The sequence below is a fragment of the Streptomyces sp. H27-C3 genome (assembly GCF_030063415.1).
GTDB lineage: Bacteria > Actinomycetota > Actinomycetes > Streptomycetales > Streptomycetaceae > Streptomyces.
Genome location: NZ_JASITA010000012.1, coordinates 134,278 through 191,948 on the forward strand (window position 1 = coordinate 134,278; position 57,671 = coordinate 191,948).

The following is a 57,671-nucleotide window of genomic DNA, read 5'->3' on the forward strand; positions in this document are numbered from 1 at the left end:
TTCACCACGCGCGCACCATCCCACCAGCCGCCTGCCCGGCCGGCTCGCCACCTGGTTGAGCGGCCGCGACCAGGCAATCTTCCACGGTGTGGCGGCCCGCCACTGGCCTGGCGCCGACTATGTCCTGCCCCGCCTGAGCCATGGCGCGAACCACGGTGTGCTGTGGTTCGGAACGGCCGCAGGACTGGCGGCCCTGGGCGGCAGCACCCGCGCGCGGCGGGCTGCGGTGCGCGGGGTCGCCTCGCTCGCGCTGGCCTCCGCCACCGTGAACACGGTGGGCAAGCGTTCGGTGCGCCGGGTGCGGCCGGTGCTGGACTCGGTACCGCTGGTGCGGCAGCTGAAACGCCAGCCGATCACCACCTCTTTCCCCTCCGGGCACTCCGCATCCGCCGCCGCCTTCGCGACGGGCGTGGCCCTCGAATCGAAGGGCTGGGGCGCGGTGGTGGCGCCGGTCGCGGCAGCCGTCGCGGTCTCCCGCATCTATACGGGCGCCCACTATCCGAGCGATGTGCTGGTCGGCGCGGCGCTGGGGGTGGGGGCTGCGTTCGCGGTGCGCGGGCTCGTACCGACGAGGTCGCAGATGCCGGCCCCGGGGCGCCCGCACACCCAGGCTCCAGCACTTCCCGGTGGGCAGGACCTGGTCGTGGTGGTCAACAAGCGCTCGGGCTCGGCGGCTGCCAAGGCCACTCTGGTGCGGGACGCGCTGCCGCTCGCGCAGGTCGTCGAGTGCGAGCCCGAGGAGCTGTGCGACGCGCTGGAGAAGGCAGCCAAGGAAGGCAGGGCTCTCGGCATCTGCGGTGGCGACGGCACCGTCAACCGGGCCGCGGTGGTCGCCGCAACCCACCGGATTCCGCTCGCGGTCTTCCCCGGCGGCACCCTGAACCACTTCGCGTACGACCTGGGCATCGAGGAGGTCCACGACACCTGCCGGGCGCTGGCATCCGGCGACGCCGTCAAGGTCGACCTGGGCCGCTTCACGCCGGGCCCGGGGGGTGACGACCAGCCGGGGTACTTCCTCAACACCTTCAGCCTGGGCGTCTACCCGGAGCTGGTGCGCATCCGGGAGCACTGGGGGCCGCGCATCGGCGGCTGGCCCGCGGGGGTGCTCGCGGCGGTGAAGGTGCTGCGCGACGAACGGCCGCTGGAGGCGCAGGTGGGGCAGCACAAGAGCCGCAGCCGCTCGGTGTGGATGCTGTTCGCCGGGAACGGCATGTACCAGCGGATGGGTCCGACCCCCGGCCGGCGCTTCGACATGGCGGACGGCCTGCTGGACGTGCGTGTGGTGCACGGCGGGCGGCTGCCGGGCCTGCGGCTGCTGGCCGCGGCGCTCGCCGGACCGCTGAGCCGCTCGCCCGTCCACGCGGCGCAGCGGCTGCGCCGGGTGTGGATCTCCGGCCTGGCGCCGGGCACGCTGCTCGCTTTCGACGGCGAGGTGGTGGACGCCCCCGAGGAATTCGTCATCGACAAGGCCGCCGAGGCTCTCACCGTGTACCGTCCGCTGGTGCTGTGAATTCCCGGAAACGTCCCACAGGGTAAAGAGGAATACAATGGGGATCCGCGGACCCGGGAGGTACACACCATGGTTCCTGTCCTGCTTGTCCTGCTCCTCGTTCTGGTCCTCTTCGGCGTCGGTTTCGCCGTCAAGATTCTGTGGTGGATCGCCATTGCGGTATTGGTGATCTGGCTTCTGGGGTTCCTGCTGCGCGGCACTTCTTCCTCGGGCACCAGGTCCCGCTGGTACCGGTGGTAGGAATTGAGCTCCCGGCCATAGGCAAAAGGGAAAGGGGACAGCGGCCTTGAGGCCGCTGTCCCCTTTCCGTTGCGCCCGCGCTCTGCCTTTCGGCCGGACACGGCGCGGGCGTTCCGCGTCGGACGCCCTCAGCGCAGGGCGGCGAGGCGGCGGCGGGCCGGCCCCAGGGCCCGGCCCCGGCCCAGCAGCCCCGACCACGGGTTGGTGCGGGCCTGGACCAGTACGTCCTCGGCGTCCGTCACCGCCCAGCGCCGCGCGGTGAGCTCCTTGTTCTCCAGTTGCTCCCAGGAGACCGGTGCGGCCACCGGCGCGCCCGGCGCGGGGCGGATCGACCAGGGGGCCACGGCCGTCTGTGCGTAGGCGTTGCGCTGGACGTCCAGATAGAGGCGGTCGCCGCGGGTCTTCTCGCGTATATCCGTGGTCAGTTCGTCCGGGTGGCGTTCGGCGAGGATCTGCGCGACCTCCTTGGCGAAGTCGCGGGCCTCGCCGAACGAGGTGTGGCCGTTCAGCGGCAGGACCACGTGCAGGCCCTTGGATCCGGTGGTCATCAGCGCGGAGGGCAGCCCGAGCTGGTCGAGGAGTTCGCCGAGCCGCCAGGCCGCTTCGCGCACCGCCGGGAAGTCCTCACCGGGTGGGTCCAGGTCGAAGACCAGGCGGTCGGGCCACCGGATCCTGTCGGCCCGTGAGAGCCAGCGGTGGAACGTCAGGCAGGCCTGATCGGCGAGGAAGACAAGGGTGGCGCTGTCGTCGCACACGGTGTGGGTGACCGTGCCGCCCTCCTTGTCGACCGTCACCCGGCGCATCCACTGGGGATAGTGGTCGGGGGTGTCCTTCTGCATGAGACGCGGGCCGCCGACGCCGTCCGGGTGGCGCTCCAGCATCAGTGGCCGCCCGCGCAACTGGGGCACGATGAACGCCGCCATCTGCCGGTAGTAGTCGGCCACATCGGCCTTGGTGAGGCCGCAGTCCGGGAAGAGCACCTTCTCCGCGCGATGGATCCGCACCGTGCGGCGTCCCGCACGCACGCTCGTGATATCCCTCATCATGGTCTCTGTCTCCTGGGCTCGTCGTGCCCTTCGTGGTCTGCCTGTCCCCGTGGCCGCTGTCTGATCACTTACGCTCCGGCGCGCCGCGGGTGAGGGTGGCGGGGTGTTCAGGGCACCCCGCCACCCACACCGCACGGCGCGCCCCAGCCCTGGGGCAGCAGCGGTAGATGGAGGAAGTAGTCGGTCGGGTTGAGCAGAACGATCTCGGCTTTCTCCCTGGCCGTCCGGGACATGGACTTGGCGGCCTGTTGGCCGGCGAATCCTGCTCCGACGATGACAATGCGGGGACGCTGTCGTGTCACTTCGCTTCACCTCGTACACGGGGCGCGGGCGGTGGACGGACCTTCCCGGTGCCCCCGAGGCTGCCCGGCAAACACCCGGATCGCGCCCGTTCGTCCTCCCGCCGGGAAACCCCCGCCAGGCCCGACGGCTTGACTACGACCGGCGGGACGCAGGCTCGTGTCCTGGGCCCGCGCCGCTGGCTTCGACGACATCCGGGCATCGGCGGCGGCCTGGTGCTTCGCCACCGAGGGCGAACGCGCTGGTGGAGCGGCCTGTGGGCGGACCGTACGACGGCGTCGGTGTACGCGCCCGCCTCACCGTCGGCAGGGGCCACACCCGCGCGGAGACCCTGGCCACGCTGGCCGAGGCATGGCGCGAGTGGGGCCGCCGCGACGACGCGTGGTTCATGGTCCCGCACGGCGAAGTGCTCCTGCGCGCCTGGCCGCTCGCGTACTTCCCTTATGGCGTGTCCGGCCTGCGCCACTTCATGATGTGGCCCGTCGCGGCGAACGCCTCCTTGCCCGCAAGGCGCCCGGTCCTCGTCTCGACGTGTACGAATCCCTCGCTCTCGTAGAGCGCGCGGGCCGCGTCGTTGCCGTCGAGGACCGTGCACCGCACGGTCGAACCGCCGCCGTCGGCCAGCGCGCGCCGGAGCAACAGCCGCCCGATGCCCTGGCGGTAGCGGGCGGGGTCGACGTAGAGCCAGGTCAGTTCGGCGTCGTCGAGCGCGGCGAAGCCGAGCACCTCGCCCGCACCGTCCCCCTCGTCGCCCGCCGCGGCGACCCATACCGTCCCGTCGAAGAACCCTTCGTCCTCATAGGTTTCGGCGAGCGGAGGGAAAGCGTCCGCACCGATGTGGCCGCGCAACTCGTCGCGCCGCGCCGTGTCATGGATCCTGGAGACCGCGTCCCAGTCCGCTTCCCGGTACGGGCGGACGGTCACGGTGTACGTACTCATCCCCGGACCTTCGCACCCGCTTCCCGGCCGGGCAAATCGGCTGCCCGTCCGACCGCGCGAATCGCGTCCCTCGGCCCCTGACCACCAACTATCCTCGCCCCTATGGAGATCCTCGGAACCACGCTGCGCATTTGCGTCGACGACCTGGAGGCCCCGGTGGCCTTCTACGAACGCCTCACGGGAACACGGGCGCAGCGCTACGAGCGCGGCGGGATCTCGGTGGCCGCGGTGGGCTGCTTCCTCTTGATGAGCGGCCCCGAGTCGGAACTGGAGGTGCTGCGCAAGGTGTCGGCGACCATTGCCGTGCGGGATCTGGACGAGGCGGGCGCGGCCCTCGACGCGGCCGGCGCGCGCATCATCGTGGGCCCGGTGGCGACACCGGCGGGCCGCAACCTGCTGGCGCTCCACCCGGACGGCACGGTCTTCGAGTACGTCGACCTGCGCACGGATGCCTGACGCTCACCCCCGTGCCGGGTCCGGCGCCGCGGGCGGTCGCATCCGGAAGTCGTACCGGTCCGGCAGGGGTTCGTCGGACAGCGCGGACCAGATCTCGCCCAGGACCTCGGCGCCCTCACGCAGGTCAGCGACCTCGAATCCGGCGTCGAAGACCGCGCGGGCACCCTCCCTGTCCCCCTCGGCGAGCAGCAGCCGGGCCTCGGCGAGGCGGAAGCGGCCGCTCTCGCGCATCGCGGGCCGCAGCCGCTGCCAGACACCGCGGGCCTCGGCCGTCCTGTCCACCGCGAGGAGCGCGTCGATCGCCTCGCGGCCCAGGGCGGCAGTCGCCGCGCTCCACTCCGCACCGTCGCGGCGCTCCTGGCAGAGGTCGTCGAAGGCCTCCGCGTACAGATCGGCGGCGCGCTGCCCGTTGTGCGCCAGCCGGTCGGCGACCGCCAGGCAGCGCAGCAACGGCCAGCGGGACGGGGCGAGTCCGAGCCCCCGCTCCCAGCTGCGCACCGCCTGCGCCAGATCGCCCGCGTGCCACTGGGCGACCCCCAGGTGGTACTCGGTGAGGGGCTCGGCGGGGGCGGTCTCCAGCATGTCCCGCCAGGGCCGACCGACGAGCGTGGGGCCCGGCGGAGTGACCTTGCGCGGGTAGGGGAACGCACCGCCACGCAGCAACTCCAGCCAGGGCTGCTGCTCTTCGCCGAGCGTCGACTCGTCGAAGGGCGTGCCGGGCAGCTTGAGGCCCGCGCGCAGGACTTCGAGCGCGCCCCATCCGGAGCCGGTGGCGAGGCTCCGGATGGGTTCGCTGTCGGCGTACGGCCGCCATGCCTCGAAGGCGGCGTCGACCTGTGCCCGCGGCAGCGCGCTCTCCAGCCGCAGCTCCGTCTCGTCGCGGGCCGCCTGCCAGTCCTCGCCGTGCACGGTCGGCGCGTCGGCGGCCAGTGGCCCGTACGCCTCCAGCCAGCTGAACTCGGCACCCGCCTCCAGCGGGACATGCTCCAACTGGGTGCGGGCGAGACCGGCCTGGATCTCGGCGTAACCGGGTGTCCCCGGTTCGGTCAGCCACTCCTGCCAGCGGCGCCCACCGCGCCCCGAGCCCCACAGGAAGAGCTTGCGGCCGCGCAGCCGGTCGGTGGAGGTCTGGACGAGTCCCTGCCCGTCGGCGTCGAGGGACGCGACCCATTTCCGCGCCTCGTCCGGCACGTCGTAGAAGTAGTCGGCCGGGTACTCGCCGCGCAGCGGATACGTACGGTCGATGCCGTCCGAATCGGGCACGGTCACGCGCCGCAGACGGTGTTCGTACCCGAAATGCCAGGCCTCGTCGGCGGGGGCCAGGACGCGGGTCCCCTCGGCCTCGTCGACGGCGATGTTGGACCACCAGTAGACGGGCACGGTCCGCTCGTGCGGATTGCGGATCCGTACGCCGACGTGCAGGAAGTCGGAGTCGGCCGGCAGCCACAGGTCGACCTGGAAGGGCAGGTCACGCAGCCGCTCCCACTCCCACAGCCGGAGCATCTCACCGCCGTCGGGGGCGGGCACGACCGCGGCGTGCAGGGGGGCGCAGGACAGCGTCGTGTGCCCGGTCGCGCCGATGTTCCACTCGATGCCGCCGGAGAACCAGGCCCCGTTGAGCGCGAACTGGGCAGGCTGGAACACCGGGTTGCGGTACAGGAGTTCACGGCCGGTCGGCTTGTGGAAGAGCGAGTGCACCCGCCCGCCGAGCCCGGGCAGCACGATCGCGCGCAGCCGGTCGTTCTCGATGACGATCGTGTCGAGATCCGCCTCGGCGCGTTCGCGCCCGTACCCGTCGAGGACGGGCACGGGCAGCAGGGTGCGCAGTGGCTCGAAGCCGATCTGCCGGGCCATCTCGCGCGGCAGCCCGTCGCGTGAACGCTCGTCGAGTACGTGGGTCTCGTCCAGCGGGCGCAGTCCGGGCAGCGGATTCGGCGGCCCCACCTGGGCTGCGGGCAGGGTCAGTACGGCGCGTCGCACGGTCGTGGCCAAGACAGCCTCACTCCCTCACGGGGGCCGCAGGCAGCTCCGATGGCCGACGCCCCGACGACCATCGGAACACGGCGGGTGCCGCTCTGACCAGGGGCTCCGTAGGCCAGTGTTCGGCAAAGTCAGGGGGACTCCCAGGTGGGAATCAGAGAGCGCCGGAGAGTCCCGGGCGTCGGTCCACCCTCTCAGTGGTGATCGCCCAGCGTTCGTGATCGCGCCAGGCGCCGTCGATGAAGAGGAAGTCGGGCGAGAAGCCCTCCCGGCGGAAGCCCGCCTTGCGGACGAGGGCGATGGACCCCTCGTTCGCGGGCTGGATGTTGGCTTCCAGCCGGTGCAGGCCCAGGGTGTCGAAGGCGTACCGCAGGACCAGGCCGAGGCCCTCACTCATGAGGCCGCGCCCTGCCGCGTGGGCGAAGGCACCGTAGCCCAGCGCCCCGCACCGGAAGCCGCCCCCGACGATGTTGTTGATGTTGATGAAGCCCGCGATGCGGCCGCTCGGGCGTCCGCAGACAAGGAAGCCGGCCTTCGTCGGGTCTTCGGTGAGCCGGCTCGCGTAGGCGGCGTACGTGGCGGGCTCCTCCGGCGGGAAGAGCCAGGGGCGGTGCAGGTTCCTGCTGTCCCGCGCCAGCGCGGTGAACTCATCGGCGTCGTCCTGGGCGAAGGGCCGCAGGGTCACCCGCGGACCCTGCGCGCGGTGTGCCCTGCCGGAACCGGTGGTCGTACGAGGCATCCCGTCAGGCTACTTGCCCCCGGGTGGGCGGCCGCTCGCCCGTCACCTGCACGTGCGCGAGTCCGTCACCTGCATGTGCACGTCCGTCACCTGCGTCTGCGTACGAAGTAGCCGCCGCACAGCGCACCGATCGCGGCCATCGCGAGCAGTGCCAGATAGAGCGGCATGGTGACTTCGGGGATCAGCAGCCGGATCCGGACATGGCGGGTGTTCTCGAAGATGAAGACGAGGGTCAGGACCACGATCGCGGCGACCGCGATCCGGCCCGGTGCGAAGGCCCTGCCGGTCGTGGCCCTGCCGGTCGTGGCCCTGCCGCCGCTGCTGCCCGATGCGTCCCTGGGGCTCATGTTCCGGTCCTTTCCTGGAGTGTCACTGCCACCGCCGTGGGGTCCAGGATGTGCAGATCATGGCTCCGCGCGGGCGATGGGGAGGGCCGTACGGGTGACCGGGGCCCCGCCGAAACGCCCGCCGGTCAGTAGAGGCGGCGCAGGGCGGGCCAGAGGGCCGACCACGGGGCACTCGTGCCGGAGCAGAGCACGATCGCGGCGTGCTGCTCCTCGTACTCCACCCCGTGGCGGTTGTCGACGCGGCCGACCTCGCGGCAGCCGGTGAAGTGCCGCCGGAATCCGGTCGGGCCGTCCTGGTGGACCAGCAGCACCGGCCCGTCCGCGGTGTCCGGCGGCGGCCCCCAGTCGGCGAAGCTCATATGGCCGGAGTACGCAGGGGCAGCGCGCGCCCCGGGCCGTAGCGTGCGCGCGCCCGCCTCGCCGTAGTTCTGGGTGAGGATCACGGCGCGTCGGCGCCGGTCGGCGGGGACGCGGTCCCAGCCGTCCGCCACCGCGTCGGCCAGGAACGGCCGGCCGATCCGCTCGCCCTGCTCGCGGTTGGCGGCGTTCGCCACCGCGAGTGCGTCCGGCGGCAGCACCACGGCGTTCGGGCACGAAGAAGGGCGACAGCAGGATGATCTGGTGGGGTACGAAGAGCAGCCGGTTCTCGGCGCCGTCGTCCTCGCTGATCCCCTCCGCGACGGCGCGCGGCGGGCACGGAGGAGGGCCGCGCTCAGCGCAACGCGGGCACGTCGAGGGTCAGCGTGCGGGTCTCCGTGTCCAGTACGGCGGGCACGCCGAGCGGCATGGTCAGCGCGGTCGGGCAGTGGCCGAATCCCAGGTCCTCGACGACCGGGACTCCCAGGGGGCTCAGCCGGTCGTACAGCAGCGTCCGTACGTCGTCGTACGGGCCGCAGTCCTCCCACGAACCGAGCGCGATGCCCGCGACGCCGTCCAGCCAGCCCGAGCGCAGGAGTTGGGTGAGGATCCGGTCGAGCCGGTACGGCTCCTCGTCGATCTCCTCGATGAGCAGCAGGCCGCCACGCGCACCGGGGCGGGCGTGCGGGGCGCCGAGGTCGGCGGCGAGCAGGCTGACGCAGCCGCCGAGGGTGATGCCGCGGGCCTGCCCGGGGACCATGACGCGGGCCGTGGGGAGGCCGAGGGTGCGGACCGAATCGGGTGCGAAGAGCGTGGCCCGCAGGGACTCCTGGGTCGGGCCGTCCTTGAGGAACACATCCGTGGCGACCATCGGCCCGTGCAGCGTGGCCAGGCCCGCCCGTACGGCGAACGCCTCGTGCAGCGCGGTGATGTCGCTGTAGCCGACGAAGACCTTGGGGCCCGCGGCGCGCATGGCGTTCCAGTCGAGCAGGTCCACCATGCGCTGGGCGCCGTAGCCGCCCCGCGCGCACAGCACCGCGGAAACCGTCGGGTCGCAACACGCCTCCTGGAGGTCGCGGGCCCGCGCCTCGTCCTCGCCCGCGAGGTACCCGAACTGCCGGTGCCGGTCCAGCACATGGGGTGCGACGACCGGGTCGAGGTCCCAGCCCCGCAGGATGTCGAGGCCCGCGTCGAGCCGCTCCCGGGGCACGCCTCCGCTGGGTGCGACCACGGCGACCCGCGCCCCCGGCCTCAGTCGCGCGGGCCTGCTCAGGGGCGCGGGTCCGGCCGGGAGTGTCGGTGTCACTTGTCGAGCTCCAGGCGGGGGACATCAGCCCGGTCGATGCCGAAGGTCTGCGCGTACAGGGACAGTTCGGCCTCCAGGGCGCGGGTCATGGTGTCGGCCCTGCGGAAGCCGTGTCCCTCGCCCTCGAAGGCGATGTAGGCGTGCGGAATGCCGCGCCCCGCCATCCGCTCCAGGAACCGCTCGCACTGCACGGGCGGGCAGATCACGTCGTCGAGCCCCTGGAGCAGCAGGAACGGCGCGGTGATCCGCTCCGCGTGGTGCACGGGCGAGCGGTCACGGTACCGGTCCGGGTACTCACCGATCGGCCCCACCAGGCTCTCCAGATACTGGGACTCGAAGTCGTGGGTCTCATCCGTCGCCCAGCCGGCCAGGTCGAGGATCGGGAAGATGATGGTGCCGCACGCGTACACGTCGGTGGTGGTCAGCGATGTCGCCGCGGTCCAGCCGCCGGCGCTGCCGCCGCGGATCGCGAGCCTGCCGGGGTCGGCGGTGCCCTCCTCGGCCAAGGAGAGGGCGACGGCGGCGCAGTCCTCGACGTCCACGACGCCCCACTGCTCGCGCAGCCGGTTGCGGTACTCGCGCCCGTACCCGGCGGATCCGCCGTAGTTGACCTCGGCGACGCCGATGCCGCGCGAGGTGAAGTAGGCGATTTCCAGGTCGAGTACGAGCGGGGCGCGGCCGGTGGGGCCGCCGTGGGCCCAGACGACGTAGGGCGGGAGTTCGTCGTCCGGCGCGATGTGGTCGGGGTTGTGCGGCGGGTAGATGTGGGCGTGGATGCCGCGGCTGTCGGGGCCGACGAAGGTGCGGAGCTGCGGCTCGGGGTAGTAGGCGGGGTCGACCGGGTCGTCGTGCGCGGAGCCGATGACCCGGGCGTGGCCGGTGCAGGTGTCGAGTTCGACAACCTCGTACGCGCTGCGCGGGCTGGCGGCGACGCCGATGACGCGGCTGCCCCGCACGGCGAGGGTGGCGGACCATTCGGTCCAGGGCCCGGCCGCGTCGACGAGTTCGCCGGTCTCCGGGTCGAGGATGCCCAGGGTCGTCGGGCCCGCGCCGTGGATGACGGCGATCAGGCCGTTGTCCAGGGGGTGGAACCATCGCAGCCCGATCTTCCAGAGAGGTCCGCCGAACTCCTCGGCGCGCCCGGCGCACAGGCCGGTCCCGGCCACGACTCCCGGCAGGGTCTCGCCGGGTGTCGTGGCCCGGTACAGCTCCCACCAGTTGCCAAGGTCGGAGACGAAGAGCAGCGAGCCGTCCGGCGCCCATTCGACCTGGGCGACCGACTCGTCGGTGTCCCCGGCGACCGGCCGTACGTCCGCGAAGGGGCCGTCCTCGGTGATCCCTCCGAGCATGACCAGCGTGCCGTCCCACGGCATCCGCGGGTGGTCCCAGGCGATCCAGGCGGCCTGCCGCCCGTCGGGCGAGATCCGCGGGCCGGTGACGAAGCGGTGCCGGTCGTCGGAGAGCTCCCGCACCGCGCTCCGGTCGTCGGCGGCCGAGCCGTCCAGCGGGACGGCCGCGATGACGCGGCGTACGTCGGTGGGCGCCTCGCCGGTGAACTCCTCAAGCACGCACCACACTTCGCCCGCCGCCCCGCGCTCAAGCCGCAACTGCGGGTCGACCCAGCGCAGTCCGCCGCCGACCCCGGACACCGGGGTGAGCGGGCGCGGTCCGGCGCCGGGGGCGTCCGGTTCGTACGCGTAGAGCCGCTGGTCGGGGAAGTGGACGAAGACGACGAGCGGGCCGGATTCCTCGCGCGCGGCGCCCGCCCAGGGCTGCCCGCCGTACTCGATGACTCTGCTGCGTACGTTCCAGGGGGCGGGCAGCACCGATGCCTCGGCGCCGTCCACCCGCCGCCGCACCAGCGCGCGCCGGCCGCCCTCGGTGGGCCGTGGTTCGGTCCACCACACCTCGTCACCGACCACCCCGATGTACTCCGGGTGCCCGTCGTGCGATGCGGCGAGCGCGGCGTCGATCGGTGACTGCCAGCTTCCGTACGGCACTGTCGGCACCATGGTCCCGGTCCCCCTCTGTGGTCCTTCTGCGGTCGGTCCGGATCTATGCGGTCTACGCGGTCTTCAGATAGTGGTCAAGTACCCGTACCCCGAAGTGCAGTGCCTCCACTGGTACCCGCTCGTCGACCCCGTGAAAGAGCGCCTGGTAGTCGAAGTCGACGGGCAGCTTCAGCGGGGAGAAGCCGTAGCCGATGATGCCGAGCCGGGAGAACTGCTTGGCGTCCGTTCCGCCCGACATGCAGTACGGCACGACATGCCCCTCGGGGGCGAACCGCTCCACGGCCGCACGCAGCTTCGCGTACGTCGGTGAATCGGTCGGCGCCTCCAGAGCCACCTCGCGGTGATGAAACTCCCAGTCCACGTGCGGCCCGGTGAGCGCGTCCAGCGTCTCGCGGAACTCGTCTTCGCCGCCGGGCAGGAAACGCCCGTCGACATGGGCGGTGGCCCGCCCCGGAATGACGTTGATCTTGTACCCGGCGTTGAACATGGTCGGGTTGGCGCTGCCCCGCACCGTCGCCTCGACCAGGGCGGCGGCCGGGCCCAGCTTGTTGAGCAGGGCGTCCACATCGAAGTCGGGCGCGTCGAGGTCCGGTGCGTCGATGTCGTGCAGGGCGGCCAGCTCCATGATGCTGGCGCGGACGGTCGAGGTGAGCCGCACCGGCCATTCGTGCTCGCCGATCCGGGCGACGGCGGCGGCCAGCCTGCTCACCGCGTTGTCGCGGTTGACCTTCGACCCGTGCCCGGCCGTGCCGAGCCCGGTGAGCCGAAGCCAGCCGGTGCCCCGCTCGCCCGCGGCGATGGGATAGATCTCCATGCCGGGGCGGGTGTGGAAGGTGTAGGCGCCGGACTCGCTGATGCCCTCCGTGCACCCCTCGAAGAGGTGCGGGTGATCGGCGGTGAGGAATCCCGAGCCGTCGACGGCGCTGGCCTCCTCGTCGGCGGTGAAGGCGATGACGATGTCGCGCCGGGGTCTCACCCCTGCGCGCGCCCAGGCCCGTACGACCGCGAGGACCATCGCGTCCATATTCTTCATGTCGATCGCGCCGCGGCCCCAGACCACCCCGTCGTGCACCTCCCCGGAGAAGGGGTGCATGCTCCAGTCGGCGGGCTCGGCGGGGACGACGTCGAGGTGACCGTGGACGAGCAGCGCGTCGGCGCCGGGGTCCGTGCCCTCGATCCTGGCCACCACGTTCGTACGGCCCGCCGTGCGCTCCAGGAGCACCGGCTGAAGGCCGGCCTCGGCCAGCCGCTGGGCGACGTACTCGGCGGCCGGGCGCTCAAGGCAGTCGCCGCCTCCGCGGTTGGTGGTGTCGATGCGGATCAGCTCGGAGGTGAAGGTCACCACCTCGTCGAGCGCGAGCGCGTCGATCGACCCATTGGTGCCGGTCGTGGCGTCGCCGGTCGTGGCGTCGCCAGTCGTGGCGTCGCCAGTCGTACCGTCGCCGGTCGTACCGTCGTCGCTCGGCTGCATGTCAGCCATACTGCTCCTCCACTGCGGCCGAGACGATCGTGGTGACCGCCTTGAAGGTACGAATGCCCTCATACATCGTCGGGCTGGTGTAGGCGACACGCCGTTCACCTGTCGGCTCCACCCCTGGTACCACGGTCGCGACCGCCGAAAGGTGTTCCGCGTCAAACTCCAGCTCCACCGTGAACGCGACGCCGCGCACCGGGTCGTGCCGCACGGCGAGGGCCGCCGCCTCCTTGGCCGCGGCCCTGATGTCCCTGGCGGTACGGGCCGGGGTGCGGCACACCGCGGCGTACCGCGACACGTGGTCCTTCACCGCGACCTTCCGCGCCGCTGGAGCGTACCCCTTGGCGTCCACGCAGGTCAGATCGTCACCGGTGACGAGCACCACAGGGACGCCGTACTCGGCGACGACATGCGAGTTGAGCAGGCCCTCGCTCGCCCGCTCGCCGTTCACCCACACGCCCGTGATGGAGTTCGCGAGATAGGTGTGCGCGAGAACACCTTCGGCCCCGGCGCCGGTGTGATATCCGACGAAGGCGATACCGTCCACGTCCCCGTGCTGGACGCCCTCGACCATGCTCAGGGACTTGTGCCGGCCGGTCAGCATCTCGGCCCGGTCGTCCAGCCGCTCAAGGAGCAGGTTGCGCATGGTCCAGTGTGCTTCGTTGATGAGCACCTCGTCGGCGCCCCCGTCGAAGAACCCGAGAACGGCCGCGTTCACGTCCGAGGTGAACAGAGAACGGCAGCGCTCCCACTGCGGGGTGCCCGGCAGCACGTCGGCCGGCCAGGTGACACCGGTGGCGCCCTCCATGTCGGCGCTGATGAGGATCTTCATGCGGCATCACGTTACGCGTCGCCGGGCACCCGGGCCAGGTCTGCCAGGACCGCCTGAGGTGTGGACCACTGACGGCGCCCCCTGGGATCGAACCCGGCTGTCGGGCGGCCGGACGATTCGGCCCAGGGGGATCTCTTCGTCGAGGTGCCTCACTTCGCGCGCGGCGAGCACCCGGCGCCGCGGCACGTAGGCCACGCCCGGGGCCGCGACCTCACTGCGAGCGGCCGACAACCAGCCACTTCGAAGGCAGCTCGATCCGCGTCCCGTCAGCCGAGAACTCCGTTGTACTGAGGCGTTGTTCGCCGCTCGCGAGGACCATCAGGCCGGCCGCGGAGAACAGGCCGGGCACCTCCGCGTCCGGCATCACGCCCGGCGCGATGCCGTGCGCGAAGATCGGGGCGAGCTTGGGCGGGGGCCCGGCGGGCCCCTGCGCCAGGTCCATCAGCACCGGTCGCGCCGCCTCCGAGAGCTCCACCACGAACGCCCTGCCCCGCTCCCCCACCAGCACCGCGATCGCGTCGACCAGTGGCTGCCGTTCGGCGGGCTCGCACTGGTGCAGTACGCCACGCATATAGACCTGCGCGTCACCGAGTTCGGCGTGCAGCCCGCGCACCGACTCCTTGTCCGAGGCGTCGAGCTGCTGGAAGTGGATCCGGCCGAGCGGGTCGAGGTGCTTGGCGTGCTCGATGGCGGCGGCGGACAGGTCGACGCCGGCCACCCGGGGGTAACGGTCGGCCAGGAAGAGTGTCTGGGTGCCGTTGCCGCAGCCGAGGTCCAGCATGGCCAGGCCGGGCTCCGGCATGTGCGGCTCGAAGAGGGCGAGATGCAGGCCCACGGTGAGGGCCGGTTCCGCGTCCCAGAAGACCGACCCGGGCACGCCGGGAGCTTCCCGCCAGAAACCTTCCCAGGCGTCCTTGTACTGACTCGTCACGCTCATGCCCAGCTCCCCAGGGTGTGATCACCGCTCTGACATCACGTCAAGATCGGTCTACCGCTCCTGGGTTACGCCGACAAGCCCTCGGCGCGTTCTTTCACCCGGCGTACGATCCGGTGCACTTCACGCACGCCCCGGCGCACGACTCGCACGCCTCATCCGTCCGCCCCGCCCCTGGTAGGGCAGTGGCACCTCGAACCACACCATCTTGCCGTCGCCGGTTCGGCTGGTGCCCCACTCCCGCGCCAGCGCGCTCACCACGGCAAGCCCGCGCCCCCTCTCGTCGTCGGGCCCCGCGCTCGTCAGCGCCGGCAGGGTGTGGCTGTCGTCCTCGACCTCGCAGAGCAGTACGTCGGTGCGTACGAGGCGCAGCTCGACCGGGCGCCGCCGGGCGTGCCGGACCGCGTTGGTGACGATCTCGCCGACCAGCAGCTCCACCTGGTCCGTCACCTCTTCGACGCCCCAGACGGCCAGCTGTCCCCGCACCAGCCGCCGCGCCCGGCCCGCCTCCCGCGGGTCGCGTGCCAGCTGCCACACCGCCACGTCCTGCTCAGGGATGCCGTTGAGCCTGGCCATCAGCAGCGCGACGTCGTCCTTGCGTCCGCCCCGGCCCTCTTTCCAGGACGACGCGGCCAGGGCGCGGATGATGGTGTCGCAGGCGTCGTCCATCGACGCCGCCGGGTGCGCCGCCGACTCGCACAGCGCCGCCAGCCCCACACCGATGTCCTCGCCCCGCACCTCGACCAGACCGTCGGTGCACATGATGAGGCGGTCGCCGGGCTCGACGGGGATCCTTACGGACTCGAAGGGAACTCCGCCGACCCCGATCGGCGCGCCCGTCGGCAGGTCGAGGAGATCACTGTGGCCGTCGGCGGCCCGCACGACCACGGGCGGGATGTGTCCCGCGTTCGCCATCAGCAGTTCGCTGCGGATCGGGTCGTATACGGCGTACAGACAGGTCGCCAGGTAGTGCTCCCCGAGACGCTGGGCCAGGTCGTCGAGATTGCGCAGAAGCTGCTCGGGCGGCAGGTCGAGGGCCGCCATCGTCTGCACGGCCGTACGCAACTGGCCCATCATGGCTGCCGAGTTGAGGCCGTGCCCCATGACGTCGCCGACAACCAGTGCGGTCCGTGACCCGGGCAGCTTGATGGAGTCGAACCAGTCGCCGCCGACACGCCCCAGGAGGGTGCCGGGGAGATAGCGCGTCGCCGTGTCGCAGCCGGCCATCCTGGGCGCGATCTTCGGCAGCATGCTGTCCTGGAGGGTCTCGGCGACGGTCTCCTGGTGCGTGTACATGCGGGCGTTGTCGAGGACCAGACCGGCGCGGGCGGCCAGTTCGGCGCCGGTGACCCGGTCCATGTCGTTGAACAGGGCGCGCCCGGGGTGACGCAGCAGAATCATGAATCCCAGCACCACATTGCGGGCCTTGAGCGGCACCACCAGCATCGAGCGGCCGTTGATCAGCGGGCGAATGTCGCGCTTCTCGAACTGGGAGGCGATGGCGGTTCCCATCTCCTCGCTGATGCGCGGCACCAGCACCGGGTCGCCCGTGGTCATGCACTGGAAGAAGGGCGTCTGCACCGGGAAGGGCATCGACTCGCCGACCGGCACCACGTCGTCCCAGCGCCCCGGCGCGTCGACATGCTCCACGGCGACGCGGTACCACATGGTGGTCGCGTCCGGCGGCCCGTCGGGGAAACCCTCGCCCGCGATGACCTGCTCGCGCAGATAGGTGCCCGCGACATCGGTGAAGCGCGGCACCACGGCCGCGCTGACCTCCAGGATCGTGCGGGAGAGATCGAGCGAGGAACCGATGCGTCCGCTCACCTCGTTGAGGAATTCGAGCCGCTCGCGGACCGCCGCGTATTCGAGGTCGAGGTCCTCCTCGGGCGGTGCGATCACGGGCCGCTCCCCGGCTGCCGCGGTGGCCCGCCGGCGCGCTCCGCGCTCCGCCCGTCGCGGCACACCCCAGTCGGGCGTGACGGGCACCCGGTCGTGCCGACTGAACTCCAGCACGGGGTAGCCAAGTTCGAGCACTTGGGCGACGATCCGGCCCGATTCGCCCACGCTCATGCTCGGCAGGATCTCGGGCAGCCCCCCGGCCAGCTCCTCGGCACCGCTGAACTCGGTGTGCAGGGCGAATCCGGGCGCTATCCGCTCCGTACCGTCCTCGCCCTGGCCGCTTTCGTCCGCGTGCTCCCTCTCCAACTGGGCGGCGTCCGCGGCGAGTACAAGCAGGCGCTCGGGTCCCGGCCCGACCAGCGGGTAGGCCCACCACAGCACATCGAGCGGCGCGCGCCCCGGCTCGGAGAGACTGGCCCGGCCCGCGGCAGGATAGGCGGTGAGCCCGTTCAGCGAGTCGTCGAGCCCCGGGCCCAGCCCCTCGTAGGACTCGTACGCCGTGTAGGCGGCGTCGTCGGCGAGCGCACCGGAGACCGGCATCAGGTCGGTCGCGGGACAACCCACCGCTTCCTCCCGGGCAGGCCCGAACAGCCGCCGCGCACCGGTCGACCAGTGCGACACCAGTCCGGCGCCGTCCACGACGACCACGGCAAGCGGAATCCGGCCGGTGACAGCCTGCTGCGGCTGCGCCGGCGGAGTACCACGGTCCATGTCCATTGGGGGGTGCAGGCTCCCTTCCCGCCGCCAGGATCTACGGTCCTCACCACCGTACGACCATCGGACCTCCGCGCGGGAGCCAACGACCGAAAAGGTCGTGCGCCCGCGCGCACGGCCTTGCCAGCGAGGCGACCGGCCGAGCATCAGCATATTCGTCGTGCGCCCGCGCGCACGGCCTTGCCAGCGAGGCGACCGGCCGAGCATCAGCATATTCGTCGTGCGCCCGCGCGCACGGCCTTGCCCTCTGCTCCGGCGGACATCCTCACTGTCAGTCCTCGTGGCCCAGTTGGAGATCGCGTTCGGTGCGTCCGCCACCCGCGACCTGAAGCACGGTGGCCACCGGCGGGTACCCCGCGGCAATCACCGTGTACTCACCGGAGGAGAGGTCGACGAAGCGGAAAGTCCCGTCGGGGCCCGTGGTCAGGGTGTCCACGACGTTGCCCGCGACGTCCAGGAGCGTCACGCGCGCGTCCTCGACCGGCCGGCCGGCACTGCCCCGTACGGTGCCGCGCAGCACCGCGCCGCCCGCCAGTTCGATGTCCTGCCGGGTCTCGCGCGCGGCCTGCAGGCTCACCGGGAGCGCGGCGGGGCGGAACGCGGGGGCGCTCGCGGCCAGGGTGTACTCCCCCGCCACCAGCTCGGTGATCAGGTAGCCGCCCTCGCGTCCGGTGCGGGTGGAGGCGACGACGTCGCCGCGCACGTCGGTGAGGGTCACCGCGGCGTCGCGCACCGGACTGCCGTCCGCCGTGCGGACGACCCCGGAGAGCCGGCCCGCGCCGCCGAGCACCACATCGAGGTCCACGGTCCGTTCGCCGACGGTGACGGTGACCGCCTGCGGCTGGTGTCCGCCGGCCGCCGCGATCAGGACGTACGCCCCGGCTCCCGGCACGCTCATCGCGTACCGCCCGTCGTCGCCGCTCGCGCCGCGCCCGACCTGCCGTCCCGTCACGTCGATGAGCGTGAGGGCAGCGCGCGGGACGGTGCTGCCGTCGTGGTGCTGGACCGTTCCGCAGACCGGGACGCCCGACAGGTAGGGCGCGGCGATGCGGGCCGCGGGGACGGCCGCGGGCTCGGCTGTGGGGGCGTTGTGGGACACCAGCGGTTTCTCCTTGAGGAAGCAGGCGATGAGCAGGCCGAGCACGAGCACCGGCACGAGGTAGAGGAAGATCCGCGGCATCGCCTCGGCGTACGCCTCGATGTAGGCGTCGCGCAGGGCGGGCGGCATGGCGTGCACCAGCTGTGGGGTGATGCCCGTCGGATCGGGCAGGCCCGCGCCCGCGGGCAGTTTGCCGGCGAGGGCGTCGGTGAGGCGTCCCGCGAAGAGCGTGCCGAAGATGGCCGCGCCGACGCTGCCGCCGATCTGCCGGAAGTAGTTGTTGGCGCTGGTGGCGGTGCCGAGGTCGGAGGGGTGCACGGAGTTCTGCACGGCGAGGACGAGCACCGGCAGGACCAGACCGATGCCGATGCCGAGGACGGCCATCCAGATGCTGTAGTGCAGCCGGGAGGTGTCGACTTCGAGGCGGGACAGCAGCCACATGCCGAGCGCGGAACACGCCCCGCCGATGACGGGGTAGATCCGGTAGCGGCCGGTGCGGCTGATGAGCTGCCCGGAGACGATCGAGGCGATGACGACGCCGCCCATCATCGGCAGCATCAGCAGCCCGGACTCAGTGGCGCTCGCGCCGTCCACCATCTGCAGGAAGGTCGGCAGATAGCTGGCGGCGCCGAAGAGCGCGATGCCGACGACGGCGCCGACCAGACCGGTGATGTTGAAGATCGAGTCGCGGAACAGCCGTAGCGGAATGATCGGTTCGGGCGCATGGTGCTCAACGACCATGAACAGCAGCGTCGTTCCGGCGGCGCCCGAAGCGAGACCCAGGATGACGCGCGAGTCCCAGTCGTACTCCGTACCGCCCCAACTGGTCAGCAGGACCAGGCAGGTGGAGGCGGCGGCGAGCAGGATCGCGCCGAGCACATCGAGTCGCGGCCGCACGGTGGGCTTGGGGAGCTTGAGCACCACGGCGACGACCGCCATGGTGACCAGCCCGAAGGGCACGTTGATGTAGAAGCACCAGCGCCACGAGGCGTGGTCGGTGAAGAAGCCGCCGAGCAGCGGGCCCGCGACTGACGCGAGGCCGAACGCGGCGCCGATGAGGCCCATGAAACGGCCGCGGTCCCTGGGCGGCACGATGTCCGCGATGATCGCCTGGACGCCGATCATCAGGCCACCCGCGCCGATGCCCTGGATGGCGCGGAAGGCGATGAGCTGATCCATGGTGCGCGACCAGCCGGCCAGCGCCGAGCCCACGATGAACACGACGATCGCGAACTGGAAGATGCCCTTGCGGCCGAAGAGATCGCCCAGCTTTCCGTAGATCGGCAGTCCGATCGTGGAGGTGAGCAGATAGGCGGTGATCGCCCAGGACATCCGGTCCAGGCCCTGGAGTTCACCGACAATCTTCGGCAGGGCGGTGGCGACGATCATCTGTTCGAGCGCCGCGAGCAGCAGGGCCAGCATCAGCCCGCAGAAGACCAGCCGGATGCGGTGCGGGCTGAGCGCCTCGGCCTGAACCGGCGCTGTCGCGAGGACGCCCGGTGGCGGGGGCGCCGCCCCCACCGCCGGTTCGGGGGCGGGCCGCTGCGCGGCCTGCCCGTCCTTCGTCAGAGTGGTCCCGCCCACGTACTGCTCCCCTCGTCACACGCGCGCCGTCACACCGGCGCCGCCCATTTTTCGCATTACGCGACAACTGGGAGCAAGTCAGACGATTGAGGTGGGAGGCGTACGCGGGCGGTTCCGCCGCCGGTGGGAGCACCTTCGGCGCACAACCGGACGGTACGGAAAACCACTCGTTCCAGTGAGAGCGCGTCAATCCCGGAAGGATGACGGCGGGAGCCCGCGGACGGCGGCGGAGGCTACTTCTTCTCCACCTCGGCGGCGAGGTTGACGAGGAGGGCGTCGTAGATCCGGCCGAGGCCCTTGGGCGCGAAGGTCCGCTCGAAGAAACCGCCGATGCCGCCGGCGCCGTCCCAGACGGAGGTGACGACGACCTTGGACTTCCCCTCGCCGGCCGGGGTGACGGTCCAGGTGGTGACCATGGACGAGTTGCGGTCCTTCTCGACGAGCCGGCCGTCGGTCGGCTCGGTCACGTCGAGCAGGCAGTCGCGAACGCGCTTGCTGGTGGCCTGGAGCTTCCAGTGGACGAGGGTGCCCTCGCCGTCGCCGCCCTCGCGCACCTCGTACTCGCTGAAGTGCTCGGGCAGGACCTTCGCGCGCGCGGCGCGGTAGTCGGCCAGCGCATCGAACACCGTCTCCGCATCCGCCGCGATGATTCGCTCCGTCGTGGCCTCGACCTGCGCCATGCCTGTTCCTCCAGCACTCGATTTTCGGGGGGGGTGCGGCTACCCAACCACCTCCGGTACGAGCGCCCATAATCGGGGTTGCGACGAATAAGGGAACATATGTTCCATTCTGACGTCAGCGCTACCGAGGAGGCGCACATGCGCTGGAACAATCTGGCCGAAACCCCCGCTCCGACCGGGGACACCGCGCTCTTCGGGACGGATGCGGTCACGACCCGCACCTTCCTGATGGCCCCCGTCATCCCCTTCCTCGGCGGCTCCCCCGATCAGCTGCGCGCCACCGTCAAGGCCATCGCCGCCTCGGGCGCGACCTCGGTCACCCCGCTCGTCCTGCATCTGAGGCCGGGTGCGCGCGAGTGGTTCATGACGTGGCTCGCCGAGCACCACCCCCACCTGGTGCGGCGGTACGAGCGGCTGTACGCCGAGGGGGCGTACGCGCCGAAGTGGTACCAGCGCCGGATCACCCGCCAAGTGCACGAGCTGGCGACGGAGTTCGGCATAGGCCCAGCAGGTCCTGGCACACCGCGGCGCATCCCCAAGGTCGAGCGGCCCGAGCCCCCCGGCCCCAAGCAGCTCACCCTCCTCTGACGCCACGCCCACCACAAAACGGCCAGAACAGCTCCTTACGGTTGCTTTTTCGGGCACGATGCGGCCGGGGCTGCGGCGCTCGCAGCTGCCATCTCTCCACACTGGGAGGCCAAGTGAAAAAACGCGCAGGAATTCTGTTCGCCGTGTCCGCGACGGTGGCCGGAATGCTTACGGCCGTACCGTCCGCGGGCGCCACCGATCAGGCAGGCTCCACCGCACCGCGCGCCGCACTCAAGTGGACCGGCTGCGCCACCACGAACTATCCGAAGCTGGAGTGCTCCTCGGTCGAGGTGCCCCTCGACCACACGGACCCGGGCGGCAGAAAGATCACCCTGGCGCTGTCGCGCGTCAAGCACACCGCGAAGACCTTCCAGGGCCCGCTCCTGGTGAACCCGGGCGGCCCCGGCGGCAGCGGCCTTTCGATGGCCGGGTTCGTGTCGTCCACGCTGCCCAAGAAGCTCGCCGCGCAGTACGACGTCATCGGCTTCGACCCGCGCGGTGTGGGCAAGAGCAAGCCCGCCCTGAACTGCCGCACCGGGCAGTTCACCCCGGTGCGGCCGGACTCGGTGCCCACCACCGAGAAGGACGAGCGGGCCAATCTGGCCAGGGCCAAGGCCTTCGCGGACGCCTGCGGCAAGAAGTACGGGGACCTCCTCCCGCACATCGACACGGTGAGCGCCGCCCAGGACCTGGACGTCATCCGCCAGGCGCTCGGCGCGCAGCAGATCAACTACTTCGGCTACTCCTACGGCACCTACCTCGGCGCGGTGTACGCGAAGCTCTTCCCGGAGCGGGTGCGGCGTCTGGCGCTCGACAGCATCGTCGACCCGACGGCCGTCTGGTACGACGCCAACCTCGCGCAGGACTACGCGTTCGACACCCGGCACAAGGCGTTCGCCGCGTGGGTCGCCAAGCACCAGGCGAGGTACCGGCTCGGCAGCGACCCTGCGAAGGTCGAGGCCAAGTGGTACGCGATGCGGGCGGCGGTCAAGAAGAGCCCGGCGGGCAAGAAGGTCGGTCCGGCGGAGCTGGAGGACACCTTCCTGCCCGGCGGCTACTTCGACGGCTACTGGCCTTATCTCGCCGAGGCGTTCGCGTCGTACGTGAACGACAAGGACTCCAAGCCGCTGGTAGAGGCCTTCGGGAATTTCGCGGCCGTCGACGCCGCCGGCGGCAACGGGTACTCGGTCTACACCTCGGTGGAGTGCCGGGACGCAGGGTGGCCGCGCGACTGGCACACCTGGCGGGACGACAACTGGAAGGTGCACGCCAAGGCGCCCTTCTCCACCTGGAACAACGCCTGGTACAACGCGCCGTGCGCCTTCTGGCCCACCGACTCGCTGGAGGCGCCGAGCGTCCGCAACCACAAGCTGCCGCCGACGCTGCTCCTGCAGGCGACCGACGACGCGGCCACGCCGTACGAGGGCGGGGTCTCCGTCCACCGCGAGCTGCGCGGCTCCAGCCTCGTCGTCGAGCAGGGCGGCGGCAACCACGGCATCGCGCTGAGCGGAAACGCCTGCCTCGACCGGTATCTGACGGACTATCTCGCCACGGGCAAGGTCCCGCGCGCGAGCGGCGGCGGTGAGGCGGACGCGATCTGCAAGGCGCTGCCCGACCCCAAGCCGCTGCCTGCCGATGCGAAGGCGCGCGCGGCGAAGCAGGACACGTCGAAGGGCAGCACGCTGCACGGCCTGATCGGCTTCCGCGGCTGACGGCGCAGGCCGTCCGTCGCTGTCGCGCGTGTGCGGGGAGGCGTTCGCCGCTCCCCGCACACGCGGGAGCCACCGGACGAAAAATCCGGGTGCCCGGCCGCCCCCGCGCCGACTGGTGCCGCGGCAGGTGACGTTTGCCCGTCGAGGAGCGGTGTCCGGTGCGTGCTCTCGGCGTGCCGGCCGGAAGTCCTCGTACGGGACGTACTTGGGCTTTCGTCCGGTGCGGCGAAGGGGGTCCCTCCCTGTTCGAGCGAAGCCGAGAACTCGGGGGCGCGTGCCGGACACCGCGACGGGCCAGATGTTGCCTGACGCGGCACTAGGGTGCGTGCCATGAGCGGCGGCGTACACCTGCGGGACATGACCATCGGCGACTGCGAGGCCGTCGCGACCGTGCGGGTGCGGGGCTGGCAGAGCTCCTACGCCGGGATGGTCCCCCAGCGGTATCTCGACGCGATGAGTGTCGAGGCGGACGCCGACCGGCGCCGCGCGCGCCTCACCGGGGACGGCGGCGCGGTCGGCAACATCGTCGCCGAGCGCGACGGCCGGGTCATCGGCTGGGCCTGCTACGGGCCGTACCGCGAGGACGCGGACGCGCCCCCGCTCCATCGAGAGCCCGCCGCGGACGCCGAGTTGTACGCCATCTACGTCCTGCCCGAGCAGCACTCGACCGGCGCGGGCCGGGCCCTGCTGACGGAGATGCTGGCCCGCGCGGCCCGCGACGGCTTCCCGCGCATCTTCCTGTGGGCCCTCGCGGAGAACGCCCATGCCCGCCGCTTCTACGAGAAGGCGGGCTTCGCGTTCGACGGGACCGCCGAGCCCTTCGAGCTGGACGGTGTCATGGTGCCCGAGGTGCGCTACGTGAGGCGGCTGAGCGCGGCGGACGCCGCCGCCGTCAGTCTCGGGTGATCCAGGGCCGCTTCGAGCACCGGCCGCGCCCGCTTGTCGCGCAGCTGCCCCAGCCCCTCGACGCACGCCAGCGCGACCCGCCAGTTCGGATCGTGCGGCTTGAGCACCCCGCGCAGGGTCGCGATCAACGCCGGTACGGTCTCGGGCGCCCTCAGCTCGGTCAGCAGCCGCACCGGGTGCAGCGCGTACGCGGTGCGCAGCGCGTTGGTCGCGAGCGCGGCGGCGGCACGGGCGGTGCGCGGGTCGCCCAGCCGCGCCAGCGCGTACGCCGCGGACGCGCACCGCTGGGGTTCCCGGTGGTTGAGGAGCAGCACCAGCGTCTCGAACGCCCGCCGGTCGCCCGCGCAGCCGAGCCGGAAGGCGGCGACCTCCCGCGCCCACAGGGGCCGCTGGGTCTCGATCAGCACCCCGGCCAGTTCGTCCTGGTCCTCGGTGGCGAGCAGCCGCTCGTACGCGACCTGTTCGACCGCCGATATCCCCGCCTCGCCGCGCACCCGGCCCGCGAGCGACCGTAATTCCTCGTCCATGCCCGTCAGCGTATCCGCGCCACACACAGACCGTGTCCGTCTCGTCACGGCGTCCCAGATCACACCCGGCCAGGTCTGGCGCGCTCGTTACTCGCCAGTTACTCTCAATTGAGCGGGCAACCCCCCGCTGCTTGGTAGATCTCATGACGGCCTGGTGACGCAGCCGTCGCGAGTGCTTTGTCGGTTCGGCTTTTCGCTTACGACGCGACCTCGGGACAGAGTCCGTCGGCCCCGCATCACGGCACGCACTTCTCGCATGCGCCTCCCGCACGCGACCTCGCCGCGCCCTGCGCCCTTCGGCGTACCGGTACCGGCGTCCGTGTGCTCCCCTCAGTCGTCACTCACGCACTGGAGTCCCGCGATGGACCGTCAGTCCACCCCGCCCAGCCCCGGCCCTCTCCATACCGTCGCCGTGATCGGCCTCGGCACCATGGGCACCGGCATCACCGAGGTCCTGGCCTGCGCCGGCCGTGAAGTCATCGGCATCGACATCAGCGACACGGCCGCTCAGCAGGCCGTCGCCGCGCTGGACGCCTCGACCGCCCGCGCCGTGCTGCGCGGGCGCATCACCGAGGAGGAGCGGCGCGACGCCCTCGCCCGGTTCCGTACGTTCTCCGACCTCCAGGCGGCGGCGGACGCCGACCTGGTGATCGAGGTCGTGCCCGAGACGTACGAGGCCAAGCACCAGATCTTCCGCGCCCTCGACTCCATCGTGCGACCCACCACGATCCTGGCGACCGGCACCAACGCGTTGTCCGTGACCCGCCTGGCCGCCGACTCGGCGCACCCCGAACGCGTTCTGGGCCTGCACTTCTTCAACCCTGCGCCCGCGATGAAGCTCGTCGAGGTCGTCTCCTCGGTGCTGACCGCGCCGCAGGCGATCGACGCGGTCACGGCCCTCGCCCGTGAGCTGGGCAAGGATCCTGTCGCCGTCGGCGACCGGCCCGGTTTCATCGCCGACGGCCTGCTCTTCGGCTATCTCAACCAGGCCGCCGCGATGTACGAGGCCAAGTACGCCTCCCGCGAGGACATCGACGCCGCGATGAAGCTGGGCTGCGGCCTGCCGATGGGCCCGCTTGCGCTGCTCGACCTGATCGGCATCGACACGGCCCGTACCGTGCTCGACGCCATGTACTCCGAGTCCCACGACCGGCTGCACGCGCCCGCCCCCGTCCTCAAGCAGCTCAGCGAGGCCGGGCTGAGCGGCCGCAAGTCCGGGCGCGGTTTCTACACGTACGAGGCACCGGGCAGCGCGGACGTGGTGCGGGACACCCTCACCCCGCGCGAGGACGCGGGGGCGTCGCCGGGCCGCGAGGTGCGCTCGGTGGGGGTCGCCGGGTCAGGGACCATGGCGTCGGGCATCGCGGAGGTCTTCGCGAAGGCCGGGTACGACGTGGTGCTCGCGGCGCGCGGCCCGGAGAAGGCCGAGAAGGCCAAGGCCCGTATCGCCAAGTCTCTTTCGCGCTCTGTCGACAAGGGCAGGATGACGGCCGAGGCGCGGGATGAAGCACTGGCCCGGGTCGCCCCTGCCGGGTCGCTCGACGCCTTCGCCGACGTCGATTTGGCTCTTGAGGCGGTCGCCGAGGATCTGGAGATCAAGCAGCAGCTCTTCGCGACGCTCGACAAGATCTGCAAGCCGGGGGCGGTGCTCGCCACCACGACCTCCTCGCTGCCCGTCGTCGCCTGCGCCCGCGCCACCTCGCGCCCGCAGGACGTCATCGGGATGCACTTCTTCAACCCGGCGCCCGCGATGAAGCTCGTCGAGGTGGTCCGTACCGTCCTCACATCCGACGCGGTCCACTCGACGGTCCGCGAGGTGTGCGCGAAGATCCGCAAGCACCCGGTGGACTGCGGGGACCGGGCCGGGTTCATCGTGAACGCGCTGCTCTTCCCGTACCTGAACAACGCGATCAAGATGGTCCAGGAGCACTACGCGACCATCGACGACATCGACGCCGCGATGAGGCTGGGCGGCGGCTACCCGATGGGCCCCTTCGAGCTCCTCGACGTCGTCGGTCTCGATGTCTCGCTCGCCATCGAGCAGGTGCTGCACCGTGAGTTCCGCGACCCAGGTCTGGCGCCCGCGCCGCTGCTGGAGCATCTGGTGGCGGCGGGCTGTCTCGGCCGCAAGACCGGCCGCGGCTTCCGGGAGTATGCCGGACGCTGAGCAGGCGGGCGTGACGGGGTGGGGCGGGCTGCTGGACCCCGGGGGCAGCCCGCCCCCACAGGCGCGCTCTCCTGCGCAGATGCAGTACGTTCGGGGCATGTCACAGCCCGCCGACTCCCCCAGACGGCCGTCCCGTGCGAACGGCGCCTCCGACGCACCGGAGAGCGCCGCCGGCAATCGCGCGGCGGCGCAGCGGCTCAAGATGCGCCGTGAGTTGTCGGCCGCGGCGATGGAGCTGTTCGCCACCAAGGGGTACGAGGCGACGACCGTCGACGAGATCGCCGCCGCCGGCGGAGTGGCGCGTCGGACCTTCTTCCGGCACTTCCGCTCCAAGGAAGAAGCGATTTTCCCGGACCACGACGACACCCTGGTGCGGGCGGAGGCGGTACTCAACGCGGCGTCCCCGCACGAGCATCCGCTCGACACGGTCTGCCGGGGCATCAAGGAAGTCATGCGGATGTACGCCGCATCCCCCGCGGTGTCGGTGGCGCGCTACAAGCTCACCCGCGAGGTACCGACCCTGCGCGAGGCCGAGATCGCCTCGGTGGCCCGCTACGAGCGGCTCTTCACCCGCTATCTCCTGGGCCACTTCGACGAGCACGACCACCGCGACGACAACGACGACCCGCTGCTCGCGGAGGTGGCCGCGTCCGCCGTGGTGACGGCGCACAACCATGTGCTGCGGCGGTGGCTGCGGGCGGGCGGCCAGGGCGACGTGGAGACCCGGCTGGACCACGCGTTCGCGATCGTGCGCGACACCTTCGGCACGGGCATCGGCGCCGGCCGCACGGCCGACCGGGCCAGTGCCGCGCCGGCCGCCTCAGTGAGCCGCAGCGGCGACGTGCTGGTGACGGTGGCCCGCACCGACGCCCCGCTGGACGAGGTCATGCGCACCATCGAGGAAGCCCTCAAGAACCGCTGACGGCGCCCGGGGGCTCCGGCTGGGCACCACCGCCCCCCGGAGGGGCCGCCGCCGACATGCAGGGCCCGCACCGCGCCCTTATGCTCACCGCACCGATCTCGGGCCCGCCCCTTCCCGCTGCGCCCCGCCTGTTCGGGCGGGGCGCAAACCATCCCCAACCCATCCCTCCGAGCCTCCGACGTTGCTCATGCGTGCCACCCAGGTGACATTTGAGAGAAATTGTTGGCACTCAGTGCCTTGCCAGGTGACACGGGGTGTCATACGTTGATGTTGTCCGGGCGACCGGCGTACAGCGACCTTCCGTACGCCGGCTGTCCCCGCAAGCCACGTGTTTGTGTGCCCGGACGCCTGCGTCACAGGCAACGTCCCGCGCTACCCGCGCCGCCGAAACCGCACGACCGCCGAACCGACGGCACACCTCCACAGCACCCCGACGTATCCCCTCAAGAGCGTTCCCTCAACGCGCTTCGCCGGAGGCAACACCGTGAAGGAAATCCTGGACGCCATTGTGGCGTCGGACAGCACTGCCGCAGACTTCGCAGCGCTGACCATCCCCGAGTCGTACCGCGCGGTGACCGTGCACAAGGACGAGGCGGACATGTTCGCCGGCGTCGAAAGCCGCGACAAGGACCCGCGCAAGTCCCTCCATGTGGAGGACGTGCCGGTGCCCGAACTCGGTCCTGGTGAGGCCCTGGTGGCCGTCATGGCCAGTTCGGTCAACTACAACTCCGTCTGGACCTCGATCTTCGAGCCGGTGTCGACCTTCAGCTTCCTGGAGCGGTACGGCAGGCTCAGCGATCTCAGCAAGCGCCACGACCTCCCGTACCACGTCATCGGCTCCGACCTGGCCGGCGTCGTGCTGCGCACCGGCCCCGGGGTCAACGCCTGGAACCCGGGCGACGAGGTCGTCGCGCACTGTCTGTCCGTCGAGCTGGAAAGCTCCGACGGCCACAACGACACGATGCTCGACCCCGAGCAGCGCATCTGGGGCTTCGAGACCAACTTCGGCGGCCTGGCGGAGGTCGCGCTGGTGAAATCCAACCAGCTGATGCCCAAGGCTGCGCACCTGAGCTGGGAAGAGGCAGCCGCTCCCGGCCTGGTCAACTCGACGGCGTACCGCCAGCTGGTGTCGCGCAACGGCGCCGGCATGAAGCAGGGCGACAACGTCCTGATCTGGGGCGCCAGCGGCGGTCTCGGCTCGTACGCCACCCAGTTCGCGCTGGCCGGCGGCGCCAACCCCATCTGTGTCGTCTCCAGCGACCAGAAGGCGGACATCTGCCGCCGGATGGGCGCCGAGGCGATCATCGACCGCAACGCGGAGGACTACAAGTTCTGGAAGGACGAGCACCACCAGGACCCGCGCGAATGGAAGCGCTTCGGCAAGCGCATCCGTGAACTCACCGGCGGCGAGGACGTCGACATCGTCTTCGAACACCCGGGCCGCGAGACCTTCGGCGCCAGCGTGTACGTGACCCGCAAGGGCGGCACCATCGTCACCTGCGCGTCGACCTCCGGGTACAACCACGAGTACGACAACCGCTACCTGTGGATGTCGCTGAAGAAGATCGTCGGCTCGCACTTCGCCAACTACCGCGAGGCCTGGGAAGCCAACCGCCTCGTCGGCAAAGGCAAGATCCACCCCACCTTGTCGAAGGTGTACTCCCTGGAGGACACCGGCCAGGCCGCCTACGACGTCCACCGCAACCTTCACCAGGGCAAAGTCGGCGTCCTGGCGCTGGCGCCCCGCGAGGGGATGGGTGTGCGCGACGAGGAGAAGCGTGCCGTGCACCTCGACGCGATCAACCGTTTCAGGAATGTGTAATGGCTGAACGCAAGAAGGACCGGCCCTGGCTGATGCGGACGTACGCCGGTCACTCGACCGCCGAGGCGTCCAACGAGCTGTACCGCAACAACCTCGCCAAGGGCCAGACCGGTCTCTCCGTCGCCTTCGACCTGCCGACGCAGACCGGCTACGACCCGGACCACATCCTCGCGCGCGGAGAAGTGGGCCGGGTCGGGGTCCCCGTGTCCCATCTCGGCGACATGCGACGGCTGTTCCAGGACATCCCGCTGGAGCAGATGAACACCTCGATGACCATCAACGCGACGGCCATGTGGCTGCTCGCGATGTACCAGGTGGTCGCCGAGGAGCAGGGCGCCGACATCACCAAGCTGTCGGGCACGACACAGAACGACATCGTCAAGGAGTACCTGTCGCGCGGGACGCACGTCTTCCCGCCGGTGCCCAGCCTGCGCCTGACCACCGACATGATCACGTACACGGTGGCCAATCTCCCCAAGTGGAACCCGATCAACATCTGCAGCTACCACCTCCAGGAGGCGGGAGCCACGCCGGTCCAGGAGGTCGCGTACGCGATGAGCACGGCCGTCGCCGTGCTCGACGCCGTACGGGACAGCGGGCAGGTGCCGGCCGAGCAGTTCGGCGATGTCGTCGCGCGGATCTCCTTCTTCGTCAACGCGGGGGTCCGCTTCGTCGAGGAGATGTGCAAGATGCGGGCCTTCGGCCGCATCTGGGACAGGATCACGCGCGAGCGGTACGGCATCGAGAACGAGAAGCAGCGGCGCTTCCGCTACGGGGTGCAGGTCAACTCGCTGGGCCTGACGGAGGCCCAGCCGGAGAACAACGTCCAGCGCATCGTCCTCGAAATGCTGGCCGTCACCCTCTCCAAGAACGCACGCGCGCGTGCCGTGCAGCTGCCGGCCTGGAACGAGGCCCTGGGGCTCCCCCGCCCCTGGGACCAGCAGTGGTCGCTGCGCATCCAGCAGGTACTCGCCCTGGAGAGCGACCTGCTCGAGTACGAGGACATCTTCGAGGGCTCGCACGTCATCGAGGCCAAGGTGCAGTCCCTGGTCGAGGAGTCCTTCGCCGAGATCGACCGCATCGAGGCGATGGGCGGCGCGATGGCGGCCGTCGAGTCGGGCTACCTCAAGTCGCAGCTCGTCTCCTCGCACGCCGAGCGGCGGGCCCGGATCGAGGGCGGCGACGAGAAGATCGTCGGCGTCAACTGCTACGAGTCCACCGAGCCCAACCCGCTGACCGCGGACCTCGACACCGCGATCATGACGGTCGACCCCGCCAACGAGGCCCGCGTCGTCGCGGCTCTCCACGAGTGGCGCGACAACCGCGATGAAGGCCGCGCGCAGGACTCCCTGGCCGCCCTCAAAGCCGCGGCGGCCGGCACCGGCAACCTGATGGCCGTCACCGTCGAGTGCGCCCGCGCGGGCGTCACCACCGGCGAGTGGTCCTGGGCGCTGCGCGATGTCTTCGGCGAGTTCCGGGCGCCCACCGGGGTGTCCAGCGCACCGGTGGCGGTCACCGCCGAGCGCGGGACGCCGCTGGCGGCCGTACGAGAGAAGGTGACCCGCACCGCCGACGACCTGGGCTCGGGCCGGCTGCGCCTGCTGGTCGGCAAGCCCGGCCTCGACGGGCACTCCAACGGCGCCGAGCAGATCGCCGTACGGGCCCGCGACGCGGGCTTCGAGGTGGTCTACCAGGGCATCAGGCTCACCCCCGAGGAGATCGTGGCCGCCGCCCTCGACGAGGACGTGCACTGCGTGGGACTGTCCATCCTGTCCGGCTCGCACACCGAGCTGGTGCCCGACGTGCTGGAGCGGCTGCGCGCCGCCGGCGCCTGGGACGTACCCGTCATCGTCGGCGGCATCATCCCCAACGCCGATGCCGAGACCCTGAAAAAGGCGGGCGTCGCCGCGGTATTCACGCCCAAGGACTTCGGTATCACGGAGATCATCGGCCGTATCGTCGACGAGATCCGGAAAGCGAACAAGCTCGACCCTCTGGAGGTCCCCGCATGACCACGCCCACGCCCGTCAACCGCCTGCGCCCGCGCCGCTCCTGTCTCGCCGTACCGGGGTCCAACCCCCGCTTCCTGGAGAAGGCCCAGGGCCTGCCGGCCGACCAGGTCTTCCTCGACCTGGAGGACGCGTGCGCACCGCTCGCCAAGGAAGGCGCCCGGCACACCATCGTCGACGCGCTCAACAACGGTGACTGGACGGGCAAGACCCGGGTCGTGCGGGTCAACGACTGGACCACCCACTGGACGTACCGCGATGTCGTCACGGTCGTCGAGGGCGCGGGCCAGAACCTCGACTGCATCATGCTGCCGAAGGTGCAGGACGCCCAGCAGATCGTCGCCCTCGACCTGATGCTGACCCAGATCGAGAAGACGATGGGCTTCGAGGTCGGCAAGATCGGCATCGAGGCGCAGATCGAGAACGCCAAGGGTCTGGTGAATGTCGACGAGATCGCCGCCGCCTCGCCGCGGATGGAGACCATCGTCTTCGGTCCGGCCGACTTCATGGCGTCGATCAACATGAAGACCCTGGTCGTCGGCATGCAGCCGCCCGGCTACGGCGCCGACGCCTACCACTACATCCTGATGCGCATCCTGATGGCCGCCCGTATGCACGACCTCCAGGCGATCGACGGCCCCTTCCTGCAGATCCGTGACGTGGACGCGTACCGCGAGGTCGCGGGCCGTGCGGCGGCGCTGGGATTCGACGGCAAGTGGGTGCTGCACCCCGGCCAGGTCGACGCCGCCAACGAGGTCTTCTCGCCGTCCCAGGAGGACTACGACCACGCCGAGCTCATTCTCGACGCGTACGACTACTGCACCTCCGAGGCGGGCGGCAAGAAGGGCTCCGCGATGCTCGGCGACGAGATGATCGACGAGGCCAGCCGCAAGATGGCGCTGGTCGTCTCGGGCAAGGGCCGCGCGGCCGGCATGCAGCGCACCTCCAAGTTCGAGATCCCGGAGGCCTGATCATGCGGTTCGGACGCACGTACGAAGAGTTCGAGGTCGGCGCGGTCTACAAGCACTGGCCCGGGAAGACCGTCACGGAGTACGACGACCATCTCTTCTGTCTGCTCACCATGAACCACCACCCGCTGCACATGGACAGCAACTACGCCGAGAAGACGACCGACTTCGGCAAGAACGTCGTAGTCGGCAACTACATCTACTCGCTGCTGCTCGGCATGTCGGTCCCCGATGTCTCCGGCAAGGCCATCGCCAACCTGGAGGTCGAGTCGCTCAAGCACATCGCGCCGACCTTTCACGGCGACACGCTCTACGGCGAGACGACCGTCCTCGACAAGACGCCGTCGAAGTCCAAGAGCGACCGCGGGATCGTCTACGTCGAGACCAAGGGCTACAAGCAGGACGGCACCGTCGTCTGCGTGTTCCGGCGCAAGGTGATGGTGCCGACCGAGACGTACATCAAGGAGCGGGGCGGCGAGCAGCCCGGCCGCCCCGAGCCGAAGAGCCAGGAGAAGCAGCGATGAGCCGTCTCGCCCAGACCCACGGTCTGACCGACATCCAGCAGGAAATCCTGGCGACCGTAAGGAACTTCGTCGACAAGGAGATCATCCCTGTCGCGACGGAGCTGGAGCACCGGGACGAGTACCCGGCGCAGATCGTCGAAGGCCTCAAGGAGCTCGGCCTGTTCGGGCTGATGATCCCCGAGGAGTACGGCGGCCTGGGCGAGTCCCTTCTCACCTACGCGCTCTGCGTCGAGGAGATCGCACGCGGCTGGATGAGCGTCTCCGGCATCATCAACACCCACTTCATCGTGGCGTACATGCTCAAACAGCACGGCACCCAGGAGCAGAAGGACACCTTCCTGCCGCGGATGGCGCTGGGCGAGGTGCGCGGCGCGTTCTCGATGTCCGAGCCGGCGCTCGGCTCGGACGTGGCGGCCATCACGTCGAAGGGCGTGCGGGACGGCGACGAGTACGTCCTGAACGGCCAGAAGATGTGGCTGACCAACGGCGGAACGTCGAATCTGGTGGCCGTTCTGTGCCGGAGTGACGAAGGACACCCCGAGGGCACCGCCCCGCACAAGTCGATGACGACCTTCCTGGTGGAGAAGGAGCCGGGCTTCGGTGAGGTCCGGCCGGGCCTGACCATCCCCGGCAAGATCGACAAGATGGGTTACAAGGGGGTCGACACCACCGAGTTGATCATGGACGGACTGCGCATTCCGGCCAATCGGGTACTCGGCGGGACCACCGGCCGAGGGTTTTACCAAATGATGGACGGGGTAGAAGTCGGACGAGTCAATGTGGCGGCGCGTGGTTGTGGAGTCGCACACCGTGCGTTCGAGTTGGGCGTCTCATATGCCCAGCAACGCCACACTTTCGGCAAGCAGATCGCCCAGCATCAGGCGATTCAGTTCAAGCTCGCCGAGATGGCTACCAAGGTTGAGGCCGCGCATGCGATGATGGTAAACGCAGCTCGCAAAAAGGACTCCGGAGAACGAAACGACCTTGAGGCAGGGATGGCGAAGTACCTCGCCTCCGAATACTGCAAGGAGGTCGTCGAGGACGCCTTCCGTATCCATGGTGGTTACGGGTTCTCGAAGGAGTATGAGATCGAGCGCCTCTACAGGGAGGCGCCGATGCTGCTGATCGGTGAAGGTACCGCTGAGATCCAGAAAATGATCATCGGTCGCCGCCTCCTCGAAGAGTATCGATTCCAGGGTTAATTGTCCTTTTAGTGGCGAAATCGCCGCGAAATGGATCACACTCTGTCATCGGCTTCAGGCCGCCGACTCGGCTTCTGGCTTGCCCAGTTGTGGCTCGTAACCGCTACCATCGCCGGAAAGCCGCCGTCCCCCGTTACCAGCGCGGCATCATCCGCTACGAAGGTCATCCATGCCCCACAGCCAAACCTCTGCACCACGCGACGGTCTCCTCAACGGACGCCTTGCTCGCGGAGCATCGCCGTGGCTTCTGCCGACTGTCGCCACTGCGGCGTTCAGCCTTGCCCGGGCTCGCAAGTCCGGCCGCTGGGCCGCTGTAGCCGTGCCCACCACCGCGCTCGCGGCGGGCATGCTGTGGTTCTTCCGCGACCCCGAGCGCGAGATCACTCAGGGCCGGGTCATCTCCCCGGCCGACGGAGTGGTGCAGAGCGTCATGCCGTGGAAGGACGGGCGGACCCGCGTCGCGATCTTCATGAGCCCGCTGAACGTCCACGTCAACCGCGCGCCCCTCGCGGGCACGGTGACGTCCGTCGAACACATCCCCGGTGGATTCGTTCCGGCGTTCAACAAGGAGAGCGAGAACAACGAGCGCGTTGTCTGGCACTTCGACACCGAGCTCGGTGACATCGAGATGGTGCAGATCGCCGGCGCCGTCGCGCGGCGCATCGTGCCGTACGTACCTCAGGGCACGAAGCTGGAACAGGGCGAGCGCATCGGCCTGATCCGCTTCGGCTCACGTGTCGACATCTACCTTCCGGAAGGTATCGACGTAGCGGTCGAGGTCGGCCAGACCACTACCGCGGGGGTGACTCGCATTGACCGTGATTGATCCCGAGACACAGGCCGGCTGGGTGCCGGAAGCAGACGACGAGGACGACGCGGAGGACATGCCGCTGTCGATGAGGCTGTCGATAGCGGACACCCTCACACTCGGCAACGCGACGTGCGGATTCATGGCGGTGTACTTCACCACCACCGGGATCCTCATTCCGCACCTCACGGGCAGTGACGAGAGCGGCATGGCGCGTCACAGCGCCGCTACCGCCGTCATCCTGATGCTGCTCGCGGCGATCTTCGACCTCTGCGACGGGCTCGTGGCACGCAAGCTGCGCAGCTCGCCGATGGGTGCGGAGCTGGACAACCTCTCCGACCTGATCAGCTTCGGGCTCGCCCCGGCCTACTTCGTACTCGTGTACGGAATGGTCGCGGACGACGCCCACCAGCGGGTCTCCGCGCTGGCGGCGATCGTGGTGCTGCTGGCGGTGGTCCTGCGGCTTGCCAGATTCTCCTGCGTGACGCTGAAGGACGGCATGTTCCAGGGCATGCCGAGCCCCTTCGGTGCGCTGACGGTCGTCTCGATCGTGCTGCTTGAGCTGCCCTTCGTGCCGACGCTGCTCGCGATCATCGGTGTGGCGTGGCTGATGGTGAGCCGGGTCGAGTACCCGAAGCCGCGGGGTGTCCTCGCGGTGGCGATGCTCGGCTGGATCGTGGCCGCGATGGGGCTGCTCGCTGCCTGGGCGTTCGACGCCCCGGGCGGGCAGCTGCTCCTGCAGACCGGCTGCGCGCTGCAGGTGGTCCTGGGCGCGGTGATTCCGCTCTTCGCCACAGCGCGGCGCGTGAACACCTTCCGCTACAACCGCCGCGAGGCGCGGGCGGCCCAGCTGCCGTAGCGGCGGCCTGAAGGCGCTGCGAGAGGGGCCCCGGACCGTGACGGTCCGGGGCCCCTCCTGTCGTCGTAGGCGTCGTCGTACGCGGTCAGCCGCCGACCGTGAAGGACTCGGCGGCCTTCGCCATCTGCGCCTCGCGTACGGCCTTCAGACCGCCGGGCACCGCCTTGTCCGGCTTCATGATCAGGCTTTCGCGGGTGGACGGCGCGGCCGGGTCCGAGAAGTCGTGGGTGAGCCCGAAGCCGCTGTCGAAGGCATTGAGGGTGAGCAGCGCCTTGTCGATGCCCTCGCGGGGGAGGTTCTTGTCGGCGCAGGCCGTCTTCAGCACTTCCCCGTAGACCTTGGCCCCGGTGCAGCCCGCGACGACTCCGTTGTCGAGACCGTCCTTGGGGTACGCGGCCTCGTACTCCTTGGCGAGTTGGCCGGAGCGGCCTCCTGGGAGCCGATGGGCAGGGTCGATGCGACGACGTAGTAGTCCTGGGTCAGGGCCGGCCCGGCCTGGGTGCCGAGCAGCTGTGGGGCGAACGCCGAGTTGCGGGATGGTCTTGGCGGTGACGCCGTCGCCGGTCCTGACGCCCTCCGCGTCCTGTTTCCCGTCGTCGCTCTTGCCGGCCTTCTCGCTGCACCCGGCGACGGTGAGGGTCAGTACGGCGAGCACCGCCGCGTACCTTCGTGCCTTCATTTCTTCTCCCCTGGAGTGATGAGACGCGTGAGGCCGCCGCAGCACCACCGCGACCACCGCGGCGCCGTACAGATAGCGGGATGCCTCGCCCGGCGAGACGCCGCCCGTGCCGGGGGCCGAAATCAGCGGGAGTGCGTCGCTGTAGCGGTCGAGCAGACGGGGCAGCAGTGAGACGAAGGCCGGGACGGTTTGGGCGATCCGGGCGGCCATCAGCGGAGCGAGGCCCAGCGACGGCTCGTCGAGCAGGAGCAGTCGGGGCCGGCCATCAACGCCCTTCCCAGTGCGAGTATTTGCTGCTCCCCGCCGGAGAGGAGACCGGCCCGCTGATGAACGCGTTCGGCCAGGACCGGGAAGAGTTCGTGGACGCGGGCGAGCGCGGCGGCGTTCTCCTTGCGTCCGCCGCGCGCGCCGAGCGCACCGGCCCGCAGCTTGTCGCCCACCGTCATTCGGGCGAACACCTGGCGGCCTTCGGGGACTTGGACCACTCCGGCCGCGACGACCTGGGCCGCGTTCATCCGGTCCAGGGCGCGCCCGTCGAAGGTCGCGGTGCCCGCGGTCACGGCGCCACGGTGGAAGGGCAAGGTGCGTGAAATGGCCCGCAGCAGCGTCGACTTGCCCGCCCCGTTCCCCCCGAGGACGGCGACGACCGCGCCGGGCGGCACCTGGAGCGAGACGTCGCACAGCGCGCGCACCGGGCCGTATCCCACGGACAGCCCACTGCCTTCCAGCGAGGCCACAACCGTCCCCCTTCCACCAATTCGCCCTGCCGACCTGTACAGGGACACAGGTCAACACCGGTGGGCCGCACCGTCCACGGCGCGGGGTCGAATCGCTGCGCATGACCAGCGGCGGCAGATCCGGATTGTGCACGCGCACAAGGGCCTGTCGCCCGGCGCGCTTTCGGTGGCATCCTCACCAGCCATGAGCGGCCGCAGAGCACGCACTGATCGTGAATGGTCGGTCCTGACAGGCGTCTCCGACATGCTCCTGGAGCGCGTTCCGCACCTCACCGACCTACTGATGGGTCAACTGCGTTCACATTCAAGCCAGTTCGATCTCGCGGTGCCGGGCGACGAGCACTGGAAGCAGATCAACGAGGCACTGCGGTACGGCATCGAGGCCATCACCGCGCCGCGTTCGGCGCCGCGCAAGGACCTGGAGTACGCGGAGCGTCTCGGTCGGCGCCGCGCCGAGCAGGGGCTCCCGTTGGATCTACTCCTCTACGCGTACCGGCACGCCGGGTACCTCGTCTGGGACGAGCTCCTGCGGGTCGTGAGCGAGAAGGAGCCCGACGCGCTGCCCGTGCTGGTGCACACCGTTGCGCAGATGTGGGCGGCCGTGGACCGGCAGGCCGCTACGGTCGCGGACGCCTACCGCAGCACCGAGCAGGAGATGCAGCTGCGCACCGACGAACGCGTGCAGGCCCTGCTCGACGCCCTGTTGGACGGCCAGTCGGCCCCCGGGCTCGCCGCGCGCGCGGCGGCGGGCCTCGATCTGCCGGAGTACGGGCGGTACGCGGTGGTGGTGCTGCGGGTGGAACGACGGGAGAACCGGGAGCCGTTCCACCGGGTCGCCGCCGCCGGTATGCGCTTCTTCTGGCGGATGCGTACGGACCACGAGGTCGGCGTCGTCGCGCTCGGCGACGACGCCGGCCTCTCGGAACTCGCCGACGAGCTGGGCCGCCGGTGCGCGGGCACCGGCGGCATCAGCCCGGTGGTGGCGGGCCTGGCCGACCTCGGCCCGGCCCGCCGGCTGGCCGAGACGGCGCTGCGCACCTGCGGCGCGGAGGCGGGCATCGTACGGCTGGATCAGCGGCTGCCGACGGCCCTGGTGGTGAGTCAGCCGGATCTGGCCGCGCGACTGGTCGCCGATGTGTTCGGCCCGCTGCTCGATCTGGACCCCGGCGACCGTGCGGTGCTCCTGGAGACGCTGGACGCGTGGCTGAAGTCCGAGGGTTCGGCGGGCCGGGCGGCGACGCGGCTGTACTGCCACCGCAATACGGTGTTCAACCGCCTCAGGAGACTTGAGCAGTTGACGGCTCGCTCGCTGTCCCGGCCGCGGGACCTGATCGAGATGACGCTGGCCCTGGACGCTTTCCGGCTGTCGGGCGCGTGATGCTCGCGGCGGCGGCCAGCAGTACCGGGGCCGCTGCGAGGGCGAAGCAGACGGCGAGCGGGACGCGGCCCACCAGCAGCCCGAAGAGCGCCGCACCGGCCGAAGCCCCCGCGTTGAAGGCGGTGTTGACCCAGGCGCCGGCGCGGGTGCGGTCGCCCGCGGGTACGGACGCGTCGGCGATCAGGTAGGCGGTGGTCAGCGCCGGGGCGACGAAGATCCCGGCGAGCCCGGCCGCGCCGATGAGCACATACAGATGCGGCGAGAGTCCGGCGGGGGCCAGCACGAGGCCGAGCCCCGCGACCAGGAGCGGCAGACGTACCCGGTCCGGCATACGCCAGTTGACGGCCCCGTACGTGAGGCCCCCGACGGCGCTGCCCGCGGACAGGGCCGCCAGCACCCAGGAGACGGCGGCGGGTCGCTGCTGCTGGTCGGCGAAGGCGACGACCAGCAGCTCCACGGCGCCGACGCACAGCCCGAGCCCCGCCGCGGCGGCGATCGGCGCGCGCAGCGCACGCGCGACGGGCCTGCGCCCGGCAGGCGCGCCCTCGTCGCGTACGGCGTCGGCGGTGGCGCCGGAAGAGCTCTCCGCCATGCGGACAGCCGGGGAGGTCGCGAGGCCGAGGCCGCCGGCCAGGACGAGTGCGGCGCCGACCACCAGACCGGCGGCGGGCCGCAGCAGCGTGGCCAGCAGCCCGGCCAGCAACGGCCCCGACACATAGAGCAGTTCCTCCGCGACGCCGTCGAGACTGTAGGCACGCTGAAGCAGTTGCCGGTCGGGCAGCAGCCGGCTCCAGACGGCCCGTACGACGGGCCCGAGCGGGGGCGTACAGGCGCCGGTCACGGCCGCCGCACCCACCAGCAGCGCGGCGGGCGCGTCCGGCCACCGGGTGACGGCGGCCAGGGCGACGAGCAGCGCGGCGTAGGCGAGGATCATTGGTGGCAGCGCGCGACGCGCCCCGTACCGGTCGATGAGGGCCGCTCTGGCGGGCGACAGCAGGACACTGGCCAGCCCGAAGAGGGCCATGGCGGTACCGGCCGACGCGTACGAGCCGGTGGCTTCCTGGACAGCGAGGATGAGAGCGAGTGGCACCACGCCGTAGGACAGCCGCCCGAGCAGCGCGGCGGCGAAGGGACGGCGGGAGTGCGGGGTGCGCAGGACAGCGCGGTAGGTGACGGCGCGCGAAGGCGCCGACGGGGGCACAGACATGATGGGTGATTCCCTCGGTGGGCAGCGCGCGTCAAGGGGCGCTGCGGGCGTACGGGGACTCCTGAGCACCGCACCGGCCGACGAGGGCGGGTGCGGTCGGCGGAGCGAGTCCTATACGCCGCGAGGGAAGATCACGCGCGACACGCTAACAGGTACTCCACGCGTGCCGATAGGGGCGGGGCACGAGCCCCTATCGGCATGTGTGGAGTAAAGAGCCGTACGCCCCGGGAGGGCGCTCCGGTCAGAGCAGGAAGTCCCGCGCGATGGCCTCGGCGGCGCGCTCCAGGAGCGGCCCCGCCTCGGCCATGGACCGGGCCTGGTCCGGCTCCAGTTCGGCCAGCGAGTAGGCACGGCGTATGCCGGCCTTCCCCAGCGCCTCCGGGAGGAGGGCAAGGCGGCCGCAGACCGCGATGACCTCGATGTTCTTCGCACGGGCCGCCGCCGCGACGCCTGCGGGGGCCTTGCCGTGCAGGGTCTGCTCGTCGAGGGAGCCCTCGCCGGTGATGACCAGCGTGGCCCGCTCCAGGGCGGCCGCGAAGCCCAGGACGTCGAGCATGACCTCGATACCGGGGCGGAAACTCGCGCCGAGGCCGACGAGCGCCCCGTAGCCGATGCCGCCCGCCGCGCCCGCGCCCGGGGAAAGGGCGTACCTGGCGGCCTGCGGGCCGACGGCCTTCTCCAGCACCGACGCGTAGTGCCCGAGGGCGGCGTCGAGCGTGGCGACGTCCTCCTCGGTGGCGCCCTTCTGGGGTCCGTACACCGCGGGCGCGCCCTTGGGCCCGGTCAGCGGGTTGTCGACGTCGCTGGCGAGGACGAGGTCCACGTCGGCGAAGCGGGCGTCGATGCCCGCGAGGTCCGCGGTCACCAGGTCGCGCAGCCCGCCGCCGCCGGGGCCGACGGGCTCGCCCGCCTTGTCCAGGAAACGCGCGCCGAGCGCGGCCAGCATGCCCGCGCCGCCGTCGGTCGTGGCACTGCCGCCGACGCCGAAGACGATCGTGCGGGCGCCCGCGTCGAGCGCCGCGCGCAGCAGCTCGCCGGAGCCGTACGTCGTGGAGGTGAGGGGTGCGAACACGCCCTCGGGGAGGTGCTGGAGGCCCGAGGCCTCCGCCATTTCGACGACCGCTGTGCCGTCGCGCAGGGCGAAGGCCGCGGTGCGCTGCTCACCGAGCGGTCCGGTGACCCGTACCTCCCGGCGCTCGAACCCGGCGGCGACAGCCGCCGCCACTGTGCCGTCGCCACCGTCCGCGACAGGCAAAGCCTCGACGTGTACGTCGGGGACGACCCGCCTGAGCCCGGCCGTCACCCGCTCCGCGACCTGCACGGCCGTGAGCGAACCCTTGAACTTGTCCGCTGCGACGAGCACGCACGCGGTCTCAGTTACTGCTCCGTCCGTCACCTTGTCATCCCTTGCTTTCGAACAGGCAGTCGCGCCGCCCCGACCATATCCGAGGAGGGAGCACCTGCCCATGGGGGTCCATCACGACCAGGCCACTTCGACCGGTCAGCAACCATTTCGTACCACTTCGTTACCCCTGCGCGCCCTGGTCAGCCGGCGGCGGTCGCGCGGGAGTCGCACATCCGACGCACCGCCCTACCGCCCTCGCCGATCGGCACGCTGATGTGCTCGAAGACGTCCTCCAGCAGGTCGATGTCCCCGGTCCGCACCAGCGGCCCCGGCCCGTCGGCCGTCGGCCGCCGACGCGGGCCCGGCGCCCGTCACCACGGCCGCCACGGCCGCCACGGCCGCCAGCACGTGCACACATCGCTTCATCCGGCATCCACCTCTCTTTCGAACGACTCAGGCATCACCGAAACGGTACAAATCTCCCATGCCCGGTGCGCAGAAGGGGGGAGCCCTGACGCGTCGCCCCGGAAGTCGGCGATTCACGAGCGGCGACGACGGTCGACACTGTCGGGGCGATCAGCGCCCGAGGTGTCGCGGCACGCCCGCCCGAACGCCACGAAGCTCGCCGGGCGCGCCATGGCCCGCTGCGGCACAATCGGCGTGGCCATACCGGTCACGGGCCACCCCGAGCACGTCGACCACTGCCCGGAAGCTGCTCGGCCGAATCAGGACTGTCCGCCAACTGCCAGGCGCTCTACGGTCTGTTGACCCGGTGCCTTCACTCTGTGTTGTACCGATGTGCACCAACTGGTCGGCAGCACGGCCTAACGTCCCCGGCGTCATACGTTCTTCCGTTCCGCTACGAACCTGGAGAGCCCATGCGCACACTCATCGGTGGAGTCCTGACCGCCCTCGCCGCCGGCGCCCTGGTGGCCCAGGGCACCCTGTCGGCCGGCGCGGCGGAACCTTCCGTACCGGCCGCGGCGGGCAAGGCGAGGCATCTCCCCACCGAGATCGGCGGAGGCGCCTGGAAGTCCGGGCACGTTCAGGGCGTGGCCATCGACCGGCGCAAGGGGTTCATGTATTTCTCCTTCACGAACCTCCTCGTCAAGACCGATCTGAGCGGCGAACCGGTGGGATCCGTGTCCGGCTTCACCGGGCACCTCGGGGACCTGGACTTCAACGAGGAGGACGGCCGGGTCTACGGCTCGCTGGAGTACAAGTCCGCGAAGGCCTTCTACATCGCGATCATCGACGTGGACCGCGTCACCCGAACGGGCATGGACGCCAAATCCACCGACGTGGTGTCCACGGTCTACCTCAAGGAGGTCGTGGAGGACTACACGGCCGACATGAACGGCGACGGGAAGTTCGACGGGGACACCGCGAAGACTCCCGACCACCGGTACGGGTGCAGCGGCATCGACGGTGTGTCGTTCGGCCCCGACCTCGACAACGGGCGCGTCGGGCGGTATGGCAGGCAGCAGCTGACCGTCGCCTACGGCGTCTACTCGAACACCACCCGCAAGGACAACGACCACCAGGTCCTGCTCCAGTACGACGTAGGCGGCTGGCGCGAGTACGAGCGTCCGCTGCCGGAGAGCGCCTCGCACACCAGCGGCCCCGGGCGTGTCGGCGGCAAGTTCTTCGTCTTCACCGGCAACACCCGCTACGGCGTGCAGAACCTGGAGTACGACGCCACCAAGGGCAACTGGCTGATGGCCGTCTACAAGGGCGCCAAGCCGCAGTTCCCCAACTACTCGCTGTTCATCGCGGACGGCTCCAAGCGCGCGGTCAACGGCCCCATCACCGGCCAGCCCGAGCCGGAACGCGGCAAGCTGCTGTCCCTGCTCCCCAAGGGCCTGCACCACGCGGCGTCGAACACCTACGGCTGGGAGTCCGGCGGTCAGTACGGGCTGGTCGCGCTCGGCGGCAGCCGCTACTACCTCACCGAGGCCGGCACGGTCCTGGAGGACGGTGTCACCAAGCAGACGGCCGTCTCCCTGCTGCACCGCTGGACGGGCCGGACCCCGACCCCGTTCAAGAGGATCGGGGGCTAGTGCCGCGCGAGGCACTAGCGGGTCCGTCAGAACAGCGGCGCCTGCTCGTCGGCCGCCACTCCGCTCTCGAAGGCCAGCAGCCGCTGCTTGCGGTCGAGACCGCCGCCGTAGCCGGTGAGGCTGCCCGCGACGCCGATGACACGGTGGCAGGGAACGATGATGCTGACCGGGTTCTTGCCGTTGGCCAGGCCCACGGCACGGGAGGCGGCCGGGTTGCCGATGCGCTCGGCCAGTTCGCCGTACGACCAGGTCTCGCCGTACGGGATCTGCTGGAGCTGCTCCCAGACGCGCTGCTGGAACGGGGTGCCCGCCAGGCGCAGCGGCAGGTCGAACTCCGTCAGCTCGCCCGCGAAGTACGCGTCGAGCTGGCGGACGGTCTCACCGAAGGGGCCCGGGTCACGGTCACCGAAGGTCTCCTCGGCAGGCCGGTGACGCTGGTCGGTCATGTAGACGGCCGAGAGCGTGCCCTCGGTCGCGATGAGCGTCAGCGGCCCGTAGGGGCTGTCCGTAACAAAGTGCTGCTTGTACGTCATGTCGTCCTGGCCTTCTGCCGTGTTCCTACGCGGGGAGATGGTTGATGGCGTGGTCCTCGGTGGCCCACAGGTACTGGACGGCGTACGCTCGCCACGGCCGCCAGGCCGACGCCCTCGCCGTGAACGCGGCGGGAGTCGCCGGGAGCCCCAACTCCTGTGCGGCGCGCCTGATTCCGAGGTCCGTCGGCAGGAACGCGTCGGGGTCGCCGAGCGCGCGCATCGCGATCGCCTCGACCGTCCAGGGGCCGAATCCGGGCATCGCCATGAGCTGGGCGCGAGCCTGTTCCCAGTCACTGTCGATGCCGAGCCGGAGCGTTCCGTCGTCCAGCGACGAGACCAGCGAAGTAAGCGTGGCCCTGCGGCTGCGCGGCAGCGCCAGCGCCTCGGGGTCCAGCCCGGCGAGCGCACCGGAGGTCGGGAAGAGATGGGTGAGGCCACCGGCCGGGTCGTCGACGGGCACTCCGTGCGCGGCGACGAGGCGGGCCGCGTGGGTGCGGGCGGCGGCCGTGGAGACCTGCTGACCGAGCACGGCCCGTACCGCGAACTCCGCCGCATCGGTGGTGCGCGGCACCCGGCGGCCCGGGGCCTTGTCGACGAGCGGGGCAAGCATCGGATCGGTGCGCAGCTGGCCGTCGACGGCGACCGGGTCGGCGTCGAGGTCGAGCAGCCAGCGACAGCGGCTGATGGCGATGGTCAGATCGCGCAGGTCGGTCAGTGAGAGCAGGCAGGCGATGTGGTCGGGGCGCGGGGTGAGGCTCGCGATGCCGTGCCCGTACGGCAGATCGAGCGTGCGCCGGTACGCGCCGTCGCGCCACTCCTCGACGCCGGGGACCGCGGTGGCGGCGAGGTGGCCGAAGAGGTTGGCGGGGTTGAGCGGGACCCGGAACGGCAGCCGCAGGGAAATCACCCCGGGGGTCTGCGGCTGCTTGGCGCCGCGGACGCGCAACTCCGACGGGGAGAGCGCGAAGACCTCGCGGACCGTGTCGTTGAACGTACGGACCGAGGAGAACCCGGCGGCGAAGGCGACGTCGGCCATGGGCAGCGGGGTCGTCTCGATGAGGAGGCGCGCGGTCTGGGCGCGCTGGGCGCGGGCCAGGGCGAGCGGACCGGCGCCCAGCTCGGCGAGGAGCTGGCGCTCGACCTGCCGGGTGCTGTACCCGAGGCGCCCGGCGAGCCCCGGCACCCCTTCGCGGTCGACGATGCCGTCGCTGATCAGCCGCATGGCCCGGGCGACGACATCGGCGCGCGCGTTCCACTGCGGGGAGCCGGGACTGGTGTCGGGGCGGCAGCGCTTACAGGCCCGGAAGCCGGCCTGCTGGCAGGCGGCGGCGCTCGGCAGGAAACTCATGTTCTCGACCTTGGGCGGCACGACGGGGCAGCTGGGGCGGCAGTAGATCCGGGTGGTCAGGACCGCCGTGAAGAACCATCCGTCGAAACGCTGATCCTTCGACTGAACAGCCCGGACGCAGCGCTCCGTGTCGTTGTGCATGGCGTCGATGTGCATGACTCAAGCATCGGCCACCCCACACATCAGGGCTGGCGAGAATCCGACATCAAGGTGCGACTACCAGGGCCTGCTCGAACCGCACGGGCCCCATGGTCATCAACCCGCCACTCGCAAGTGCCGCCAGACAGCCTTCGCCGCATTGTGCCCCGACATACCGTGCACACCGGGGCCGGGCGGAGTCGCCGACGAACAGATGAAGACCGCCGGGTGCTTCGTCGCGTACGGGAAAAGCGACAGCTTGGGACGCAGGACCAATTGCAGCCCGGAGGCCGCGCCGCAGGCGATGTCTCCCCCCACATAGTTCGCGTTGCGCGCCGCGAGCTCCGGCGGGCCCGCCGTGGCGCGGGCCAGAATCAGGTCGCGGAAGCCGGGGGCGAAGCGTTCGATCTGCCGCTCGATCGCCTCCGTCAGGTCGCCGTCCCAACCCTGCGGGACATGGCCGTACGCCCAGAAGACCTGCTTGCCCTCAGGCGCACGCGACGGGTCCACCAGACTGGGCTGGGCGGTGATCAGGAACGGGGTCTCGGGAGCCGTACCGCCCGAGGCCTGCCGAAGCGCGGTGTCGATCTCGCCCGTACTGGGGCCCACCTGAACGGTGCCGGCCCGCCGGGCCTCCTCCGCCGTCCACGGAACCGCCCCGTCCAACGCGTAGTCGATCTTAAAAACACTCGCGCCGTACCGATAGTTCTCATACGCCCTCCCCAGCCCCGCGATACGGGCCAGGGCAGTGGGCGACGTATCGAACACATACGAACGAGCGGGCGGCAGTTCATCAAGCCGCTTCACCTCGAACCCGGTATGGATCGTGCCGCCCAGGTCCCGCAGATACGCGGCCAGCGCGTCCGAGATGGACTGCGACCCGCCCCGAGCCATCGGCCAGCCCCCGGCATGCGCGGCCAGCGCGAAGACCAGCCCGACCGCACCGGTGGCGATCCCGCCGAGCGGCGCGATCACATGAGCCACAAGCCCGGCGAACAGGGCACGCGCCTTCTCGTCACGAAAGCGGCGCATCAACCAGGTCGACGGCGGCAGCCCGTCGATCCCGAAACGGGCCAGGGTGAGCGGATCGCGCGGCAAAGCGGTCAGCGGCAGCGACATGAAGTCCCGCGCCAGGGTGTCCCACTTCCCGAGGTAAGGCGCGACCAGTCGCCGGTACGTACCCGCGTCGCGCGACCCGAACGACGCGGCGGTCTCGGCGACCGAGCGCGACAGCACCGCGGCCGTGCCGTCGTCCCACGGATGGGCCATCGGCAGCTCGGCATGCAGCCACTCCAGCCCGTACCGGCCCAGCGGCATCGCGTTGAAGGCCGGCGAGCCGGCGCCCAGCGGGTGGACGGCGGAACAGGGGTCGTGCCGGAACCCGGGCAGCGTGAGCTCCTCCGTCCTGGCGCCACCACCGATCGTGTCCCGCGCCTCGAACACCTCCACCGAGAAGCCCCGGCGGGCAAGTTCGACAGCGGCGGTCAGTCCGTTGGGCCCCGCCCCTACGACGACGGCATCGAGCATCGACGGCACCTTCGGACTCCTTTGTCAGCCGGTGGCCAAGAACCCCAGGATATTCCCGGGCAGAAGCGATAGGACGCCGGGAGGGGGGCGGGGGCGCAAGGAGTGGTGTTCGGGACGTAAAGCGTGACGCGTGGGCCTACTCCCCGTCAGGGCCTTCGGCACCCCGCAGTGCTCCTTAGGGGGTGTCCGGCCGATCTCGGACACCCCCTAAATCATGCAGTCCCGCACGCCGCTCCCGCAGGCCGCGACCCCCGGCACCGCACCCGCACCGAGCCCGCACCCGAGGCACACGCACCGCATCCCACCCGAGCCACACCCGCACCTCACTCTCCCCACATCACTCCCCGCCCAGCAGCCCGATCACCCGAGCCACAGTCCCCGCATCCCGCCCCGCGGTGAACGGCAACGCGTTGCCCCCCGCCACCCGGAACCGCTCCCCCGCGAGCGTCGACTGCGCCCCGCCCGCCTCCTCGACCAGCAGCAGCCCCGCCGCATGGTCCCAGGCCAGCTCCCACGAGAACGCGATCGCGTCCAAGTCCCCCCGGGCCACGTCGAGGTACTCCAGCCCCGCCGAGCCGCACGGGCGGGCGTCGACGCCGTCCACGTTCAGCCCGAGGAGGGCCCGCTTCTGCTCCGGCGTCGTGTAGTCCGGGTGGGACATGGCCACCCGAAGCGCCGCGCCGGGCACCGGCGAGCCCGCGCGCAGCGGCTCCCCGTTGAGCCGGGCGCCGCCGCCCCGCACCGCGACGGCCATCTCGTCGAGCACCGGCGCGTACGTCCAGGAGGCGAGCACCTCGCCCCGGTGCGCGAGGGCCACCAGGGTACAGAAGCCCGCCTCGCCGCGGACGAACTGGCGGGTCCCATCGACCGGGTCGACGATCCACACCGGCGCGTCGCCGCGCAGCGCCTCGTACACCGAAGGGTCCTCGTGGACCGCTTCCTCACCGACGACGACGGAGCCGGGCAGCAGCCGGGTCAGCGAAGCCGTGAGGTGCTCCTCGGCCCGCCGGTCGGCGACCGTCACCAGATCGTGCGGCCCAGACTTTTCAATGATCTCGTGCGCGGCCAGCTGCTGGTGCCGCGGCATGATCTCGGCGGCCGCCGCCTTGCGGACAGCCTCTTCGACGTCGGACAACTTGTCATCGATCATGCCTCCAGCAAAGCACGGACCGCTGACAGCCAGGGGGGCGGTCAGCGCCCGACCGCGTAACCCTGCATTCCCCTGGGGTTTGCCGCGGCGGACAGCACGCCCGTCGCCGGGTCGCGCGCGACGACGCACAGCCGGCCCTCCGACCAGGGCCCCCCGACCGTCACGTCATGGCCGAGCCGGCGCAGCTCCGCCACCACCCCTTCGTCCATGCGCGACTCGACAGTGACGGACCCGGGCCGCATCCCGCGCGGATAGAAGGACCCGGGAAAACTCTCGTTGTGCCAGTTCGGGGCGTCAATGGCGGCCTGCAGGGCAAGTCCACTCGCGACGGCGAGAAAGAAATGAACCTGCCACTGATCCTGCTGGTCGCCCCCGGGCGTCCCGAAGGCCATGACCGGCACCCCGTCCCGCAGCGCCAGCGAAGGCGTCAGGGTGGTACGCGGACGGTGGCCGGGCGCAAGGGAGTTGGGCAGTCCGGCGTCGAGCCAGGCCATCTGGAGCCGGGTGCCGAGCGGGAAGCCCAGCTCGGGCACGACCGGGTTCGACTGGAGCCAGCCGCCGCTGGGGGTAGCGGCGACCATATTGCCCCAGCGGTCGACGATGTCGAGGTGGCAGGTGTCGCCCCGGGTCGCACCGTCCTCGGCCACGGTCGGCTCCCCCGCGCCGGCCGCGCGTGGCGCCGGAAGCCCGGCGCCACGGGCCACAGCGGTGGCATGCGCGCTCAGCGCCGGGGTCCGGCCACCGGGACTGCCCGGCCGCAGCTCGTACGAAGCCCGAGGGCCGACGAGCGACCGGCGCTGCGCGTTGTACGCATCGGACAGGAGCGCACCCACCGGCACCTCCTCCGTGTCCCCGTACCAGGCCTCCCGATCGGCCATCGCCAACTTGCAGCCCTCAACAAGAAGGTGGACGTATTCAGCCGACCCATAAACAGGCAACTTATCTGGCAACAGGGCAAGTTGCTGCAAAAAGACGGGCCCCTGACTCCAACCACCCACCTTGCACACCGTCCACCCGTTCCAGTCGTACGTAGCCGGATCCTCATACGTCGCGGACCACCCCGCGAGATCGCCGGCCGACAGCGTCCCGACGTGCCGCCGACCGCTGGTGTCCAGCGTGGGGCGGCCCGCCTGCGCGACGAGCGCCGCGGCGACGAACCCCTCGCGCCACACCTTCCGCGCCGCCTCGATCTCGGCCTCCCGGTCGACTCCGGACGCCTCGGCCAGCAGGCGCCGCCAGGTCGCGGCGAGGGCGGGATTACGGAACAGCCGCCCTGGCTGCGGGAGTTCGCCACCCGGAAGGTAGATCTCGGCCGAAGAAGGCCACTCGGCCTCGAAGAGGGCCCGTACGGTCGCGACGGTCTCCCCCACCCGCGCGACCGGCGGATGCCCGTCCTCGGCATACCCGATGGCGTACTTCAGCACCTCGGCCAGGGACTTGGTGCCATGGTCGCGCAGCAGCACCATCCACGCGTCGAACGCGCCCGGCACGGCGGCGGCGAGCGGCCCGGTGCCGGGCACCAGGTCGAGGCCGAGGCCGCGGTAGTGCGCGATGCCCGCCCCGGCGGGCGCGGGCCCCTGCCCGCAGAGCACCCGGACGTCTGCGCCGGCCGGCGCGAGAATGATCGGCACCTCCCCGGCGGGACCGTTGAGGTGCGGCTCGACGACATGCAGTACGAAACCGGCGACGACGGCGGCGTCGAAGGCGTTGCCGCCGTCCTCCAGGACGGCCATCGCGGACTGCGAGGCGAGCCAGTGGGTGGAGGACACCATGCCGAAGGTGCCCTGGAGGGTGGGCCGGGTCGTGAACACGAGGGGCTCCTGGGTCAGCGGTGAGCGGGGTCGCCGGAACGGCCGGGTCGCACAGGAGGACCGGGCCACGCCCGCCGCTCCTGTGTTCGATCAGCCGTCCCCGCAGGCTAGCGGCACCGTCGCGGCCCCGGAATGGACCGCCCCGGAGATAGCGTTGTGCCTGGTCGGAACCTCAGGAGGCAGAACAGTGCACGGTGAGTACAAGGTCCCGGGCGGCAAGCTCGTCGTGGTCGACCTCGACACGCGAGGTGGCGTCCTGCGGGACGTCCAGGTGGCGGGCGACTTCTTCCTGGAGCCCGACGAAGCGATCCTGACGATCAACGCCGCGCTGGAGGGCGCCCCGGAGGACACCGACGCGGCGGGCCTCGCGACCCGTATCGAAGCGGCGCTCCCCGAGGGCGCCGTGATGTTCGGCCTGACGGCGGAGGGCGTCGCGGTCGCCGTGCGCCGGGCGCTCGCCCATGCCACGGACTGGACCGACTACGACTGGCAGCTGATCCACGAGGGCGCGCAGACCCCGGCCCTGCACATGGCGCTCGACGAGGTCATCACCGCCGAGGTGGCGGCCGGTCGCCGCCCACCGACGCTGCGGGTGTGGGAGTGGGACGTGCCGGCGGTGGTCATCGGCAGCTTTCAGTCGCTGCGCAACGAGGTGGACCCGCAGGGCGCGGAGCGCCACGACATCACGGTCGTGCGCCGGATCAGCGGCGGCGGGGCGATGTTCATGGAGCCGGGCAACACCATCACGTACTCGCTCTCCGTGCCGAAGGCCCTGGTCCAGGGCCTGTCCTTCGCGGACAGCTACGCCTATCTCGACGACTGGGTGCTCGGCGCGCTCGGTGACATGGGCATCAAGGCCTGGTACCAGCCGCTCAACGACATCGCCACCGAGGCCGGCAAGATCGCGGGCGCCGCGCAGAAGCGGGTGGCGAGCGACGGCGGGGCCGTGCTGCACCACGTGACCATGGCGTACGACATCGACGCGGACAAGATGATGGAAGTGCTGCGCATCGGCAAGGAGAAGCTCTCCGACAAGGGCACGAAGAGCGCGAAGAAGCGGGTCGACCCCCTGCGCCGCCAGACGGGCCTGGCCCGCGAGGCAGTCATCGACCGGATGATCGACTCGTTCCGCAGCCGGTACGGGCTGGCGGCGGGCAAAGTGACGGACGACGAGATGGCACGCGCACAGGAACTCGCCGAAGCGAAGTTCAACACGCAGGAGTGGACGGCACGCGTGCCGTGACCGCGCAACCGTCCACTCAATGCAAGGCACCCGCGTCAATGCGAGGCTCCCGCGCCGCGGCCTCCCTCAGGCCTCGTCGCGGGATTTCATGCTCAGCAGGGTGTAGAGAACGCCCACGACGCCGGTGATGAGCGCGCCCTTGCGGAAGTTGAGGAACTTCGGCGCCAGATTCGCCAGGTCGTACGCCGGTGAGACGACATCGGCCGCCAGGTTCACCGAGATCGTCGCGATGAGCACGGTCACCAGCGCGAACAGCAGCCCGAACACGCTGTCCGTCTTCGCGGCCGGCGCGACCGGGTCCCAGACAGCCACCCCGTGCACCGCCTGCGAGCCCGACGTCACGAACACCGAAAGCAGCGCGAACAGCGTCATCGTGGTGGGCAGGCCGAGCGCCTGTCCCCAGACCTGGGCGCGCTGACCGGCCGCGAAGCGGGTCAAGTCGGGGATGTTCAAGCTCAGCGTGGACGTCGTTGACGAAGCGGCCGTCGGGCGGGATCGCGCCCGACGGGAGTTATACGCGGCCGCCCGGGTCGGCTATCGCGTCGCCGGGCACGGTTGCGGTCATAGCGCGGACCTCTCCGAGGAGTTGAGCGCCGGGATGACCGTGGCGCCGTACGCGTCGATCGTCGTCTCCTTGGCATCGTGCATGTCGTACACCGCGAACTGGTCGACGCCCAGCGCCCGCAGTGCCTTGAGCTTCTCGATGTGCGCCTCGGCAGGCCCCAGCAGACAGAATCGGTCCACGATGTCGTCGGGCACGAACGCCGTGTCCGGGTTCCCGGTCCGCCCGTGGTGGCTGTAGTCGTACCCTTCGCGCTGCTTGATGTACGCGGTGAGCGCCTCCGGCACGAGACCGGAGTGCTCGCCGTACTTGGCGACCAGGTCGGCGACGTGATTGCCGACCATACCGCCGAACCACCGGCACTGTTCGCGCGCGTGGTCCAGGTCGTCGCCGATGTACGCGGGCGCGGCGACGCAGATGGTGACGGATGCCGGGTCGCGCCCCGCGTCCGACGCGGCGGTCCGTACCGCCTTGACCATCCACTCCGTCAGGAACGGGTCGGCGAGCTGCAGGATGAAGCCGTCGGCCTTCTCCCCGGCCATGGCGAGCGCTTTGGGCCCGTACGCCGCCATCCACACCGGCAGGCTGCCGTCCTTCACCCAGGGCAGCCGCAGCGACTGCCCGTCGACCTCGGCCTCCCTGCCCTCGGCCAGGTCGCGGATGACGCCGATCGCGTCGCCGAGGCGGGCGAGGGTGTTGGGCTTGCGGCCCGCGACGCGCATCGCGGAGTCGCCGCGCCCGATGCCGCACACCGTGCGGTTGCCGTACATCTCGTTGAGGGTGGCGAAGGTCGACGCGGTGACCTCCCAGGTGCGGGTGCCCGGGTTGGTGACCATCGGCCCGACGATCAGCCGCTCCGTGTGCTCCAGGATGCGGCTGTAGATGACGAACGGCTCCTGCCACAGCACGGCGGAGTCGAAGGTCCAGCCGTAGCGGAAGCCGTTGCGTTCCGCCCGGCGCATCAGGCCGACGACCGCGGAGGCCGGCGGGTCGGCCTGCAGGACGAGTCCGAAGTCCATTTCGACAGCTCCTAGTTCAGGTACTGACAGGTGGCGCGGGGGGTGTAGCGGCCGTGCCCGGCACGGCCGGTGAACTCCCGCTCGTCGATGACCACTTCACCGCGCGAGAGCACGCTCGCGACGCGGCCGGTGAGCCGTTTACCCTCGTACGCCGAGTAGTCGACGTTCATATGGTGGGTCGCGGCGGAGACGACCTGCTCGGCGTGCGGGTCGTAGATGACGATGTCGGCGTCGGCGCCCGGCGCGATCGTCCCCTTCTTCGGGTAGAGGCCGAACATCCGCGCGGGCGTGGCGCAGGCGATCTCGATCCAGCGGCGGCGCGAGATGTGCCCGTCGACGACCGCCTGGTGCAGCAGGTCCATGCGGTTCTCGACGCCCGGCAGGCCGTTGGGGATCTTCGAGAAGTCGCCGCGGCCCAGCTCCTTCTGCCCGGTGAAGCAGAACGGGCAGTGGTCGGTGGACACCACCTGTAGGTCGTTGGTGCGCAGCCCACGCCACAGCGCCGCCTGGTGCTCGCGCGGCCTCAGCGGTGTGGAGCAGACGTATTTCGCGCCCTCGAAATCGGGCTCGGCGAGGTTGTCGGTGGACAGGAACAGGTATTGCGGGCAGGTCTCGCCGAAGACGTTGAGCCCCTTGTCGCGGGCAGCGGCCAGCTCGGCGAGTGCTTCCTCGGCGGACACGTGCACGACGTACAGCGGCGCGCCCGCGACCCTGGCGAGCTGGATGGCCCGGTGGGTGGCCTCGGCCTCCAGGAGGACCTTGCGGACCTCACCGTGGTAGCGCGGATCGGTGCGGCCCTCGGCGAGCGCCTGCTCGACGAGTACGTCGATGGCGATGCCGTTCTCGGCGTGCATCATGATCAGCCCGCCGTTGTGCGCGGAGCGCTGCATGGCGCGCAGGATCCGGCCGTCGTCGCTGTAGAAGACCCCTGGGTACGCCATGAAGAGCTTGAAGGAGGTGATGCCCTCCCCCACCAAGAGGTCCATCTCCTTGAGCGACGACTCATTGACGTCAGACATGATCATGTGGAACGCGTAGTCGATGGCGCACTGCCCGTCGGCCTTCGCGTACCAGGTGTCGAGCCCTTCGCGCAGCGCCTGACCGACGCTCTGCACGGCGAAGTCCACGATGGTCGTGGTACCGCCCCAGGCCGCCGCCCGGGTCCCCGTCTCGAACGAGTCGGAGGCCGCGGTGCCGCCGAAGGGCAGCTCCATGTGGGTGTGCGCGTCGACACCGCCCGGGATGACGTACTTGCCCGCCGCTTCGATGGTGCGCTCGGCGGTCCAGCTCTCGGCCGCTTCGCTGCCGTGCGAGGCGAGTGCGACGATCCGCCCGTCCTCGATCAGGACATCGGCGTGCATTTCGTCGGAGGCCGTGATGACAAGCCCTCCGCGGACAACGGTACGGTTCACCTTTTCTGCTCCCTTCCGACGGAGCCGCCCGGTACGCGCACGGGCGGCTCCGCGCCTGTGTGACTCAGTGCTGTGCCCCGGCCGCTGTGGCCCGACGCGCGGCTGCTCAGTGCGCTTCCCGCAGTGCCTGGTCGAGGATCCGCGCGCCTTCCTCCGCCTCCGCGACGGTGAGGGTCAGCGGCGGGGCGATGCGCAGCACGCTGGTGTTGTGGCCGCCGCCCTTGCCGATCAGGAGACCGCCCTCGCGCGCGGCCTCCAGGACGGCGGCGGCAGCCTCCGGCGACGCCTCGTCGGTGCCCGGCTTCACCAGCTCGATCGCCGCCATCAGGCCGCGCCCGCGCACCTCGCGTACGTACGGCACACTCGCGCCGATCGCGCGCAGCCGCTCCAGGAGCAGCCCACCGACGCGGCGAGCGTTGCCCTGGAGATCGTGTTCCAGGAGGTAGCCGAGGTTGGCGACGCCCGCGGCCATCGTGACGGGGCTGCCGCCGAACGTCGAGATGGAATTGGCCTCCAGGCAGTTCATGACTTCGGCGCGGGCGACGACGCCGCCGATGGACATGCCGTTGCCGATGCCCTTGGCGAAGGTGAGGATGTCCGGCGGGCCGTTCTCGGCGTGTGCCTGCCAGCCCCAGAAGTGGTCTCCCGTACGTCCCCAGCCGGTCTGCACCTCGTCGGAGATCCACAGGATGCCGTGCCGGTCGAGCACTTCGCGGAACGCGGCGTACAGGCCGTCGGGCGGGGAGGTGAAGCCGCCGACGCCCTGGATGGGCTCCGCGATGAGGGCCGCGACCTGGCCGCCGGTCTGACCGAGTACGTCTTCGAGGTCGGCGGCGCACGCCTCGATGAACTGTGCGTCCGAAAGCTGCGCGTACGGACCGCGGCTGCGGACGCCCCCGTGGACGTACATCGTCTGGAGCGGCGAGAGGCTGGTCGGGGACCAGCCGCGGTTGCCGGTGATGGAGACGGCGGAGAAGGACCTGCCGTGGTAGCTGTTGCGCATCGCCAGGAGCTGGTTGGAGCGACGGTACGTCGTGGCGAGGAGCAGGGCCGTGTCGTTGGCCTCGGTGCCCGACGTGGTGAAGAAGACCCGCGCGTCCTGGATACCGGAGAGGGCCGCGATCCGCTCGGCGAGCTCGACCATGGGGCGGTCGAGGTAGAGCGTCGAGGAGTGGATGATCCGCCCGGCCTGCTCGGTGACGGCCTTGGTGACCTCGGGGAGCGCGTGCGCGGTCATGGTGGTGAGGATGCCGCCGAAGAAGTCGAGGTACTTCTTGCCCTCGGCGTCCCAGACGTGCCGACCCTCGCCGTGGGTGATCTCGATCGGCTGCCGGTAGTAGAGGGCGACCCAGTCGGGGATGACCGCCTTGTGGCGGTCGAAGAGATTACTCACGGCTGTACCAGTCCTTCGTACGCGTCGGGACGGCGGTCTCGGTAGAACGCCCACTGCTGGCGTACTTCCTCGATGAGGTCGAAGTCGAGGTCCCGTACGAGCAGTTCCTCCGCCTTGTCACTCGCGACCTCTCCCACGAACTGGCCGCGCGGGTCGACGAAGTAGCTGGTGCCGTAGAAGTCGTTGTCGCCGTACTCCTCCTCGCCGACCCGGTTGATGGCGGCGACGAAGTACTCGTTGGCGACGGCCGCCGCGGGCTGCTCCAGCTGCCAGAGGTGGGCGGACAGGCCGCGTGAGGTGGCGGAGGGGTTGTAGACGATCTGGGCGCCGTTGAGGCCGAGTTGACGCCAGCCCTCGGGGAAGTGCCGGTCGTAGCAGATGTAGACGCCGACCGTGCCGACGGCCGTCTCGAAGACCGGCCAGCCCAGGTTCCCCGGTTTGAAGTAGTACTTCTCCCAGAAGCCCTTGACCTGGGGAATGTGGTGTTTGCGGTACTTGCCGAGGTAGCTTCCGTCGGCGTCGATCACGGCTGCGGTGTTGAAGTAGAAGCCGGACTGCTCGCGCTCGAAGACGGGGACGACGACGACCATGCCGGTCTCGCGGGCGAGGTCCTGCATGCGGCGGACGGTCGGTCCGTCCGGGACGGCCTCCGCCCAGCGGTAGTGCTCGGCCTCCTGCACCTGGCAGAAGTAGGGGGCGTTGAACACCTCCTGGAAGCCGATGATCTTCGCGCCCTGCCGGGCCGCCTCACGGGCGTGTTCCTCGTGCTTGGCGATCATGGATTCGGTGTCGCCCGTCCAGGTCGCCTGGACGAGTGCGGCGCGTACGACGTTGGCCATGACTTGTCTCCTTCAACGGGACGTCAGAGACCTTCTACGCCCGTAGATTCGGGACGTGGAGGGATGAACGTAAGCCCCGTCGGGGAGTGGGGCAAGACCATCGTCGTCAACCCGCTGAGTCGATCATGTTTCGCACCCGAGGGGGTGACGGACGGGCCATGTGTTCACGGTGCGACTCCGGCCACCCGCAGGGCGTGGGCAACATCGCGACACCTTCCCGGTCCCGCGTCGCGCGCGGCCTCAAGCAGCAGGGGGACCAGCCGGCGCGGGTCGCTCTGCGCGAGGTGGGCGCTGTCCTCGGGATTACGGACCCGGACGAACGCGTCGGCCAGGGAGCGCACTTCGCGCCGCTGCCCGGCGACGTCCAGCGCAAGCAGGGTCGCCGCGACCTCGGGTGCGGGGCGGCCGACGCACTGCCGCAGGAGTTGCAGGCCGTCCTCGGCGAGTCCCGCCGCGCCCAGCGCGCCCGCCAGCGCGGCCACCCGGTGGGGCGGCAGCGACGCCGCCTCCCACAGCAGGGTTCCCCAGTCGGCGGCGAGGCCCGCCCGGTGGAGGGCCGCGGCGAGTGCGGGCAGCCGGTCGACGGGCCGGGCGGCGGCCTCGCAGAGCAGCGCGTGCGCCTCACCGCTGCGCCCCTCGACCCGTAGCCGCACGAGAGCGGTGACGGTGCCGGAGGCGGCACGTTCGCCTTCGGCCTCCCGCGCCCGGTCGGCCGCGTGAGGCGCCTCCGCCGCTGCTTCCTCCGCCACTCCGGCGTACCTGGCGCCCCGGGGCCCGGCGACCGCGGGCGCGGACAGGCCGGGCACGGTGAAGACTCCGTCCCCGTCGTCGCTGTCGTCGTCCAGTCCTGCATAGCGGGCACCACGGGGGCGCCGCCTCACGGCGGGAGCGGTTGTGGGGGTGGGAATGGGGGTGGCGCCGAACGAACCGGACGACCTCGACGGGTTTCCCGGCGAGTGCGGGTCGGACGGCTCCCCCACTACATCCGCGGCGGCACCCTGCGCGCGAACCCAGGTGCCCGGCGGCGGCGGGCGGACCGGGCCTGGGACGGCCTCGCGACCCTCCCAGGAGTCCAGGGCCGCGAGCCGGTCGATGATCTCCGCGCAGCGGGCCGCCGCACGTTCGCGGCCGTCCCGCACCCAGGCCAGTTCGAGGCCGACACGCTCCGCGCCGACGCCATCCACGGCGCCCCGCAGACGTTCCGTCAGCTCCTGCTCCCGCCCGGCCGCGTACGTCTGCTCCCGCCGCATCACGCCGAGCCGATCCGCGAGCGCCGCGCGCCCGTGGGGCCGCCGGTCGTACTCCGCCGCGGCCGCGGTGTGAAGTGCTCGTGCGCGTACGACCTCATGCTGCGCGGCCTGCGACCCGTGCCCGTCGGCCAAGTCCTGGAGCAATGCCTCCAGCACGTCCCACGGCGGGAGTTCGGTCCCGTCCAGGCAGGCGCGCATGCCCTCGGGATCACGCTGCCAGAAGACCCCGCACCAGCCACCGCCCGTATCGAGCAATGCCGTCAGATCTCGCAGATAGCGCGCGAACACACCAATATCCACAGGGAGTTGACCCACCGCCATAACCGCCACCGCCGCCCACCACCGACTGGAACCAACCGGTCCGCTGGCATTCGACCGCAGTTGTGTTACGGCGGGGCTACGCGCACTTTTCTGATCCGATCAGATCGGAGCGCCGGGACACTCGGGGCTCCCGCATTCACAGCCGGATGGCGATTCCGGTGTGCGGACGCTTGCCGAGCCGGAAAACCATGGCCGGCCACTCCAAGAACCAGAACTTCCAGGTGTACTTGCGGCCCAGCAGCTTGCGCAGATCA

At 70.8% G+C, this 57,671-nt stretch carries 45 protein-coding genes and 6 pseudogenes (2 of these 51 only partly in view); 19 read left to right on the forward strand and 32 right to left on the reverse strand.

From position 1 onward, the window contains the following. A protein-coding gene (locus tag QMK30_RS14415; protein ID WP_283518203.1) for a bifunctional phosphatase PAP2/diacylglycerol kinase family protein crosses the window boundary here: on the forward strand, positions 1 to 1,510 show its 3' portion. The gene continues 5 nt to the left of window position 1, outside the view; 1,510 of the gene's 1,515 nt are visible here — the last part of the coding sequence; its start codon lies off the left edge, out of view; it ends in the stop codon at positions 1,508 to 1,510. A gap of 69 nt (positions 1,511 to 1,579) precedes the next feature. Next, on the forward strand, positions 1,580 to 1,750 hold the full coding sequence (locus QMK30_RS14420) for a hydrophobic protein (RefSeq protein ID WP_283518204.1): 171 nt from the start codon (positions 1,580 to 1,582) through the stop codon (positions 1,748 to 1,750). A gap of 128 nt (positions 1,751 to 1,878) precedes the next feature. On the opposite strand, the gene ligD is transcribed toward QMK30_RS14420, so the two are convergent. Both ligD and QMK30_RS14430 read right to left on the reverse strand, forming a co-directional pair. Next, on the reverse strand, positions 1,879 to 2,793 hold the full coding sequence (gene ligD / locus QMK30_RS14425) for a non-homologous end-joining DNA ligase (protein WP_283518287.1): 915 nt from the start codon (positions 2,791 to 2,793) through the stop codon (positions 1,879 to 1,881). A 152-nt stretch (positions 2,794 to 2,945) separates the two neighbouring features. Then, a pseudogene (locus tag QMK30_RS14430) lies at positions 2,946 to 3,098 on the reverse strand (NAD(P)/FAD-dependent oxidoreductase); the annotation flags it as partial. 142 nt (positions 3,099 to 3,240) lie between these two features. On the opposite strand from QMK30_RS14430, the pseudogene QMK30_RS14435 reads away from it, so the two are divergent. Continuing rightward, positions 3,241 to 3,514, forward strand: a pseudogene (locus QMK30_RS14435) (SAM-dependent methyltransferase); the annotation flags it as partial. Between the two features lie 23 nt (positions 3,515 to 3,537). On the opposite strand, the gene QMK30_RS14440 reads toward QMK30_RS14435, so the two are convergent. Continuing rightward, entirely contained in the window at positions 3,538 to 4,035 is a 498-nt protein-coding gene (locus tag QMK30_RS14440) for a GNAT family N-acetyltransferase (protein ID WP_283518206.1), read from the reverse strand. Positions 4,036 to 4,137: 102 nt separating this feature from the next. On the opposite strand from QMK30_RS14440, the gene QMK30_RS14445 reads away from it, so the two are divergent. Continuing rightward, positions 4,138 to 4,491, forward strand: a complete 354-nt coding sequence (locus QMK30_RS14445; RefSeq protein ID WP_283518207.1) for a VOC family protein — start codon at positions 4,138 to 4,140, stop codon at positions 4,489 to 4,491. A 3-nt stretch (positions 4,492 to 4,494) separates the two neighbouring features. Here the strand turns inward: QMK30_RS14445 and QMK30_RS14450 are convergent, their stop codons facing one another. The 12 genes from QMK30_RS14450 to QMK30_RS14505 all read right to left on the reverse strand — a co-directional run bounded on the left by QMK30_RS14450 (position 4,495) and on the right by QMK30_RS14505 (position 20,451). Continuing rightward, positions 4,495 to 6,483 (reverse strand): DUF5107 domain-containing protein, encoded by a 1,989-nt coding sequence (locus tag QMK30_RS14450; protein WP_283518208.1) that lies wholly within the window; start codon positions 6,481 to 6,483, stop codon positions 4,495 to 4,497. Positions 6,484 to 6,625: 142 nt separating this feature from the next. Next, on the reverse strand, positions 6,626 to 7,210 hold the full coding sequence (locus QMK30_RS14455; RefSeq protein ID WP_283518209.1) for a GNAT family N-acetyltransferase: 585 nt from the start codon (positions 7,208 to 7,210) through the stop codon (positions 6,626 to 6,628). Positions 7,211 to 7,296: 86 nt separating this feature from the next. Next, positions 7,297 to 7,557, reverse strand: coding sequence for a lipopolysaccharide assembly protein LapA domain-containing protein (locus tag QMK30_RS14460; RefSeq protein ID WP_283518210.1), 261 nt, complete (start codon positions 7,555 to 7,557; stop codon positions 7,297 to 7,299). Between the two features lie 125 nt (positions 7,558 to 7,682). Beyond that, positions 7,683 to 8,138 carry a hypothetical protein gene (locus tag QMK30_RS14465; RefSeq protein ID WP_283518212.1) on the reverse strand — a complete coding sequence of 152 codons (456 nt, stop codon included), beginning with the start codon at positions 8,136 to 8,138 and terminating at the stop codon, positions 7,683 to 7,685. Positions 8,139 to 8,269: 131 nt separating this feature from the next. Next, on the reverse strand, positions 8,270 to 9,220 hold the full coding sequence (locus QMK30_RS14470; protein ID WP_283518214.1) for a S66 peptidase family protein: 951 nt from the start codon (positions 9,218 to 9,220) through the stop codon (positions 8,270 to 8,272). Continuing rightward, positions 9,217 to 11,232, reverse strand: coding sequence for a S9 family peptidase (locus QMK30_RS14475; protein ID WP_283518215.1), 2,016 nt, complete (start codon positions 11,230 to 11,232; stop codon positions 9,217 to 9,219). Before QMK30_RS14475 ends, QMK30_RS14470 begins: the two co-directional genes overlap by 4 nt. Positions 11,233 to 11,284: 52 nt before the next feature. Next, on the reverse strand, positions 11,285 to 12,712 hold the full coding sequence (locus tag QMK30_RS14480) for a M20/M25/M40 family metallo-hydrolase (RefSeq protein WP_283518216.1): 1,428 nt from the start codon (positions 12,710 to 12,712) through the stop codon (positions 11,285 to 11,287). After that, positions 12,705 to 13,538 carry a M55 family metallopeptidase gene (locus QMK30_RS14485; protein ID WP_283518218.1) on the reverse strand — a complete coding sequence of 278 codons (834 nt, stop codon included), beginning with the start codon at positions 13,536 to 13,538 and terminating at the stop codon, positions 12,705 to 12,707. Before QMK30_RS14485 ends, QMK30_RS14480 begins: the two co-directional genes overlap by 8 nt. A 211-nt stretch (positions 13,539 to 13,749) precedes the next feature. Continuing rightward, a complete protein-coding gene (locus tag QMK30_RS14490) occupies positions 13,750 to 14,475 on the reverse strand; it encodes a class I SAM-dependent methyltransferase (protein WP_283518219.1) in 726 nt (241 codons plus the stop codon). A gap of 120 nt (positions 14,476 to 14,595) precedes the next feature. Further along, complete coding sequence (locus tag QMK30_RS14495; protein ID WP_283518289.1) at positions 14,596 to 17,085, reverse strand: ATP-binding SpoIIE family protein phosphatase; 2,490 nt, start codon at positions 17,083 to 17,085, stop codon at positions 14,596 to 14,598. Positions 17,086 to 17,359: 274 nt separating this feature from the next. Then, on the reverse strand, positions 17,360 to 19,771 hold the full coding sequence (locus tag QMK30_RS14500) for an MFS transporter (RefSeq protein WP_502963140.1): 2,412 nt from the start codon (positions 19,769 to 19,771) through the stop codon (positions 17,360 to 17,362). 233 nt (positions 19,772 to 20,004) lie between these two features. Beyond that, a complete protein-coding gene (locus tag QMK30_RS14505; protein ID WP_283518220.1) occupies positions 20,005 to 20,451 on the reverse strand; it encodes an SRPBCC family protein in 447 nt (148 codons plus the stop codon). A 225-nt stretch (positions 20,452 to 20,676) separates the two neighbouring features. Here QMK30_RS14505 and QMK30_RS14510 point away from each other — a divergent pair. From QMK30_RS14510 to QMK30_RS14520, 3 genes and pseudogenes are all read left to right on the forward strand, one after another. Then, positions 20,677 to 21,039 (forward strand): annotated as a pseudogene (locus QMK30_RS14510) (Rv2578c family radical SAM protein); the annotation flags it as partial. Between the two features lie 113 nt (positions 21,040 to 21,152). Further along, positions 21,153 to 22,751 carry an alpha/beta hydrolase gene (locus QMK30_RS14515; protein ID WP_283518222.1) on the forward strand — a complete coding sequence of 533 codons (1,599 nt, stop codon included), beginning with the start codon at positions 21,153 to 21,155 and terminating at the stop codon, positions 22,749 to 22,751. Positions 22,752 to 23,081: 330 nt separating this feature from the next. Further along, entirely contained in the window at positions 23,082 to 23,657 is a 576-nt protein-coding gene (locus tag QMK30_RS14520; protein ID WP_283518223.1) for a GNAT family N-acetyltransferase, read from the forward strand. On the opposite strand, the gene QMK30_RS14525 is transcribed toward QMK30_RS14520, so the two are convergent. Beyond that, positions 23,606 to 24,184: an adenylosuccinate lyase gene (locus tag QMK30_RS14525; protein ID WP_283518225.1), complete on the reverse strand. Its 579-nt coding sequence runs from the start codon at positions 24,182 to 24,184 to the stop codon at positions 23,606 to 23,608. The two genes, QMK30_RS14520 and QMK30_RS14525, sit on opposite strands and share 52 nt — an antisense overlap. A gap of 361 nt (positions 24,185 to 24,545) precedes the next feature. Between QMK30_RS14525 and QMK30_RS14530 the strand changes: the two genes are divergently transcribed. The 9 genes from QMK30_RS14530 to pssA all read left to right on the forward strand — a co-directional run bounded on the left by QMK30_RS14530 (position 24,546) and on the right by pssA (position 35,465). Next, a complete protein-coding gene (locus QMK30_RS14530; RefSeq protein WP_283518226.1) occupies positions 24,546 to 26,351 on the forward strand; it encodes a 3-hydroxyacyl-CoA dehydrogenase family protein in 1,806 nt (601 codons plus the stop codon). 97 nt (positions 26,352 to 26,448) lie between these two features. Then, positions 26,449 to 27,273, forward strand: a complete 825-nt coding sequence (locus QMK30_RS14535) for a TetR family transcriptional regulator (protein WP_283518228.1) — start codon at positions 26,449 to 26,451, stop codon at positions 27,271 to 27,273. Positions 27,274 to 27,757: 484 nt separating this feature from the next. Continuing rightward, the gene (ccrA, locus tag QMK30_RS14540; RefSeq protein WP_283518229.1) at positions 27,758 to 29,095 is read left to right on the forward strand and encodes a crotonyl-CoA carboxylase/reductase; all 1,338 of its coding nucleotides are present in this window, start codon (positions 27,758 to 27,760) and stop codon (positions 29,093 to 29,095) included. Continuing rightward, positions 29,095 to 31,107: an ethylmalonyl-CoA mutase gene (locus QMK30_RS14545; RefSeq protein WP_283518231.1), complete on the forward strand. Its 2,013-nt coding sequence runs from the start codon at positions 29,095 to 29,097 to the stop codon at positions 31,105 to 31,107. Before ccrA ends, QMK30_RS14545 begins: the two co-directional genes overlap by 1 nt. Next, positions 31,104 to 32,075: an HpcH/HpaI aldolase/citrate lyase family protein gene (locus QMK30_RS14550; protein WP_283518233.1), complete on the forward strand. Its 972-nt coding sequence runs from the start codon at positions 31,104 to 31,106 to the stop codon at positions 32,073 to 32,075. The genes QMK30_RS14545 and QMK30_RS14550 overlap by 4 nt, the downstream gene beginning before the upstream one ends. A gap of 2 nt (positions 32,076 to 32,077) precedes the next feature. Further along, the gene (locus tag QMK30_RS14555) at positions 32,078 to 32,596 is read left to right on the forward strand and encodes a MaoC family dehydratase (protein ID WP_283518235.1); all 519 of its coding nucleotides are present in this window, start codon (positions 32,078 to 32,080) and stop codon (positions 32,594 to 32,596) included. Further along, positions 32,593 to 33,798, forward strand: coding sequence for an acyl-CoA dehydrogenase family protein (locus QMK30_RS14560; RefSeq protein ID WP_283518236.1), 1,206 nt, complete (start codon positions 32,593 to 32,595; stop codon positions 33,796 to 33,798). The genes QMK30_RS14555 and QMK30_RS14560 overlap by 4 nt, the downstream gene beginning before the upstream one ends. Positions 33,799 to 33,967: 169 nt before the next feature. Then, entirely contained in the window at positions 33,968 to 34,624 is a 657-nt protein-coding gene (locus tag QMK30_RS14565; RefSeq protein ID WP_283518237.1) for a phosphatidylserine decarboxylase, read from the forward strand. Beyond that, a complete protein-coding gene (gene pssA, locus QMK30_RS14570) occupies positions 34,611 to 35,465 on the forward strand; it encodes a CDP-diacylglycerol--serine O-phosphatidyltransferase (RefSeq protein ID WP_283518238.1) in 855 nt (284 codons plus the stop codon). Before QMK30_RS14565 ends, pssA begins: the two co-directional genes overlap by 14 nt. Before the next feature lie 85 nt (positions 35,466 to 35,550). Here pssA and QMK30_RS38790 read toward each other — a convergent pair. Next, a pseudogene (locus tag QMK30_RS38790) lies at positions 35,551 to 36,011 on the reverse strand (ABC transporter substrate-binding protein); the annotation flags it as partial. Positions 36,012 to 36,327: 316 nt separating this feature from the next. Then, positions 36,328 to 36,881, reverse strand: a pseudogene (locus tag QMK30_RS14580) (ABC transporter ATP-binding protein); the annotation flags it as partial. Positions 36,882 to 37,065: 184 nt separating this feature from the next. On the opposite strand from QMK30_RS14580, the gene QMK30_RS14585 reads away from it, so the two are divergent. After that, positions 37,066 to 38,259 carry a PucR family transcriptional regulator gene (locus tag QMK30_RS14585; protein WP_283518240.1) on the forward strand — a complete coding sequence of 398 codons (1,194 nt, stop codon included), beginning with the start codon at positions 37,066 to 37,068 and terminating at the stop codon, positions 38,257 to 38,259. Here QMK30_RS14585 and QMK30_RS14590 read toward each other — a convergent pair. Both QMK30_RS14590 and QMK30_RS14595 read right to left on the reverse strand, forming a co-directional pair. Next, entirely contained in the window at positions 38,159 to 39,466 is a 1,308-nt protein-coding gene (locus QMK30_RS14590) for an MFS transporter (RefSeq protein ID WP_283518241.1), read from the reverse strand. The two genes, QMK30_RS14585 and QMK30_RS14590, sit on opposite strands and share 101 nt — an antisense overlap. 241 nt (positions 39,467 to 39,707) lie before the next feature. Next, the gene (locus tag QMK30_RS14595) at positions 39,708 to 40,862 is read right to left on the reverse strand and encodes a glycerate kinase (protein WP_283518242.1); all 1,155 of its coding nucleotides are present in this window, start codon (positions 40,860 to 40,862) and stop codon (positions 39,708 to 39,710) included. Between the two features lie 827 nt (positions 40,863 to 41,689). Between QMK30_RS14595 and QMK30_RS14600 the strand changes: the two genes are divergently transcribed. Continuing rightward, on the forward strand, positions 41,690 to 42,871 hold the full coding sequence (locus tag QMK30_RS14600; RefSeq protein ID WP_283518244.1) for a hypothetical protein: 1,182 nt from the start codon (positions 41,690 to 41,692) through the stop codon (positions 42,869 to 42,871). Between the two features lie 26 nt (positions 42,872 to 42,897). Here QMK30_RS14600 and QMK30_RS14605 read toward each other — a convergent pair whose 3' ends face one another. The 5 genes from QMK30_RS14605 to QMK30_RS14625 form a co-directional block, all read right to left on the reverse strand. After that, positions 42,898 to 43,404 (reverse strand): methylated-DNA--[protein]-cysteine S-methyltransferase, encoded by a 507-nt coding sequence (locus QMK30_RS14605; protein WP_283518246.1) that lies wholly within the window; start codon positions 43,402 to 43,404, stop codon positions 42,898 to 42,900. Between the two features lie 25 nt (positions 43,405 to 43,429). After that, positions 43,430 to 44,893 (reverse strand): AlkA N-terminal domain-containing protein, encoded by a 1,464-nt coding sequence (locus QMK30_RS14610; RefSeq protein ID WP_283518292.1) that lies wholly within the window; start codon positions 44,891 to 44,893, stop codon positions 43,430 to 43,432. Between the two features lie 114 nt (positions 44,894 to 45,007). Then, positions 45,008 to 46,426, reverse strand: coding sequence for a phytoene desaturase family protein (locus tag QMK30_RS14615; protein WP_283518248.1), 1,419 nt, complete (start codon positions 46,424 to 46,426; stop codon positions 45,008 to 45,010). A 328-nt stretch (positions 46,427 to 46,754) separates the two neighbouring features. Then, complete coding sequence (locus tag QMK30_RS14620) at positions 46,755 to 47,567, reverse strand: inositol monophosphatase family protein (protein ID WP_283518250.1); 813 nt, start codon at positions 47,565 to 47,567, stop codon at positions 46,755 to 46,757. 41 nt (positions 47,568 to 47,608) lie between these two features. Continuing rightward, the gene (locus tag QMK30_RS14625) at positions 47,609 to 49,378 is read right to left on the reverse strand and encodes a gamma-glutamyltransferase family protein (protein ID WP_283518252.1); all 1,770 of its coding nucleotides are present in this window, start codon (positions 49,376 to 49,378) and stop codon (positions 47,609 to 47,611) included. A 187-nt stretch (positions 49,379 to 49,565) separates the two neighbouring features. On the opposite strand from QMK30_RS14625, the gene lplAB reads away from it, so the two are divergent. Next, entirely contained in the window at positions 49,566 to 50,621 is a 1,056-nt protein-coding gene (lplAB, locus tag QMK30_RS14630; RefSeq protein WP_283518253.1) for a lipoate-protein ligase LplAB, read from the forward strand. A 66-nt stretch (positions 50,622 to 50,687) separates the two neighbouring features. Here the strand turns inward: lplAB and QMK30_RS14635 are convergent. From QMK30_RS14635 to QMK30_RS14665, 7 genes and pseudogenes are all read right to left on the reverse strand, one after another. After that, a pseudogene (locus QMK30_RS14635) lies at positions 50,688 to 51,086 on the reverse strand (cytosine permease); the annotation flags it as partial. A 96-nt stretch (positions 51,087 to 51,182) separates the two neighbouring features. Beyond that, positions 51,183 to 52,202: a TIGR03842 family LLM class F420-dependent oxidoreductase gene (locus tag QMK30_RS14640; protein WP_283518255.1), complete on the reverse strand. Its 1,020-nt coding sequence runs from the start codon at positions 52,200 to 52,202 to the stop codon at positions 51,183 to 51,185. A gap of 11 nt (positions 52,203 to 52,213) precedes the next feature. Continuing rightward, entirely contained in the window at positions 52,214 to 53,614 is a 1,401-nt protein-coding gene (gene hydA, locus QMK30_RS14645; protein ID WP_283518256.1) for a dihydropyrimidinase, read from the reverse strand. A gap of 106 nt (positions 53,615 to 53,720) precedes the next feature. Continuing rightward, positions 53,721 to 55,007, reverse strand: a complete 1,287-nt coding sequence (locus QMK30_RS14650) for an aspartate aminotransferase family protein (RefSeq protein WP_283518257.1) — start codon at positions 55,005 to 55,007, stop codon at positions 53,721 to 53,723. Beyond that, a complete protein-coding gene (locus QMK30_RS14655) occupies positions 55,004 to 55,846 on the reverse strand; it encodes a nitrilase-related carbon-nitrogen hydrolase (protein WP_283518258.1) in 843 nt (280 codons plus the stop codon). Before QMK30_RS14655 ends, QMK30_RS14650 begins: the two co-directional genes overlap by 4 nt. 164 nt (positions 55,847 to 56,010) lie before the next feature. Further along, a complete protein-coding gene (locus QMK30_RS14660) occupies positions 56,011 to 57,384 on the reverse strand; it encodes a hypothetical protein (RefSeq protein WP_349362072.1) in 1,374 nt (457 codons plus the stop codon). 169 nt (positions 57,385 to 57,553) lie between these two features. Next, positions 57,554 to 57,671 carry the end of a PPOX class F420-dependent oxidoreductase gene (locus QMK30_RS14665; RefSeq protein WP_283518260.1) on the reverse strand. It continues 272 nt past the right edge of the window, so the window shows 118 of its 390 coding nt (coding positions 273-390); the start codon falls outside the window, past its right edge; its stop codon occupies positions 57,554 to 57,556.

Coding starts and splice junctions, on each gene's coding strand:
- QMK30_RS14620 (WP_283518250.1), bottom strand. CDS start 47,567: ATGATCGATGACAAGTTGTCCGACGTCGAAGAGGCTGTCCGCAAGGCG.
- QMK30_RS14550 (WP_283518233.1), top strand. CDS start 31,104: ATGACCACGCCCACGCCCGTCAACCGCCTGCGCCCGCGCCGCTCCTGT.
- QMK30_RS14610 (WP_283518292.1), bottom strand. CDS start 44,893: ATGCACAACGACACGGAGCGCTGCGTCCGGGCTGTTCAGTCGAAGGAT.
- QMK30_RS14505 (WP_283518220.1), bottom strand. CDS start 20,451: ATGGCGCAGGTCGAGGCCACGACGGAGCGAATCATCGCGGCGGATGCG.
- QMK30_RS14520 (WP_283518223.1), top strand. CDS start 23,082: ATGAGCGGCGGCGTACACCTGCGGGACATGACCATCGGCGACTGCGAG.
- QMK30_RS14475 (WP_283518215.1), bottom strand. CDS start 11,232: ATGGTGCCGACAGTGCCGTACGGAAGCTGGCAGTCACCGATCGACGCC.
- QMK30_RS14420 (WP_283518204.1), top strand. CDS start 1,580: ATGGTTCCTGTCCTGCTTGTCCTGCTCCTCGTTCTGGTCCTCTTCGGC.
- QMK30_RS14445 (WP_283518207.1), top strand. CDS start 4,138: ATGGAGATCCTCGGAACCACGCTGCGCATTTGCGTCGACGACCTGGAG.
- QMK30_RS14555 (WP_283518235.1), top strand. CDS start 32,078: ATGCGGTTCGGACGCACGTACGAAGAGTTCGAGGTCGGCGCGGTCTAC.
- QMK30_RS14600 (WP_283518244.1), top strand. CDS start 41,690: ATGCGCACACTCATCGGTGGAGTCCTGACCGCCCTCGCCGCCGGCGCC.
- ligD (WP_283518287.1), bottom strand. CDS start 2,793: ATGAGGGATATCACGAGCGTGCGTGCGGGACGCCGCACGGTGCGGATC.
- QMK30_RS14655 (WP_283518258.1), bottom strand. CDS start 55,846: ATGGCCAACGTCGTACGCGCCGCACTCGTCCAGGCGACCTGGACGGGC.
- QMK30_RS14560 (WP_283518236.1), top strand. CDS start 32,593: ATGAGCCGTCTCGCCCAGACCCACGGTCTGACCGACATCCAGCAGGAA.
- QMK30_RS14490 (WP_283518219.1), bottom strand. CDS start 14,475: ATGAGCGTGACGAGTCAGTACAAGGACGCCTGGGAAGGTTTCTGGCGG.
- QMK30_RS14455 (WP_283518209.1), bottom strand. CDS start 7,210: ATGCCTCGTACGACCACCGGTTCCGGCAGGGCACACCGCGCGCAGGGT.
- QMK30_RS14640 (WP_283518255.1), bottom strand. CDS start 52,202: ATGGACTTCGGACTCGTCCTGCAGGCCGACCCGCCGGCCTCCGCGGTC.
- QMK30_RS14460 (WP_283518210.1), bottom strand. CDS start 7,557: ATGAGCCCCAGGGACGCATCGGGCAGCAGCGGCGGCAGGGCCACGACC.
- QMK30_RS14565 (WP_283518237.1), top strand. CDS start 33,968: ATGCCCCACAGCCAAACCTCTGCACCACGCGACGGTCTCCTCAACGGA.
- QMK30_RS14545 (WP_283518231.1), top strand. CDS start 29,095: ATGGCTGAACGCAAGAAGGACCGGCCCTGGCTGATGCGGACGTACGCC.
- QMK30_RS14485 (WP_283518218.1), bottom strand. CDS start 13,538: ATGAAGATCCTCATCAGCGCCGACATGGAGGGCGCCACCGGTGTCACC.
- QMK30_RS14525 (WP_283518225.1), bottom strand. CDS start 24,184: ATGGACGAGGAATTACGGTCGCTCGCGGGCCGGGTGCGCGGCGAGGCG.
- QMK30_RS14585 (WP_283518240.1), top strand. CDS start 37,066: ATGAGCGGCCGCAGAGCACGCACTGATCGTGAATGGTCGGTCCTGACA.
- QMK30_RS14605 (WP_283518246.1), bottom strand. CDS start 43,404: ATGACGTACAAGCAGCACTTTGTTACGGACAGCCCCTACGGGCCGCTG.
- QMK30_RS14590 (WP_283518241.1), bottom strand. CDS start 39,466: ATGTCTGTGCCCCCGTCGGCGCCTTCGCGCGCCGTCACCTACCGCGCT.
- QMK30_RS14495 (WP_283518289.1), bottom strand. CDS start 17,085: ATGGACCGTGGTACTCCGCCGGCGCAGCCGCAGCAGGCTGTCACCGGC.
- QMK30_RS14440 (WP_283518206.1), bottom strand. CDS start 4,035: ATGAGTACGTACACCGTGACCGTCCGCCCGTACCGGGAAGCGGACTGG.
- QMK30_RS14535 (WP_283518228.1), top strand. CDS start 26,449: ATGTCACAGCCCGCCGACTCCCCCAGACGGCCGTCCCGTGCGAACGGC.
- QMK30_RS14480 (WP_283518216.1), bottom strand. CDS start 12,712: ATGGCTGACATGCAGCCGAGCGACGACGGTACGACCGGCGACGGTACG.
- QMK30_RS14530 (WP_283518226.1), top strand. CDS start 24,546: ATGGACCGTCAGTCCACCCCGCCCAGCCCCGGCCCTCTCCATACCGTC.